Annotated in this window: 48 protein-coding genes and 1 riboswitch; of the genes, 18 read left to right on the forward strand and 30 right to left on the reverse strand. The window is 70.6% G+C overall.

What is annotated here, in order from left to right:
- Positions 1 to 229 precede the first annotated feature (229 nt).
- From ACIHCQ_RS36630 to ACIHCQ_RS36640, 3 genes are read left to right on the forward strand one after another with little or no spacing between them, the layout of a single operon-like run.
- Positions 230 to 1,876, forward strand: coding sequence for an alkaline phosphatase D family protein (locus tag ACIHCQ_RS36630; RefSeq protein WP_399672485.1), 1,647 nt, complete (start codon positions 230 to 232; stop codon positions 1,874 to 1,876).
- A gap of 5 nt (positions 1,877 to 1,881) precedes the next feature.
- The gene (locus tag ACIHCQ_RS36635) at positions 1,882 to 3,450 is read left to right on the forward strand and encodes a serine/threonine-protein kinase (RefSeq protein ID WP_399672487.1); all 1,569 of its coding nucleotides are present in this window, start codon (positions 1,882 to 1,884) and stop codon (positions 3,448 to 3,450) included.
- Between the two features lie 33 nt (positions 3,451 to 3,483).
- Positions 3,484 to 4,626, forward strand: a complete 1,143-nt coding sequence (locus ACIHCQ_RS36640) for a mechanosensitive ion channel family protein (RefSeq protein WP_399672489.1) — start codon at positions 3,484 to 3,486, stop codon at positions 4,624 to 4,626.
- Between the two features lie 55 nt (positions 4,627 to 4,681).
- Here the strand turns inward: ACIHCQ_RS36640 and ACIHCQ_RS36645 are convergent, their stop codons facing one another.
- The 4 genes from ACIHCQ_RS36645 to ACIHCQ_RS36660 form a co-directional block, all read right to left on the reverse strand.
- Entirely contained in the window at positions 4,682 to 6,268 is a 1,587-nt protein-coding gene (locus ACIHCQ_RS36645) for a Na+/H+ antiporter (RefSeq protein ID WP_399672491.1), read from the reverse strand.
- 127 nt (positions 6,269 to 6,395) lie between these two features.
- Positions 6,396 to 7,337 (reverse strand): RluA family pseudouridine synthase, encoded by a 942-nt coding sequence (locus ACIHCQ_RS36650; protein ID WP_399672493.1) that lies wholly within the window; start codon positions 7,335 to 7,337, stop codon positions 6,396 to 6,398.
- 17 nt (positions 7,338 to 7,354) lie between these two features.
- The gene (lspA, locus tag ACIHCQ_RS36655; protein ID WP_399672495.1) at positions 7,355 to 7,993 is read right to left on the reverse strand and encodes a signal peptidase II; all 639 of its coding nucleotides are present in this window, start codon (positions 7,991 to 7,993) and stop codon (positions 7,355 to 7,357) included.
- A 61-nt stretch (positions 7,994 to 8,054) separates the two neighbouring features.
- The gene (locus tag ACIHCQ_RS36660) at positions 8,055 to 9,080 is read right to left on the reverse strand and encodes a TraR/DksA C4-type zinc finger protein (protein WP_399672497.1); all 1,026 of its coding nucleotides are present in this window, start codon (positions 9,078 to 9,080) and stop codon (positions 8,055 to 8,057) included.
- Positions 9,081 to 9,651: 571 nt separating this feature from the next.
- On the opposite strand from ACIHCQ_RS36660, the gene ileS reads away from it, so the two are divergent.
- Positions 9,652 to 12,789: an isoleucine--tRNA ligase gene (gene ileS / locus ACIHCQ_RS36665; protein WP_399672499.1), complete on the forward strand. Its 3,138-nt coding sequence runs from the start codon at positions 9,652 to 9,654 to the stop codon at positions 12,787 to 12,789.
- Between the two features lie 283 nt (positions 12,790 to 13,072).
- Here ileS and ACIHCQ_RS36670 read toward each other — a convergent pair whose 3' ends face one another.
- From ACIHCQ_RS36670 to rsmH, 16 genes are all read right to left on the reverse strand, one after another.
- On the reverse strand, positions 13,073 to 14,305 hold the full coding sequence (locus ACIHCQ_RS36670) for a DivIVA domain-containing protein (protein ID WP_399672501.1): 1,233 nt from the start codon (positions 14,303 to 14,305) through the stop codon (positions 13,073 to 13,075).
- Positions 14,306 to 14,360: 55 nt separating this feature from the next.
- Complete coding sequence (locus tag ACIHCQ_RS36675; protein ID WP_399672503.1) at positions 14,361 to 14,651, reverse strand: YggT family protein; 291 nt, start codon at positions 14,649 to 14,651, stop codon at positions 14,361 to 14,363.
- An 81-nt stretch (positions 14,652 to 14,732) separates the two neighbouring features.
- On the reverse strand, positions 14,733 to 15,350 hold the full coding sequence (locus ACIHCQ_RS36680; RefSeq protein ID WP_399672505.1) for a cell division protein SepF: 618 nt from the start codon (positions 15,348 to 15,350) through the stop codon (positions 14,733 to 14,735).
- Positions 15,351 to 15,474: 124 nt separating this feature from the next.
- A complete protein-coding gene (locus ACIHCQ_RS36685) occupies positions 15,475 to 16,194 on the reverse strand; it encodes a YggS family pyridoxal phosphate-dependent enzyme (RefSeq protein ID WP_399672507.1) in 720 nt (239 codons plus the stop codon).
- Entirely contained in the window at positions 16,191 to 16,934 is a 744-nt protein-coding gene (gene pgeF / locus ACIHCQ_RS36690) for a peptidoglycan editing factor PgeF (RefSeq protein WP_399672509.1), read from the reverse strand. The genes ACIHCQ_RS36685 and pgeF overlap by 4 nt, the downstream gene beginning before the upstream one ends.
- Positions 16,931 to 18,145 (reverse strand): cell division protein FtsZ, encoded by a 1,215-nt coding sequence (ftsZ, locus tag ACIHCQ_RS36695; protein WP_399672511.1) that lies wholly within the window; start codon positions 18,143 to 18,145, stop codon positions 16,931 to 16,933. Before ftsZ ends, pgeF begins: the two co-directional genes overlap by 4 nt.
- Before the next feature lie 275 nt (positions 18,146 to 18,420).
- Positions 18,421 to 19,206, reverse strand: coding sequence for a cell division protein FtsQ/DivIB (locus ACIHCQ_RS36700; RefSeq protein WP_399672513.1), 786 nt, complete (start codon positions 19,204 to 19,206; stop codon positions 18,421 to 18,423).
- A 35-nt stretch (positions 19,207 to 19,241) separates the two neighbouring features.
- A complete protein-coding gene (murG, locus tag ACIHCQ_RS36705) occupies positions 19,242 to 20,336 on the reverse strand; it encodes an undecaprenyldiphospho-muramoylpentapeptide beta-N-acetylglucosaminyltransferase (RefSeq protein ID WP_399672515.1) in 1,095 nt (364 codons plus the stop codon).
- Positions 20,337 to 20,342: 6 nt separating this feature from the next.
- Entirely contained in the window at positions 20,343 to 21,734 is a 1,392-nt protein-coding gene (gene ftsW / locus ACIHCQ_RS36710; protein WP_399672670.1) for a putative lipid II flippase FtsW, read from the reverse strand.
- A gap of 817 nt (positions 21,735 to 22,551) precedes the next feature.
- Entirely contained in the window at positions 22,552 to 23,976 is a 1,425-nt protein-coding gene (gene murD / locus ACIHCQ_RS36715; RefSeq protein WP_399672517.1) for a UDP-N-acetylmuramoyl-L-alanine--D-glutamate ligase, read from the reverse strand.
- Entirely contained in the window at positions 23,973 to 25,043 is a 1,071-nt protein-coding gene (gene mraY, locus ACIHCQ_RS36720; RefSeq protein WP_399672519.1) for a phospho-N-acetylmuramoyl-pentapeptide-transferase, read from the reverse strand. Before mraY ends, murD begins: the two co-directional genes overlap by 4 nt.
- Entirely contained in the window at positions 25,040 to 26,470 is a 1,431-nt protein-coding gene (gene murF / locus ACIHCQ_RS36725; protein ID WP_399672521.1) for a UDP-N-acetylmuramoyl-tripeptide--D-alanyl-D-alanine ligase, read from the reverse strand. Before murF ends, mraY begins: the two co-directional genes overlap by 4 nt.
- 3 nt (positions 26,471 to 26,473) lie before the next feature.
- A complete protein-coding gene (locus ACIHCQ_RS36730; RefSeq protein ID WP_399672523.1) occupies positions 26,474 to 28,300 on the reverse strand; it encodes a UDP-N-acetylmuramoyl-L-alanyl-D-glutamate--2,6-diaminopimelate ligase in 1,827 nt (608 codons plus the stop codon).
- 158 nt (positions 28,301 to 28,458) lie between these two features.
- The gene (locus ACIHCQ_RS36735; protein WP_399672525.1) at positions 28,459 to 30,426 is read right to left on the reverse strand and encodes a peptidoglycan D,D-transpeptidase FtsI family protein; all 1,968 of its coding nucleotides are present in this window, start codon (positions 30,424 to 30,426) and stop codon (positions 28,459 to 28,461) included.
- Positions 30,427 to 30,430: 4 nt separating this feature from the next.
- Complete coding sequence (locus tag ACIHCQ_RS36740; RefSeq protein WP_399672527.1) at positions 30,431 to 31,003, reverse strand: septum formation initiator family protein; 573 nt, start codon at positions 31,001 to 31,003, stop codon at positions 30,431 to 30,433.
- 94 nt (positions 31,004 to 31,097) lie between these two features.
- Positions 31,098 to 32,054 carry a 16S rRNA (cytosine(1402)-N(4))-methyltransferase RsmH gene (gene rsmH, locus ACIHCQ_RS36745; protein WP_399672529.1) on the reverse strand — a complete coding sequence of 319 codons (957 nt, stop codon included), beginning with the start codon at positions 32,052 to 32,054 and terminating at the stop codon, positions 31,098 to 31,100.
- Between the two features lie 418 nt (positions 32,055 to 32,472).
- Here rsmH and ACIHCQ_RS36750 point away from each other — a divergent pair, with 418 nt between their 5' ends.
- The 4 genes from ACIHCQ_RS36750 to ACIHCQ_RS36765 all read left to right on the forward strand — a co-directional run bounded on the left by ACIHCQ_RS36750 (position 32,473) and on the right by ACIHCQ_RS36765 (position 38,090).
- Positions 32,473 to 33,015: a beta-class carbonic anhydrase gene (locus tag ACIHCQ_RS36750; RefSeq protein WP_399672531.1), complete on the forward strand. Its 543-nt coding sequence runs from the start codon at positions 32,473 to 32,475 to the stop codon at positions 33,013 to 33,015.
- 214 nt (positions 33,016 to 33,229) lie between these two features.
- On the forward strand, positions 33,230 to 34,273 hold the full coding sequence (locus tag ACIHCQ_RS36755; RefSeq protein WP_399672533.1) for an AAA family ATPase: 1,044 nt from the start codon (positions 33,230 to 33,232) through the stop codon (positions 34,271 to 34,273).
- Complete coding sequence (locus ACIHCQ_RS36760; protein ID WP_399672535.1) at positions 34,273 to 35,664, forward strand: DUF58 domain-containing protein; 1,392 nt, start codon at positions 34,273 to 34,275, stop codon at positions 35,662 to 35,664. Before ACIHCQ_RS36755 ends, ACIHCQ_RS36760 begins: the two co-directional genes overlap by 1 nt.
- Positions 35,661 to 38,090, forward strand: coding sequence for a DUF3488 and DUF4129 domain-containing transglutaminase family protein (locus ACIHCQ_RS36765; protein ID WP_399672537.1), 2,430 nt, complete (start codon positions 35,661 to 35,663; stop codon positions 38,088 to 38,090). The genes ACIHCQ_RS36760 and ACIHCQ_RS36765 overlap by 4 nt, the downstream gene beginning before the upstream one ends.
- Before the next feature lie 105 nt (positions 38,091 to 38,195).
- Here ACIHCQ_RS36765 and ACIHCQ_RS36770 read toward each other — a convergent pair whose 3' ends face one another.
- The 3 genes from ACIHCQ_RS36770 to ACIHCQ_RS36780 form a co-directional block, all read right to left on the reverse strand.
- Positions 38,196 to 38,594, reverse strand: a complete 399-nt coding sequence (locus tag ACIHCQ_RS36770; protein WP_399672539.1) for a DUF3040 domain-containing protein — start codon at positions 38,592 to 38,594, stop codon at positions 38,196 to 38,198.
- Between the two features lie 250 nt (positions 38,595 to 38,844).
- On the reverse strand, positions 38,845 to 39,603 hold the full coding sequence (locus tag ACIHCQ_RS36775; RefSeq protein WP_399672541.1) for a methyltransferase: 759 nt from the start codon (positions 39,601 to 39,603) through the stop codon (positions 38,845 to 38,847).
- A gap of 95 nt (positions 39,604 to 39,698) precedes the next feature.
- Positions 39,699 to 40,271, reverse strand: coding sequence for an SAV_6107 family HEPN domain-containing protein (locus tag ACIHCQ_RS36780; protein WP_399672543.1), 573 nt, complete (start codon positions 40,269 to 40,271; stop codon positions 39,699 to 39,701).
- Between the two features lie 173 nt (positions 40,272 to 40,444).
- Between ACIHCQ_RS36780 and ACIHCQ_RS36785 the strand changes: the two genes are divergently transcribed.
- From ACIHCQ_RS36785 to ACIHCQ_RS36800, 4 genes are all read left to right on the forward strand, one after another.
- The gene (locus tag ACIHCQ_RS36785) at positions 40,445 to 41,266 is read left to right on the forward strand and encodes an ATP-binding cassette domain-containing protein (RefSeq protein ID WP_399672545.1); all 822 of its coding nucleotides are present in this window, start codon (positions 40,445 to 40,447) and stop codon (positions 41,264 to 41,266) included.
- Positions 41,238 to 43,325, forward strand: a complete 2,088-nt coding sequence (locus tag ACIHCQ_RS36790; protein ID WP_399672547.1) for a YhgE/Pip family protein — start codon at positions 41,238 to 41,240, stop codon at positions 43,323 to 43,325. The genes ACIHCQ_RS36785 and ACIHCQ_RS36790 overlap by 29 nt, the downstream gene beginning before the upstream one ends.
- A 47-nt stretch (positions 43,326 to 43,372) precedes the next feature.
- Entirely contained in the window at positions 43,373 to 44,011 is a 639-nt protein-coding gene (locus ACIHCQ_RS36795; protein ID WP_399672672.1) for a TetR/AcrR family transcriptional regulator, read from the forward strand.
- Positions 44,012 to 44,473: 462 nt separating this feature from the next.
- Complete coding sequence (locus tag ACIHCQ_RS36800; RefSeq protein ID WP_399672549.1) at positions 44,474 to 45,967, forward strand: phytoene desaturase family protein; 1,494 nt, start codon at positions 44,474 to 44,476, stop codon at positions 45,965 to 45,967.
- Between the two features lie 34 nt (positions 45,968 to 46,001).
- Here ACIHCQ_RS36800 and ACIHCQ_RS36805 read toward each other — a convergent pair whose 3' ends face one another.
- The 5 genes from ACIHCQ_RS36805 to ACIHCQ_RS36825 form a co-directional block, all read right to left on the reverse strand.
- Complete coding sequence (locus tag ACIHCQ_RS36805; RefSeq protein ID WP_399672551.1) at positions 46,002 to 46,901, reverse strand: hypothetical protein; 900 nt, start codon at positions 46,899 to 46,901, stop codon at positions 46,002 to 46,004.
- A 51-nt stretch (positions 46,902 to 46,952) separates the two neighbouring features.
- The gene (gene metF, locus ACIHCQ_RS36810) at positions 46,953 to 47,870 is read right to left on the reverse strand and encodes a methylenetetrahydrofolate reductase [NAD(P)H] (RefSeq protein WP_399672553.1); all 918 of its coding nucleotides are present in this window, start codon (positions 47,868 to 47,870) and stop codon (positions 46,953 to 46,955) included.
- Positions 47,871 to 47,982: 112 nt separating this feature from the next.
- Entirely contained in the window at positions 47,983 to 48,672 is a 690-nt protein-coding gene (gene thiE, locus ACIHCQ_RS36815; RefSeq protein WP_399672555.1) for a thiamine phosphate synthase, read from the reverse strand.
- A gap of 159 nt (positions 48,673 to 48,831) precedes the next feature.
- Positions 48,832 to 49,197, reverse strand: a complete 366-nt coding sequence (locus ACIHCQ_RS36820) for an Rv2175c family DNA-binding protein (RefSeq protein WP_399672557.1) — start codon at positions 49,195 to 49,197, stop codon at positions 48,832 to 48,834.
- A 43-nt stretch (positions 49,198 to 49,240) separates the two neighbouring features.
- Positions 49,241 to 50,497, reverse strand: coding sequence for an NAD(P)/FAD-dependent oxidoreductase (locus ACIHCQ_RS36825; RefSeq protein ID WP_399672559.1), 1,257 nt, complete (start codon positions 50,495 to 50,497; stop codon positions 49,241 to 49,243).
- A gap of 62 nt (positions 50,498 to 50,559) precedes the next feature.
- Positions 50,560 to 50,672, forward strand: a riboswitch (TPP riboswitch).
- On the opposite strand from ACIHCQ_RS36825, the gene thiO reads away from it, so the two are divergent.
- The 5 genes from thiO to ACIHCQ_RS36850 all read left to right on the forward strand — a co-directional run bounded on the left by thiO (position 50,670) and on the right by ACIHCQ_RS36850 (position 55,964).
- On the forward strand, positions 50,670 to 51,902 hold the full coding sequence (thiO, locus tag ACIHCQ_RS36830) for a glycine oxidase ThiO (protein ID WP_399672561.1): 1,233 nt from the start codon (positions 50,670 to 50,672) through the stop codon (positions 51,900 to 51,902). (Overlaps the previous riboswitch by 3 nt.)
- Complete coding sequence (thiS, locus tag ACIHCQ_RS36835; protein WP_399672563.1) at positions 51,899 to 52,108, forward strand: sulfur carrier protein ThiS; 210 nt, start codon at positions 51,899 to 51,901, stop codon at positions 52,106 to 52,108. Before thiO ends, thiS begins: the two co-directional genes overlap by 4 nt.
- 5 nt (positions 52,109 to 52,113) lie before the next feature.
- Entirely contained in the window at positions 52,114 to 52,908 is a 795-nt protein-coding gene (locus ACIHCQ_RS36840) for a thiazole synthase (protein ID WP_399672565.1), read from the forward strand.
- 234 nt (positions 52,909 to 53,142) lie between these two features.
- A complete protein-coding gene (pknB, locus tag ACIHCQ_RS36845) occupies positions 53,143 to 55,101 on the forward strand; it encodes a Stk1 family PASTA domain-containing Ser/Thr kinase (protein WP_399672567.1) in 1,959 nt (652 codons plus the stop codon).
- A gap of 5 nt (positions 55,102 to 55,106) precedes the next feature.
- Entirely contained in the window at positions 55,107 to 55,964 is an 858-nt protein-coding gene (locus tag ACIHCQ_RS36850; RefSeq protein ID WP_399672674.1) for a deoxyribonuclease IV, read from the forward strand.
- 24 nt (positions 55,965 to 55,988) lie between these two features.
- Here ACIHCQ_RS36850 and ACIHCQ_RS36855 read toward each other — a convergent pair whose 3' ends face one another.
- Positions 55,989 to 56,621 (reverse strand): sulfite oxidase-like oxidoreductase, encoded by a 633-nt coding sequence (locus tag ACIHCQ_RS36855; RefSeq protein WP_399672569.1) that lies wholly within the window; start codon positions 56,619 to 56,621, stop codon positions 55,989 to 55,991.
- Positions 56,622 to 56,776: 155 nt separating this feature from the next.
- Here ACIHCQ_RS36855 and bfr point away from each other — a divergent pair, with 155 nt between their 5' ends.
- On the forward strand, positions 56,777 to 57,256 hold the full coding sequence (gene bfr / locus ACIHCQ_RS36860; RefSeq protein WP_399672571.1) for a bacterioferritin: 480 nt from the start codon (positions 56,777 to 56,779) through the stop codon (positions 57,254 to 57,256).
- A 30-nt stretch (positions 57,257 to 57,286) separates the two neighbouring features.
- Here the strand turns inward: bfr and ACIHCQ_RS36865 are convergent, their stop codons facing one another.
- A complete protein-coding gene (locus ACIHCQ_RS36865) occupies positions 57,287 to 57,511 on the reverse strand; it encodes a bacterioferritin-associated ferredoxin (protein WP_399672573.1) in 225 nt (74 codons plus the stop codon).
- Positions 57,512 to 57,671 lie beyond the last annotated feature (160 nt).

Genomic DNA, 57,671 nt, shown 5'->3' on the forward strand with positions numbered 1-57,671 from the left:
CCCGCCTTTTGTGTGTTTTCATTTACACTTGGTTTTTCCACCGGTACTTCTGGGGGGGGGGGGGCGCCCGGGGGGGGGGGGGGGGGGGGCCCCCCCACCCCCCCCCCCCCGCCCGCGCGTTGCGGGACTTGGCCCGCCGGGAACATCCCGGTGGACCTTTCCCCACCCACCGACGAACTTTGTCCGTTCCCTCGCACACCTGAGCTACCGATCAGTAGTCTGATCGGCCGTGACCAGTCGACTCTTCTCAACTCCCAGCCGCCGCACGGTCGTCAAGGCCGCCGCCGCCACCGCCGCCGTCGCCGCTCCCGTCCTCACGGGTGCCGCAGCCGCCTCCGCCGCGCAAGAGGCTCCCGCTTTCCTCCATGGCATAGCCTCCGGCGATCCCCTGCCCGACGGTGTGCTGCTGTGGACGCGGCTCACGCCCACCCCCGACGCCCTGCCGGGCTCCGGCAACGGCCCCGACACCGCAGTGAGCTGGGAGGTCGCCGAGGACAAGGACTTCGCGCAGGTCGTCGCCCGCGGGGTCACCACGTCGACGGCCGCCTCCGACCACACCGTCAAGGTGGACGTAAGGGGCTTGCGCCAGGCGAGCGTCTATTACTTCCGGTTCACCGCCGGTACCGCCCTCTCCTCCGTCGGGCGCACCCGCACCACCCCGGCCGCCGACGCCACCACCCCCGGTGTGCGCTTCGGCGTGGCCTCCTGCGCCAACTGGGAGGCCGGCTACTTCTCCGCGTACCGCCATCTCGCCGCCCGCGCCGACCTCGACGCGATCCTCCATCTCGGCGACTACATCTACGAGTACGGGACCGGCGGCTACCCCGAGCCCAAGTACGTCGTACGGCAGCACCGGCCCAGCCACGAGATCCTGAGCCTCGCCGACTACCGCACCCGGCACGCCACGTACAAGACCGACTCCGACCTCCAGGCGATGCACGCCGCGCACCCGGTGATCGCGATCTGGGACGACCACGAGTTCGCGAACGACACCTGGTCGGACGGGGCGGAGAACCACACGCCGGGCACCGAGGGCGCGTGGGCGGCGCGCGCAGCCGCCGCGCGGCAGGCGTACTTCGAGTGGATGCCCGTGCGCGCCTCCACCGAGGGCACCGTCTACCGCCGCCTGCGCTTCGGCACGCTCGCCGATCTGCACCTGCTGGACCTGCGGTCCTTCCGCTCGCAGCAGTCGACCGTCGGCAACGGCGGCGTGGACGACCCGGAACGTACGATCACCGGCCGCGCCCAGCTGGACTGGCTGAAAGCGGGCCTCGCCGGGTCCGACGCGGCGTGGAAGCTCGTCGGCACCTCCGTGATGATCTCGCCGGTCGCCTTCGGCTCCGTACCGGCACATCTGCTGGAGCCGATCGCCGGGCTGCTGGGGCTGCCCAAGGAAGGCCTCGCGATCAATGTCGACCAGTGGGACGGCTACACGGACGACCGCAAGGAACTGCTCACGCACCTGACGCAGCGTGGCATCAAGAACACCGTCTTCCTGACCGGTGACATCCATATGGCGTGGGCGAACGACGTCCCGGTCAAGGCGGCGACGTATCCGCTCACCCCGTCCGCCGCGACCGAGTTCGTCGTGACGTCGGTGACCTCCGACAACCTGGACGACATCCTCCACGTCGCGCCCGGTACGGTCTCGCTGATAGCCTCCGCGGCCCTCAGGGCGGCCAACCGCCATGTGAAATGGCTGGACATGGACGCGCACGGTTATGGCGTACTCGACGTCACCGCCGAGCGCTCACAGATGGACTACTACGCCCTGTCCGACAGGACAAAGCAGGACGCAACTGTCAAATGGTCCCGCTCCTACCGCACACTGTCCGGTACGCAGCGTGTCGAGCGGGTCGCTCAACCCGTACGCTGAACCGTATGAATGGGGGCACAAGCGGCACCGGCGGTACCGAAGGCAGGCTTGTCGGCGGACGCTTCGAGTTACGTGAGCGGCTCGGCAGCGGCGGCATGGGCTTGGTGTGGCGCGCCTGGGACACCGCCCTGCGCCGCGAAGTGGCCCTCAAGGAGGTCCGGCCGCCCGACCCGGCGGTCACAGCCGAGCATCCGGATGCCTCGCGCATACTGCGGGAACGCGTGGTGCGCGAGGCCAGGGCGCTGGCCAGGATCAGCCACCCCCATGTGGTGACGATCCATCACATCGTCGACGACGACCCTCATCCGTGGCTCGTCATGGAGCTGCTGCCGGGCAGCACCCTCCAGGACCGGCTGGCCGAGGGCCCGCTCGGCCCGCAGGAGGCGGCCAGAATCGGCCGTGAGGTGCTGTCCGGGCTGAGCGCCGCGCATGCGGCGGGCATTCGGCACCGTGACGTCAAGCCGTCCAATGTGCTGCTGCGCGCCGATGGGAGCGCGGTGCTCACGGACTTCGGCATCGCCGCCCTGCGGGGCTCGACGTCGCTGACCGTGACCGGCGAACTGGTCGGCTCGCCCGAGTACATCGCCCCCGAGCGGGTCCGCGGGCGCGACGACGACCCCGCCTCCGACCTCTGGTCGCTGGGGCTCGTGCTGTACGTGTGCGTGGAGGGCGTCAACCCGCTGCGCCGCGACACGACGATGGCCACGCTGGCGGCCGTGCTGGACGACCCGGTACCGCCGCCGGTCCGCTCCGGTCCGCTCGCGCCCGTACTGAACGCTGTGCTGGTACGGGACCCGGCGGCGCGGCCCGACGCGGTCCAGCTGGACGCGATGCTGGCGCAGGCCCAGTCGGGGACGGCGCCGGACTGGGCGCAGTCGACGGTCACGTCGCCGCCGGTGCCACCCATGTTGCCGCTGCCGCAGGCGTCGTATCAGCTTCCCTACGAGCCCGCGCCGCGGACTCGGAAGAGCCGGATGGCGGTGATCGCGGCAGCGATCGTGGGAGCCCTCGCCCTCGTCGCGGGCACTGCCCTGGTCTTCGCCCTGCGCGAGACGGACAGCCGCGAGGGCGACGGCTCCGACGGCGGCAATGGCAGCACGACCAGCATCAGCGTCCCGAGCCCCACGCCAACGCCAACGCCTACGCCAAGCCCCACACCGACACCGACGCTGAGCCCCTCTCCAACCCCGCCCCCAACTCCGACTCCGACCCCCACGCCCACGCCCACCCAGATTCCGGGCACGGGAATCTGGGTCGCCCAACTCGCCTCCGTCGCCAAGTCGAGCGGCATCGCGGCCCGCGACCGCCAGGAGGATGCCCTGCGCCACGAGGGCCTCGCCGAGATCCAGTACCTCGACAGCAGCGCGTACGCCTCACTGCGCCCCGGCTACTGGGTGTTCTACGTCCCCGGCTTCGCCGACGGCGCCCACGCGGTCACCTGGTGCCAGTCCAACGGCCTCAGCACGACGAACGAATGCTTCGGCCGCTATGTGAGCACCAACGCGTCCGACAGCGCGTACCTCTGCACCCCCGCGCCGAACGGCGGCACATCCGGCCGCTGCACCCGCCCTTAGACCTCAGCCCTCGCGCCCGTTAGCGTCGGGGGCATGGACAACGCACTGCGCCCGTTGGCCGTGATCGGTGGCTCGATCGCGCTCACGCTCCTGCTCGGCTGGGCCCTCGATCTGCTGCTGCGCCGCGTGGACAGCCGCCACCCCGAAACTCCGCTGTGGGGGCTGCTGCGCCGCTGCCGCCCGCCCTTCCAAGTGGTCTCCCTCGCCGCCATGCTGAGAGGGACCTACCGCGAAACGCAGTGGCAGCTGATCGAGAACCGCGAGGTCCTCATCGGTCAGGTGCTGTCGCTCGTGCTGATCAGCGCCGGTGCCTGGCTGGTGGTACGGACCATCTCCGTCGTGGTCGAGTCGACGTACGCCCGTTATGCGTCCTCGACCCGCGATCCCGCCCGCGTACGGCGCGTGCGTACACAAGTCACGCTGATCATGCGGATCGTCACCGCGGTCGTCGCGGTCGTCGCGGTCTCGGCCATGCTGCTGACCTTCCCCGCCCTGGAGAAGGTCGGCACCTCGATGCTGGCGTCCGCGGGCATCATCGGCGTCGTCGCCGGTGTCGCCGCGCAGTCCACGCTCGGCAATCTCTTCGCGGGCTTCCAGATCGCCTTCGGCGACATGGTGCGCATCGGCGACACGGTGGTGGTGGACGGCGAGTGGGGGACGGTCGAGGAGGTCACGCTGACCTTCCTGGCCGTACGAACCTGGGACGAGCGGCGGATCACGATGCCCGTGTCGTACTTCACCAGCAAGCCCTTCGAGAACTGGTCGCGCGGCGGAGCCCAGATGACCGGGACGGTCTACTTCCAGCTGGACCACTCGGCGCCGGTGGGGCTGATGCGCGAGAAGCTTCGGGACATCCTGGGCGAGTGCCCGGCGTGGGACGGGCGGGACTGGAGCCTGGCGGTCACCGACACCACCCCGAGCACCATGGAGGTGCGGGCCGTGGTCACCGCGAAGGACGCGGACGACATATGGACGGCGCGGTGTGCCGTACGGGAGCAGATGATCGGCTGGCTGTACGAGAAGCATCCGTACGCGCTGCCGCGGATCGCGACGTCACCCGCGACACTGCCGCCGGACGGCCAGTGGGCGGTACGGGGCGAGACGGCGACGGCGCACGCAGCTCCGCCCGACGCGCACAACGACGACGAGACCCCGCCCCGCACCGGCCGCGGCTGACGCTGCGCCACGTACACGCACACGTACACGCACACGTACACGCACGTACGCCGGCTCAGTGCAGGCTGCGTACGTCCAGGTGCCGCAGTACCCGGTCCACCACCTCCGGGTCCGTGCCCGGTTCACTGCGTGCCGCCAGCACCTCGTGCCGCGCCGCCGACAGCATCTCGCGCTGGATCCGCTGCATGGTCCGCAGCCGGTCCACCCGCTTGGTGAACCATTCGCGCCGGTCCTCGTCCAGGATGTCCGGGCTGATCCGCACCCCCATGTCGTACGCCCTGCGCAGCAGCCGCTCGCTGAGATCCTCCGGCAGCTCCTCCGTCTCCTCGATTTCCCTGAGCCGGTGCTTGGCCGCCTTCGCGGCGCGGCTCGCGAGCCGCCGCTCCAACTCGCGTTCGGCGTCGGTGTCCGCGCGGACGCCCAGCCGCCGTACCAGGAAGGGGAGGGTCAGCCCCTGGAGCAGCAGGGTCGCGGTGATGACAGCGAAGGCGAAGAAGATGATCTCGTCCCGGCCCGGGAAGGCCGCGCCGCTGTCCGTCTTCAGGGGAATGGCCAGCGCCAGCGCGACCGTGGCCACGCCCCGCATCCCCGACCACCACATGACGACGGTCTCCCGCCAGCTCATGGGGATTTCCTCGTCGTAGTCGCGCAGGGAGTGCAGCTTCTTGGCGAGCCACGTCGCGGGCAGCAGCCACAGCAGTCGTACGCCCACGACGACCCCGATGATCGCGGCGCTCCATCCCAGCAGTTGGCCCGCACGCTCCTCGAGCGTGCCGAAGACGTGATGCATTTCCAGGCCGATGAGTCCGAAGGCGACGCCGGTCACCAGCATGTCGACGACCTGCCAGAACGTGTTCCCGGCCAGCCGCCCCATCACGTCGTCGGCATCGGCGGTGTGCTCGGCGAGGAAGAGCGCGGTGATGAGGACGGCGAGGACTCCTGAGCCCTTCAGCTGATCCGCGAGCACATAGCTCGCGAACGGCACCATCAGGGAGAGGCCGATCTGCAGGGTCGCGTCGCCGAGCAGGCCCATCAGCCTGTTGGAGAGCCAGCCGAGTCCGAGGCCCACCACTACCGCCACCACGCCCGAGAGCAGCAGTTCCCCCGCGGCGACCGGCCAGGAGAACGTCCCGCTCACCGCCGCGGCGATCGCCACGTGGTACACCACGATCGCCGTGACGTCGTTGAACAGCCCCTCGCCCTCCAGGATGGAGACGAGTCTGCGCGGCAGCCCGAGCGACCCGGCGACGGCGGTCGCCGCGAGCGGATCGGGCGGCGCGACCAGCGCGCCGAAGGCGACCGCCGCGGCGATCGGCAGCCCCGGCAGGATCGTGTGGGCGACGGCCGCGACCGCCGCGGTCGTCACAAACACCAGCGCGACCGCGAGCAGCAGAATCGGCCGTACGTTGGCCGCGAACTGACGCCAGGAGGTGCGCTGCACGGCGGCGTACAGCAGCGGCGGCAGCACCAGCGGAAGAATGAACTCCGGCGGCACCTCAACGTTCGGCACGAACGGCAGAAAGGCCAGCACGCCGCCGGCGACGGTCATCAGCACGGGCGAGGGCACACCGAGCCGGTCCCCGAGCGGCACCATCACCACGGCCCCGAACAAAAGCGCGAACAGCAGCGCCAATTGGTCCACGGTGTGCCCTCCGGCGGCGGGGAGACAGCAGCGTTCAGGCTCTCAAGCCTGCCACGCACGCCACCCGAACCACCTCAACACCCCCGGCCGCACACAAAGCACCGCGTACAGCGTCCGCCTGGAACGCTCAGGCGCTCTCGGCCTCGATCGTGTCCAGCGCATGCTGCAGATCGGCCGGGTACGTGCTCTTGAACTCCACCCACTGCCCGTCCGAGGGGTGCTCGAAGGCCAGCCCCACCGCGTGCAGCCACTGCCTGGTCAGCCCCAGGCGCTTCCCTATCGTCGGGTCGGCGCCGTACGTCAGATCGCCCACACACGGGTGGCGGTGCGCGGCCATGTGCACCCGGATCTGGTGCGTACGCCCCGTCTCCAGCTTGATGTCCAGCAGCGAAGCCGCCCGGAACGCCTCGATCAGGTCGTAGTGCGTGACCGACGGCTTGCCCTCGGCCGTGACAGCCCACTTGTAGTCGTGGATGGGGTGGCGGCCGATCGGCGCGTCGATCGTCCCGCTCAGCGGGTCCGGGTGGCCCTGCACCAGCGCGTGGTAGCGCTTGTCCACGACGCGGTCCCGGAACTGCGCCTTCAGCAGGGTGTACGCCCGCTCCGACTTGGCGACGACCATCAGCCCGGACGTGCCGACGTCCAGCCGGTGCACGATGCCCTGCCGCTCCGCCGCGCCCGAGGTCGAGATCCGGTACCCGGCCGCAGCGAGACCGCCGATCACCGTCGTACCGGTCCAGCCGGGGCTGGGGTGCGCGGCCACGCCCACCGGCTTGTCGATAACGAGGATGTCGTCGTCGTCGTGCACGATCTCCATGCCCTCGACCGGCTCGGCCACGATCTGCACGGGAGCGGGCGCCGGTGGCATCTCCACCTCAAGCCAGGCGCCGCCGTGCACGCGTTCGGATTTTCCTACCACCGACCCGTCGACCTGCACCTTTCCCGAGGCAGCGAGCTCGGCCGCCTTGGTACGGGAAAACCCGAACATACGAGAGATGGCGGCGTCGACGCGCTCGCCCTCAAGGCCATCGGGTACGGGCAGGGTGCGGACTTCGGAAACGGTACTCACCCGTCGAGTATGCCTTGTCAGTCCTTGTGAACGGTCCCGTCGGGGTCCAGGCCCTTGAACGACAGGATCACAATCAGGATCCCGCCGCAGACGATCGCCGAGTCGGCGAGGTTGAAGACGGCGAAGTGCGCGGGCGCGATGAAGTCGACGACCGCGCCCTTGAAGACGCCGGGCGCGCGGAAGATCCTGTCGGTGAGGTTGCCGAGCGCGCCGCCCAGCAGCAGGCCGAGGGCGACCGCCCAGGGCAGGCTGTAGAGCTTCCGCGCCAGCCGGACGATCACCACGATCACCGCCGCCGCGATACAGGTGAAGATCACGGTGAAGGCCTCGCCGATGCCGAACGCGGCCCCCGCGTTCCGTACCGCCTCGAACCTCAGCAGGTCGCCGATGATCTCGATCGGCTCATGGTGCTCCAGCTTGGCCACCACGAGCATCTTGCTGCCGAGGTCGAGCAGATAGGCGACGATCGCGACCGCGAGCAGCACGGCGACGCGGCGCCTGCCCTTGGACGGCCCGGCGGGCGCCGCGGCCTCCTCGGCCCCGGCAGCCCCGTCAGCCCTCTCGGCCCTCTCGGCCCTCTCGGCCCCGAAAGCCTCGTTGGGGCCCTCTGAATCCGACGTACCGGACGTACCGATGGTGCGCTCCGCCTCTGCCACGTGTGTCCCTCAACCTAGGTACCTGACTGAGCACGAGGGTACGGCACACACGTACGGATCCTCAGCCCCGCCGCTCCTGCTTCTGCTTGTCCTCCACGCACAGTGTGGCCCGTGGAAATGCCTGCATACGGGCTTTTCCGATCGGCTGGCCGCAGATCTCGCAGAGACCGTACGTCCCCGCGTCGAGCCGCAGCAGGGCCCGCTCGGTCTGCTCCAGCATCTCCCGGGCGTTGGCGGCGAGCGCCATTTCGTGCTCGCGCGTGATGTTCTTGGTCCCGGTATCGGCGTCGTCATCGCCCGCGCCGTCACCGGAGTCCCGCATCAGCCCGGCGAGCGCCACCTCCGATGCGGTGAGCTCGCTGTTCAGCCGGGTCACCTCGCCCTCCAGCTCGGCCCGGGCCTCGGCGACCTCCTCCGGGGTCCATGGGTCCTCGCCCGGCCTTACGGCGAGCTCCTCCGGCGGCGTCGCGGCGGCTGTACGGGCCGTGGGCACCGCAGTCGCGCTCGCGCTCGTGCTCTTGCCGGCAGCCGACGCCCTACCCGTGGTCTTCTTCGCTCCCACCGTTCTGGCTCCTGTCTGCTTGGCGGCCTCGGCCGCCTCCTTGGCCGCTGGCGCGGCCTTCTTCGCGGCCCTCTCGGCCACGGCCTTCTTCGCAGGTGCCTTTCTCACCGGCGTCTTCTTCGCCGCCGGTGGGGCCGTCTCCTCCACGACCGTCGCCTTCTTCTTCGGTGTCGTCTTCTTCGGAGTCGTCTTCTTGGGGGGCGCTGTCTTCTTGGCAGCGGCCTTTGTCGCGCTCGTCTTCTTCGGATGCTCCGGACCGGAGGTAGCCTTCTTGGTGACCTTCTTCGCGGTCTTCCGGGTGGCCGTCTTGGTGGTCTTCTTGCTGCCGGCCTGTACGGCCGTCTTCTTCACCAGCGCCTTCTTCGCGGGCTCCTTACCCGCCGCCCCTTTCTTCCTCACCGGCTTCTCCGCCGCCACGGCCTCCTTCGCGACGGTCCTCTTCTTCCCGCTCCTGCCCCCGGCCACCGCCTCAGCAGCGGTGGATCTCGCGGACGCCGTCTTCTCGGCGGTCTTCTTCGCCACCATGGCCGCGGCCCCTTCACATATTGTGATCTTGCGCGCGAATCGTGCTGGGACGATAAATCGACCTCAGCTCCGCGGCAAACGGGGCACGCCGCCACTCAGGCGCGCCCCAGCCTCCGACGAGACGAACCTGCATCCGTTGTGCCCAGCTCCCCGCCGCGTAATCCGCCACCGGTCCGCCACTCGTCGGTCACTCGTCGCCCGTCGGCCGACGGGCCATTCGGGTCAGCCCCGTGGCTGCCCGCCGTCCTGTGGAATTCGGTCGGCCCGTCCCCGTACGGGCCCGTACACTGGCCGCAGCGAAAGGCTTGGATGGGGACGAGTAGCGTCGTACGCAGCCGTGAGCGACCCGGGGACGGTGTGAGCCCGGGGGCGAGCGCGAAGTGAAGGATCACCCCGGAGCTGCCGGAAGAACGCCACGAGGCCATGCGCCCCGAGGTCAGTAGAACCGGTATCGCGACCCAATGAGGGGGCTCGGGGCTGTCCGCCCGGAGCCAAGGAGGGTGGTACCGCGGGAGCACGCGCTCTCGTCCCTCCGACGGAACAGGATTGTCCCGTTGGAGGAGCTCGTCCGATGACACCACCGCAGTACCACCAGGTGCCCGCACAGGTCGACCTGCCCGCGCTCGAACGCGCCGTGCTCGACTTCTGGCACGAGAGCAAGATCTTCGCCAAGAGCCTGGAGCAGTCCGAGGGCCGCCCCGAATGGGTGTTCTACGAGGGCCCGCCGACCGCCAACGGCATGCCCGGCGCACACCACATCGAGGCCCGCGTCTTCAAGGACGTCTTCCCGCGCTTCCGCACCATGCGCGGCTACCACGTGGCCCGTAAGGCGGGCTGGGACTGCCACGGCCTGCCGGTCGAGCTCGCCGTCGAGAAGGAGCTCGGCTTCTCCGGCAAGCAGGACATCGAGGCGTACGGCATCGCCGAGTTCAACGACAAGTGCCGCGAGTCGGTGACCCGGCACACCGACGCGTTCGCCGAGCTGACGACCCGCATGGGGTACTGGACCGACCTCGACGCCGCGTACCGGACCATGGACCCGTCGTACATCGAGTCGGTCTGGTGGTCGCTGAAGGAGATCCACAGCAAGGGCCTGCTGGTCCAGGACCACCGCGTCGCCCCCTGGTGCCCCCGCTGCGGCACCGGCCTCTCCGACCATGAGCTGGCGCAGGGCTACGAGACGGTCGTGGACCCGTCCGTCTTCGTCCGCTTCCCGCTGACGAGTGGCCCGCTGGCGGGCGAAGCGGCCCTCCTTGTGTGGACCACCACCCCCTGGACGCTGGTCTCCAACACCGCCGTCGCCGCGCACCCCGACGTGACGTACGTCGTCGCGACGAACGGCGAGGAGAAGCTCGTCGTGGCGCAGCCGCTCCTCGAAAAGGCCCTGGGCGAAGGGTGGGAGACCACCGGCCAGTCCTTCACGGGCGCGGAGATGGAGCGCTGGACGTACGACCGTCCCTTCGCCCTGATCCCCTTCCCGAGCGAGGCGCATTACGTCGTCAACGCCGACTATGTGACGACCGAGGACGGTACGGGCCTGGTCCACCAGTCCCCCGCGTTCGGCGAGGACGACCTCAAGGTCTGCCGTGCGTACGGCCTGCCGGTGGTCAACCCGGTCCTGCCCGACGGCACCTTCGAGGAGGACGTGCCGCTGGTCGGCGGCGTCTTCTTCAAGAAGGCCGACGACGCCCTGACCAAGGACCTCCAGAGCCGCGGGCTGCTCTTCCGCCACACCCCGTACGAGCACAGCTACCCGCACTGCTGGCGCTGCCACACCGCGCTCCTCTACTACGCGCAGCCGTCCTGGTACATCCGCACCACCGCCGTCAAGGACCGGCTGCTTCAGGAGAACGAGAACACCAACTGGTTCCCGGACTCGGTCAAGCACGGCCGGTACGGCGACTGGCTGAACAACAACGTCGACTGGGCGCTGTCGCGGAACCGCTACTGGGGCACGCCGCTGCCGATCTGGCGCTGCGAGGAGGACCACCTCACGGTGGTCGGCTCGCGCGCCGAGCTGACCGAGCTGACCGGCACGGACCAGTCGGCCCTGGACCCGCACCGCCCGTACATCGACGCGATCACCTTCCCCTGCCCCGAGTGCGATCTGACCACGACCCGGGTCCCCGAGGTCATCGACGCCTGGTACGACTCGGGTGCGATGCCGTTCGCGCAGTGGGGCTATCCGTACAAGAACAAGGAGATCTTCGAGAAGCGCTACCCGGCGCAGTTCATCTCGGAGGCCATCGACCAGACGCGCGGGTGGTTCTACACGCTGATGGCGGTCGGCACGCTGGTCTTCGACAAGTCCAGTTACGAGAACGTCGTCTGCCTGGGCCACATCCTCGCCGAGGACGGCCGGAAGATGTCCAAGCACCTGGGCAACATCCTGCAGCCGATCCCGTTGATGGACCAGCACGGCGCGGACGCGGTCCGCTGGTTCATGGCGGCCGGCGGCTCCCCGTGGGCGGCCCGCCGGGTGGGCCACGGCACGATCCAGGAGGTCGTGCGCAAGACGCTCCTGACGTACTGGAACACCGTCGCCTTCCAGGCGCTGTACGCCCGTACGTCCAACTGGGCGCCGTCCGCGGCCGATCCGGCGCCCGCCGACCGGCCGGTCCTGGACCGCTGGGTGCTGAGCGAGCTGCACGCGCTGACCGATCAGGTCACCTCGGCGCTGGAGTCGTACGACACCCAGCGCGCCGGAAAGCTGCTTTCGGGCTTCGTCGACGATCTGTCGAACTGGTACGTACGCCGCTCGCGCCGCCGCTTCTGGCAGGGCGACAAGGCGGCGCTGCGCACGCTGCACGACGCCCTTGAGACGGTGACCCGGCTGATGGCGCCGCTCACCCCCTTCATCACGGAGCGGGTCTGGCAGGACCTGGTCGTCCCGGTGACACCGGAGGCGCCGGAGTCGGTGCACCTGTCGGCCTGGCCGGACGCGGACCTCTCCGCCATTGATCCCACCCTGTCCTCCCAGATGGCGCTGGTGCGCCGGCTGGTGGAGCTGGGACGGGCGACGCGTGCGGAGTCTGGGGTGAAGACCCGCCAGCCGCTGTCCCGCGCGCTGGTCGGGGCCGCGGGATTCGAGGCGCTGGGCGAGGAACTGCGCGCCCAGATCACCGAGGAGCTGAACGTCACCTCGCTCGCCTCGCTCTCCGAGGTGGGGGGCTCGCTGGTCGACACGACGGCCAAGGCGAACTTCCGCGCGCTGGGCAAGCGCTTCGGCAAGGGCGTTCAGGATGTCGCCAAGGCGGTCGCGGCCGCGGACGCCGCGGCGCTCTCGCTCGCCCTGCGCGAGGGCACGGCCACACTGGAGGTCAACGGCGAGACGATCACGCTGTCCCCCGACGAGGTGATCATCACCGAAACCCCGCGCGAGGGCTGGTCGGTGGCCTCGGACTCGGGCGCGACGGTCGCCCTGGACCTGGAGATCACCCCGGAGCTCCGCCTCGCGGGTCTGGCGCGGGACGCGATCCGGCTGATCCAGGAGGCCCGTAAGAACAGCGGGCTGGACGTCGCGGACCGGATCACGGTGTGCTGGTCCGCCTCGGACCCGTCCACCTCGGAGGCGCTGACCGAGCACGCGTCACTGATCGCGGACGAGGTGCTGGCCACTTCCTTCACGACGGCCGAGCCGGACGCGTCGTTCGGCCCCCCGTTCACGGACGAGGGCCTGTCCCTGACGTTCCGCCTCCGCAAGGAGTAACTGAGTACGGCCTTCGGCCGTGTCCTCAATCGCCGGCAACTCAAGCCCCGCCTGCAACTCAAGCCCCGCCGGCGATTGAGGCGCGGAGGCCTGGGGGCGGAGCCCCCAGTTTGGGAAGGGGCGGGGCGGGGACCAACCCGCCGCAGGCGCCCCGCACCCGCGCCACGACCCGCCGCCCACCCCCACCGCACGCACAAAAGGGCCGGGCCCAGGACATCATGTCCCGGGCCCGGCCCTTTGCAGCCTGCCGACGGCTACGCGCTGTTCGCGCGACTCAGCCCCGTCAGTTGTCGTCCTCGTCGATCAGGAAGCCGCGCATCGGCGACGGCGCCTGCTGCATCGGCTGCGGAGCCTGCGGCCGCACCGGCGCCATCGGCTGGGTCATCGCCGGTGACATCTGCTGCTGGCCACCGTACGACGGGCCGCTGCCCATGGACTGGTTGTTGCCCATGGACTGACCCATGGACTGGCCCATCGACTGCCCCATGGACTGACCCATCGACGGGTTGCCGCCCATGGTGTGACCCATGGCACCCGCGCCGGCCGGAGCCATCGACTGCGACGGCGGCAGCGACGCGGCCGCGGGAGCGCGCGGCGGAGCAAGCGAGTCGTCCGCCTGGGTCTCCAGCTGACGCAGCTGGCTCTCCAGGTACGACTTCAGCCGGGTCCGGTACTCGCGCTCGAAGCCACGCAGATCCTCGACCTTGCGCTCAAGCGTGGCGCGCGCGGACTCCAGCGAGCCCATCGCGACGCGGTGCTTCTCCTGAGCGTCCCGCTCCAGGGCGTCGGCCTTGGCGCGGGCGTCCCGCTCCAGACCTTCGGCGCGGCTACGGGCCTCGCCGACGATCTTGTTGGCCTCGGAACGGGCCTCCGCGATCGCCTGGTCGGCGGTCTGCTGCGCCAGCGAGAGCACCCGCGCGGCACTGTCGCCGCCGGGGGCCTGAGCGGGCTGCTGCATCTGCTGCTGATGGCCGCCCATGGGGCCGCCCATCTGCTGGCCCATGGGACCGCCCTGCATCGGGCCGCCCATCTGCTGGCCCATCGGGCCACCCATCTGCTGGCCCATGGGACCGCCCTGCATCGGGCCGCCCATCTGCTGCTGGCCCATGGGGCCGCCCTGCATCGGTCCGGGGCCGTGCTGGCCCTGCTGACCGCCGTGGCTGGGACCGGCCGGCAACTGCGGAGCACCACTGGGCAGTTGGGGCGGACCCATCTGCGGGGGCTGCTGCTGCTGCTGGACCGGCGGTCCCGATATGGCGGCGGGCACCGGCGCGCCCGGACCGCGGCCGTCCTGCTGCTCCGGGGGCTTGCGCATACCCTGCTGCTGTTGGTTCTGCGCCGCCGCACGGGTCGCCGCGGCCAGCTTGGCGCGCAGGTCCTCGTTCTCGCGGAGCAGGCGGGTCAGCTCGGACTCGACCTCGTCGAGGAAGGCATCAACCTCGTCCTCGTCATAGCCTTCTCGGAGGCGGACGGTCGTGAACTGCTTGTTCCGCACGTCCTCGGGAGTCAGCGGCATCTCTTCTTCACCTCTACGTAGTCGTCGGCAGTCGGCAAGACCGTATCGTCCACCCTCACCTCGCAGCGCTGCTTACGAGCGAGATCAAGATGTAGACGATGATCATCAGAACGAAGAAGGACAGGTCGAGTGCCACGCCCCCGAGACGCAGCGGCGGAATGAACCGCCGCAGAAGCTTGAGCGGTGGATCGGTGACAGTGTAGGTGGCCTCCAGAATGACCACCATCGCCTTGCCGGGTTGCCATGAGCGCGCGAACTGGAAGACGTAATCCATGACCAGCCGGAAAATCAGCACGATGAGGAAGCACATCAGCGCGATGTAGACCACTTGTAGTGCGACGCTCATCCTGCGGCTTCCCTCTCCCCTGGCTCTCGCTGCTCTTGTGAATCCGGCCTGGCGGCCGGGTCGTTCCCGTTGCGGTATTTCTCAGCTCTGGTTGAAGAACCCGCCCTCTGCGATGCGGGCCTTGTCCTCCGCCGTGACATCGACGTTAGCAGGCGACAACAGGAACACCTTCTGCGTCACTCGCTCAATGCTGCCATGCAGGCCGAAGACGAGACCCGCGGCAAAGTCGACAAGTCGCTTCGCGTCGGTGTCGTCCATCTCGGTCAAGTTCATGATCACCGGAGTGCCTTCACGGAAGTGTTCCCCGATGGTACGGGCCTCGTTGTAGGTCCGCGGGTGCAGTGTGGTGATGCGGTAGGGCTCCCGCTCGGACACGACCTTGGGCATGATCACCGGTGCGTTCTTCTCCATGTTCGGGCGTTCAGGTGTGATGGATGCCACGGGGGCGATTCGTGCCGGACGTCCGCTTTCGGCGGGAAGTGAAGCAGGATGTGCCACCGGCGCACGTTGCGCCGGCGGCTGCACTACCCGCACCGGTTCCTCCCGCTCCACCTGATGCGGGGGCTGGTGGAGCCGGCGCTCACGCTCGGGCTCCGGCTCGGGTTCGAAATCGTCGTCGGGATCAAATCCCCGGCCGTCGTACCCATCGTCCTCCACGAGGCCGAGGTAGACCGCCATCTTGCGCATCGCGCCGGCCATTCTCTGAGTCCTCCGCTCTGTGGTGGATCGGCATTCGTCACCAAGTGCCCGCGATCCACTCGGCCTGCCCGCTGTGGGCGGGAATGACCATATTTTCTACTGTGGTCCGACTTGCTTCGCGACGTTACCCGAGCCGGGGTCGGACTCCGAGTACCGCAGTGCCGACGCGTACATGTGTCGCTCCGGCCGCCACGGCCTCCTCGAGATCCCCACTCATCCCCGCCGAGACCATGTTCGCAGCCGGATGGGCGCCGCGCAGGCCGGATGACAATTCCATCAACCGCTCGAACGCCGCCCGTTGCCGTCCCGCGTACGGTCCGGCGAGCGGCGCGACGGTCATCAGACCGTCGAGCCGCAGTCCTGGTGCCGCGGCCACCGCCGCCGCCAATTCCCCGATTCCGTCCGGCGCGACGCCGCCGCGGCTTCCCCGCTCGCCCGCCTCCGCGTCCAGCGCGACCTGGATCATGCACCCGATCTCACGCTCCGCGCGCACCGCGGCGGCGGAGAGCGACGAGACGAGCTTGAGACGGTCGACAGACTGCACGACATCGGCATAACCCGCCACAGAGCGGACCTTATTGGTCTGCAACTGACCGACGAAGTGCCAGACGAGATCCAGATCCGAGCAGGCACGGGCCTTGGGGGCGGCGTCCTGATCACGGTTCTCGGCGACATGGCGTACGCCGAGTCCGTGCAGGATCCGCACATCGCTCGCGGGATATGTCTTGGTGACCACGATGAGGGTCACTTCGGTCCGCTCGCGGCCGGCTGCCCGACAGGCGGAGGAGATACGTTCCTCCACGGCCGCCAGATTCGCGGCGAGTTCGCTCTCGCGGTCCGTCATTCCTGTGTGTCCAACCAGACATAACCGGCGAGCCGCCCGGTGGTGCGGTCGCGGCGGTACGAAAAGTGGTCGGCCGACTCCAGTGTGCACACGGACGAGCGCTGCCGGTTCCGTACCCCGGCCGCTTCGAGCTGGGCGTGCACTCCGGCGGTCACATCGACGGCCGGTGTGCCCCAGCTGGTCTCGGACCAGGCGGCCGGTTCGACCGCGGCCACCTCTTCGCGCATCCGCTCGGGGACTTCGTAACAGCGTCCGCAGACCGCGGGTCCGGTACGGGAGATGATGCGGGCGGGTTCCGCGCCCAGCGATCTCATCGCCTCGATCGCGGCGGGCACGATGCCCGCGACCATCCCGGGGCGGCCCGCGTGCGCGGCGGCCACGACTCCCGCGACCGGATCGGCCAGCAGTACGGGAGTGCAGTCCGCGGTCAGTACGGCGAGGGCGAGCCCGCGCCGCGCGGTGACCAGCGCGTCCACCGACGGGATGGGCCCCTCGCCCCAGGGCCCTGTCACCTCGGCGACCTCGTTGCCGTGGACCTGGTTCATCCAGACGACCTGGTCCGGGTCAATTTCATACGACTTGGCGGCGATCGCCCGGTTCGCCAGTACGGCCGAGGGGTCGTCGCCGACCGCTCCGCCGAGGTTGAGCTCCTCGTACGGAACGGCGCTCACCCCGCCCCACCTGTCGGTGAAGGCGAAATGCGCGCCGCTCGCGTGTATCGCGTCGTGCCTGACCGTCACTTCAAGAAGTCCGGAACATCCAGCTCTTCGGCCTGGTCCTGATACGGACGCGCCGTCGGGACCTGCGCGGGCGCAGCCGGAGAGTTCAGGTCGTCTCTGATCGGCGTCGCGGGCTCGGCCGGGGCCGAGGGCTCTTCGCGCGACGGCACGGCACCGAGTCCGCCGGACGAACGCGAGGTGTCCGAGGAGCGGGCCGGAGCGGCGGGCTGCTCCTCGCGCTTGGCCCCGGTGGTGCCGAGGATGGTCTCCCGGCGGGTCGGCGGCTGACCGCCGTCGAACCCGGCGGCGATCACCGTGACCCGTACCTCATCGCCCAGCGCGTCGTCGATGACCGCGCCGAAGATGATGTTGGCCTCCGGGTGGGCGGCCTCGCTCACCAGCTGCGCGGCCTCGTTGATCTCGAAGAGACCGAGGTCCGAGCCACCGGAGATGGAGAGCAGCACACCGCGGGCGCCGTCGATGGACGCCTCGAGGAGCGGCGAGGAGATCGCCATCTCGGCTGCGGCCACCGCGCGGTCGTCGCCACGGGCCGAGCCGATGCCCATGAGCGCCGATCCGGCCTCGGACATCACGGACTTGACGTCCGCGAAGTCGAGGTTGATCAGACCGGGCGTGGTGATCAGATCGGTGATCCCCTGGACGCCGGAGAGCAGTACCTGGTCGGCGGACTTGAACGCGTCGAGCACGCTGACCTGCCGGTCCGAGATGGACAGCAGCCGGTCGTTGGGGATGACGATGAGGGTGTCGACTTCTTCGCGGAGTTCGGCGATGCCGTCCTCCGCCTGATTGGCGCGGCGCCGGCCCTCGAAGGTGAACGGGCGGGTGACCACGCCGATCGTCAGGGCGCCGAGCGAGCGTGCGATGTTGGCGACGACAGGCGCGCCACCCGTGCCGGTGCCGCCACCTTCGCCTGCGGTGACGAAGACCATGTCGGCCCCCTTGAGGACCTCCTCGATCTCCTCGCGATGGTCCTCTGCCGCCTTGCGACCGACTGCCGGATTCGCTCCGGCGCCGAGGCCTCGGGTGAGTTCACGGCCGACGTCGAGCTTGACGTCGGCGTCGCTCATCAACAGTGCTTGCGCATCGGTGTTGATGGCGATGAACTCGACGCCCTTGAGACCGACCTCGATCATTCGGTTGATGGCATTGACACCACCGCCGCCGACACCGATGACCTTGATGACTGCGAGGTAGTTCTGCGGTGCTGCCACGTCGAAGGCCTCTCGCCTCGAGTTACGTGTCGTCGCTTCGCGGTTGTCACGCCGCGACGACGGATGCCGATGGGACGGTCCGGAACGCCGACCCAAACCCTAACGCTGAAGTTCAGGGTTACCAGTGTGTCCGCTTCATGGACTCTCCGAACAGGACACTAAGTCGACAAGTGGCGCGCGTTCAACGAACACGCCGAACCTCCCGTTTTTCTTTTCACCCTATGTGATCACCCTTAGCGCTGACCAACCAGGGTGCTGGCCAGCGCAAATGTGCGTCAACTCGCTGACGCGGCAGGCGCGGTAGGAGCGCTGACATCAAAGTGCCGGGCCTGGGGCTCGGCTTTCATCAGTGCCATGAGTGCGCGTGCCTTTGCCTCGCCCTCCTCGGCGCTGCCCCAGACCACCGTACGGTCCCGGCTCAGCTCCAGGGAGATGAAGTCGTACGAGCGCACGGTGATGGCTCTGGTGTCCGCCACGACTTTTCCGGGGAGTTCACCCCTGACCCGGACCGCCTCCGTCAGGAGCCGTTCCGTGCCGAAACGCCGCAGACTCGCCGACTGATCCACTGTCAATTCGACCAGCGGGACAGCGTTGGGAGCCTTGTCGACCGTGGCGAAACGGACACCGTTTCCGTCCACTTCGATGAACTTTGCGCCCTTTTCGATGAGCAGGACCGGCTTTCGTTCGGTCACTTTGAGACCGATCCCGTGCGGCCACGACCGGGTGACGTCCACCGAGTCGATACGGGGCAGCTTATGCCGCAGCCGGGCCTCAATGGCATCCGTGTCGACGGAAATCAGCGGCGACCCGATCGGAACGTCCGCCGCCGCCTCCACCTCATGGACCGTCAGAACCTCGGTTCCGCTGGTCCGGACGCTGTCCACGCGCAGCCAGTCGGAGCCGTAGAGCACCCAGTATCCGGCCAGGGCCAGCCCGGTGGCGGCGAGCCCGGCCAGCAGGGTGCCACGGCTGGGGCGCCACTGCGGCAGGCGTAGCCGCCGCAGCCGCAGCGGGAGGGCCAGCCGCGGCCGGCGGGCCTCGGCGGTGGTCGGTCGGGCCACGTTCCCGGTCTCCTTCCGGCCGGCCGGCGGGGGCCTCACGCCCGGCGGCGTGCGGCAATCGCCTCGTACACCATGCCGACGAGGAGGTCGTCGGCGTCCCTGCGGCCGAACTCGGCTGCCGCTCGGGACATCTCGTACAGCCGGTGCGGATCGGCGAGCACGGGAAGGACGTTGCCCTGGACCCACTGGGGGGTCAGCTCGGCGTCGTCGACGAGCAGTCCGCCGCCCGCCTTGACCACCGGCTGGGCGTTGAGCCGCTGTTCGCCGTTGCCGATCGGCAGCGGTACGTAGGCGGCGGGGAGCCCGACGGCGGAGAGTTCGGCGACGGTCATCGCGCCCGCGCGGCAGAGCATCATGTCGGCCGCGGCGTACGCGAGGTCCATCCGGTCCACGTACGGTACCGGGATGTACGGGGGCATGCCGGGCATATTGTCCACATGCGGCAGCTCGTTCTTCGGGCCGACCGCGTGCAGGATCTGGATGCCGGAGCGCTGGAGCAGCGGGGCGATCTGCTGCACCACCTCGTTGAGACGGCGGGCGCCCTGCGAGCCGCCGGAGACCAGCAGCGTCGGCAGGTGCGGGTCGAGCCCGAAGGCTGCACGCGCCTCGGGGCGCACCCGGGCCCGGTCGAGGGTGGCGATGGTGTAGCGCAGCGGGATGCCGATATAGCGGGAGTTGCGCAGCTTGCTGTCGGGGGTGGCGACGGCCACCCCGGCCGCGTACCGCGAGCCGATCTTATTGGCCAGGCCGGGGCGGGCGTTGGCCTCGTGGACGATGATCGGCACGCCGAGGCGCTTGGCGGCGAGGTAGCCGGGCAGGGCGACGTAGCCGCCGAAGCCGACGACGCAGTCCGCCTTCGTACGTTCCAGGATCTGCTCGGCGGCCTTGATGGTGCCGCGCAGCCGCCCGGGGACGGTGATCAGCTCAGGGGTGGGCCTGCGGGGCAGCGGGACGGCGGGGATGAGCGCCAGCTCGTAACCCCGCTCGGGCACGAGCCTGGTCTCCAGCCCCTTCTCCGTGCCCAGAGCCGTGATTCCTACGGTCGGGTCCTGCCTGCGCAGGGCGTCCGCGAGGGCGAGCGCGGGCTCGATGTGGCCGGCGGTCCCCCCGCCTGCGAGTACGACATGCACCGAAATTCACCGCTCTCCGGACGGACGCTTCTTGACGCGCCGTCTCATCGTCTTCCATCTCACCCCGGGCCGCCGCATGGACAGGGCAGCCTTTGCGGCGGGCTCCTCTCGCGCGAAGGCGATCAGCAGCCCCACCGCGAACATGGTCGGCAGCAGGGCCGACCCTCCGTAGGAGAACAGCGGGAGGGGGACACCCGCGATCGGCAGCAGTCCGAGCACCGCGCCAATGTTGATCACGGCCTGCGCCGTGATCCAGGTGGTCACACCTCCCGCCGCGTACCTCACGAAGGGGTCCTCCGTGCGTCCGGCCACGCGGATACCCGCATAGCCTAGGGCCGCGAAGAGGGCGAGCACCGACAGTGTCCCCGCGAGGCCCAGTTCCTCACCGGCGATGGCGAAGATGAAATCGGTGTGTGGTTCGGGAAGTTGCCCCCATTTTTCCACACTGGCACCGAGCCCGGAACCGAACCATCCGCCAGAGGCAAGAGCATAGATGCCGTGCACGGCCTGCCAGCACTCGCCTTGGGGGCCGAGGTCGATCGCGCCGATGCAGGAGAGCCGTGACATCCGGTTCTCATTGGTCTTGATGAGCATGACGCCGACAAAGACGGCGATGGCGAGGACGCCGGCGAAGAGGCGGGTGGGTGCTCCGGCCAGCCAGAGCAGGCCGAAGAGGATGGCGGTGAGGATGATCGCCGTGCCCATGTCGCCGCCGAGCATGATCAGGCCGAGGAGGAGAAAGGCGACGGGGACAAGGGGCACCAGCATGTGTTTCCACTGGGTCAGGAGCCGTTTGTCCTGTTTCCGGGCGAGGAGGTCGGCGCCCCAGAGGATCAGGGCCAGCTTGCCGAACTCACTGGGCTGGAGCTGGAACGGACCGCCGAGGTAGATCCAGTTCTGGTTGCCGTTGACCGCGTGCCCTATGCCGGGGACCTGGACGAGCACCATCAGGAAGACGGCGCCGACGAGGAGCGGGTAGGACAGGGCGCGGTGGAGCTTGGCGGGCATCCGGGAGGCGAGCAGCAGCAGTCCGGTGCCGAGGGTTGCCGCGAGGAACTGCTTGCGGAAGAAGTAGGAGGCGGGGAGGGAGAGCTCAAGCGCCTTGATTATCGAGGCGGAGAACACCATCACCAGGCCGAGGACGGTGATGAGGAGGCTGCTGCCGAGGATGAGGTAGTACGCGGTCAGGGGCCGGTCCCAGGCCCGGCGCGCCTGCTCGTACAGCCGCCGCAAGCCGCTGCCGCGGGGTGGCCGGGGGGCGCCGGGGGTGCGCCCGCCGAAGCGCGCGGCGGGCGGCCGCCGGAGGGCGCCTCCGACGGCCCGCCCACGCAGCGCGAGCCCGACGGGGCCGGCGGGGCCGGCCGAGCCGGCGAGGGCAAGGGCGGGTACGGGCAGCAGGGCGCGCCCGAGGGCCTCGCCCGCGCTGTGCAGCGCGGGCAGGACGCCCGTCGGCGGGCGGGGGCTGTGGCGGGGTCGTACGCGCCGCGCCAGGGCGGCGAGCGCCGCGGGACGGGCGCCGGCGGACACCGCGCGCCGCAGGGACGTCTCCGGCGCCGCCGCGGGAGCAGCGCCGGACGCCGCGTCCGCGACACCCGGCGCAACCGGCAGCCGTTCGCCGTGCGCAGGCGCGTCGGCGGACCGGACACGCGCACCGCGTCGCGTCAGCGCGGACAGTCCCTTCCACGACCGGACACCACCGCCGACAGCAGCCTCCGCGGACGGTGCGTCCGCCACACGGCGCGCGGCAGCAACCGGCGGCGACGCGGGGACAGCGGCGGACGCAGCGTCCGCGGACAGCATCGGGCGTCGCGCGAAAACCTCGGGCGCAACCAGCAGCCGCTCGCCGTGTCCAGGCGCGTCGGCGGACGGTGCGTCCGCCACACGTTCCGCGGAAGCCTTCGGCGCAACCGGTACCCAGTCGCCGTCGGCATCCCGCACACCGCGTCGCATCAGCCCGGACAGCCCCCTCCGGGGCCGGACACCACCGCCGGCAGCAGCCCCGGCGGACAGTGCGTCCGCCACACGGCGCGCGGCAGTCGGCGGCTCGGCCGCGACGCCGAGGGGCGGGCCGGGATCCCTCATGCGCCCGGGCGGCGTGGGCGTCGGCCGGGGTGGGACGTGCCCCGTTGCGGGGTCATCGGGCCGCATCGTCGCTGTCCCCTCCACTCGTGCCTGGCGCGGCTGCCTCGGACGCGCAGCGCGGTGGGCGGGCCGGTCAGGCGCGGTCGGTGGCGAGGGTGCGGACCGCGTCCGCGAAGGCCTCGCCGCGTTTGTTGTAGTTGGTGAACATGTCCATCGACGCGCAGGCCGGGGCCAGCAGCACCGTGTCTCCCGGCCGGGCCAGCCGGGCCGCCTCCCGGACCGCCGCCGACATCGCCCCAGTGTCTGTCCGGTCGAGGTTGACGACCGGGACCTGCGGGGCGTGTCGCGTCAGCGCTTCGTGGATCAGGGCGCGGTCCGCGCCGAACAGGACGACACCGCGCAGGCGCTCCGCCGACTGCTCGACGAGCTCGTCGAACGTCGCGCCCTTCGCCAGGCCGCCCGCGATCCACACGAGGGGATCGTAGGCCGCCAGGGACGCCTGCGCGGCGTGCGTGTTCGTGGCCTTGGAGTCGTCGATGTACGCGACACCCGCCACGTCCGCGACCTTCTCGATACGGTGCGGATCGGGGCGGAAGTTGCGCAGCCCGTCGCGTACGGCAGCCGCCGGAACCCCGTACGCACGGGCCAGCGCCGCCGCCGCCAGGGCGTTGGCGATGTTGTGCGGGGCCGGCGGGTTGACGTCCGTGACCTCGGCGAGCTCCTGGGCCTGCTCCTGGCGGTTCGCCACGAAGGCGCGGTCGATCAGTATCCCGTCGACCACGCCGAGTTGAGAGGGCCTGGGCGCGTCGAGGGTGAAGCCGATCGCCCGGCAGCCCTCCTCGACGTCCGCCGCCCGCACCAGCTCCTCGGTCGCCTTGTCCGCGACGTTGTAGACGCAGGCGACCGTGTTGCCCTCGTAGACGCGGCCCTTGTCGGCGACGTATGCCTCCATCGAGCCGTGCCAGTCGAGGTGGTCCGGCGCCACATTGAGCACGACGGCGGAGTGGGCGCGCAGCGAGGGCGCCCAGTGCAGCTGGTAGCTGGAGAGTTCGACGGCGAGCACGTCGTACACCGTGTCCCCGAGGACCGCGTCGAGCAGCGAGACGCCGATGTTGCCGACGGCCGCCGTCCGCAGACCCGCCGCTTCGAGGATCGAGGCGAGCATCCGTACGGTCGTGGTCTTGCCGTTGGTGCCGGTGACCGCGAGCCAGGGCGCCGCCCCGGGCCCCCGCAGCCGCCACGCCAGTTCGACGTCGCCCCACACGGGCACACCGGCCGCCGCCGCGGCCTGGAAGAGCGGCTTGTCGGGCTTCCAGCCGGGCGCGGTGACGATGAGTTCAGTGGACTGAGGCAGCGTCGCGCCGTCGCCGAGGCGCACGGTGATCCCCTGCGCCTCCAGCTCTGCCGCCTGCGTACGGGAGCGCTCGTCGTCACCGTCGTTGACGACCGTGACGACCGCGCCGAGGCCGTGCAGCGCCCGCGCCGCGGGGATCCCGGAGACGCCGAGACCGGCGACGGTGACCCGCTTGCCCTGCCAGCCCTGGCCCTGGGTGTTCACTTCCCGGCCGCCCAGCCCGCGTAGAAGAGTCCGAGGCCCACGATCACGCACATGCCCTGGATGATCCAGAAGCGGACCACCACAAGGACTTCGGACCACCCCTTGAGTTCGAAGTGGTGCTGGAGCGGCGCCATCCGGAAGACGCGCTTGCGGGTCATCTTGAAGAAGCCGACCTGGATGACCACGGACATGGTGATCAGGACGAACAGTCCGCCGAGCAGCGCCAGCAGGATTTCCGTACGGGAGCAGATGGCCAGACCCGCGAGCGCGCCGCCGAGGGCGAGCGAGCCGGTGTCCCCCATGAAAATCTTGGCGGGCGAGGTGTTCCACCACAGGAAGCCGAAGCAGGATCCCATCAGGGCGGAGGCGACGACCGCGAGATCGAGTGGATCGCGTACTTCGAAACACGCGTTGGGGTTGGTCAGTGTCTCCGCGTTGGCGCAGGACTCCTGGAACTGCCAGAGCCCGATGAAGGTGTACGCACCGAAGACCATCACCGAAGCACCGGTGGCCAGACCGTCCAGACCGTCCGTGAGGTTCACGCCGTTGGACATGGCGAGAATCATGAACAGCGCCCAGATCACAAAGATGACCGGGCCGATCGACCAGCCGAAGTCCGTGATGAACGACAGCTTGGTGGACGCGGGAGTCTGGTTGCGGCTGTCCGCGAACTGGAGCGACAGCACGGCGAAGGTGATGCCGACAATCAGCTGACCCGCCAGCTTCGCCTTGGCCCGCAGACCGAGCGAGCGCTGCTTGACGATCTTGATGTAGTCGTCGAGGAACCCGACGATGCCCATGCCCGCCATCAGGAAGAGCACCAGCACACCCGAGAACGACGGGTCCTCGCCGGTGATCACCTTGGCCAGGGCGTACGCGATGAGCGTGGCCAGGATGAAGGAGATGCCGCCCATGGTGGGCGTGCCCTGCTTGCTGCCGTGGCTGCGCGGACCGTCGTCCCGGATGAACTGTCCGTAGCCCTTGCGGGCCAGGAGTTTGATCAGCAGCGGGGTGCCGATCAGGGTCAGAAAGAGGCCGATGGCCCCCGCGAAGAGGATCTGCCTCATCGGCGGACACCCCTGCCTTCCGCGGGGATACCGCTGCCTTCGAGCAGCGCCACAGCGACCCGCTCCAGACCGATCGATCTGGAAGCCTTCACCAGCACGACGTCTCCCGGCCGCAGTTCACTGCGCAACAGGTCGACCGCCGCCTGCGCGTCGGACACGTGCACCGACTCCTCACCCCACGAACCCTCGTTATAAGCGCCCAGTTGCAACCAGGACGCTTCCCTGCCCCCGACTGCCACGAGCTTGCTGACGTTGAGCCGGACGGCGAGCCGTCCGACCGCGTCGTGCTCGGCGAGCGACTCGTCACCGAGCTCGGCCATCGGGCCGAGCACCGCCCACGTACGACCCCCTTGTGCCTGTGAGGCTCTGCCCATGGCCGCGAGCGCGCGCAGCGCGGCTCGCATGGACTCGGGGTTCGCGTTATAGGCGTCGTTGACGACCGTCACGCCGTCAGAACGCTCGGTGACCTCCATGCGCCAGCGGGAGAGGGTGCCAGCCTCGGAGAGCGCAAGCGCGATCTCGTCGACGGGCATGCCCAACTCATGGGCGACGGCGGTCGCGGCGAGCGCGTTCGACACGTGATGCTCACCGTACAGGCGCATGGTCACGTCGCTGCACCCGGTGGGTGTGCAGAGCCTGAAAGCGGGCTGTCCGGAGCCTGTGAGGCGCACGTTCTCGGCGCGTACGTCCGCGTCGGCGGCCTCACCGAAGAGGATCACGCGTGCCTTGGTGCGCGCTGCCATGGCGCGGACCAGCGGGTCGTCGGCGTTCAGTACGGCGACGCCGTCCTCGGGAAGGACTTCCACGAGCTCGCCCTTGGCCTGCGCGATCTGTTCCCGGCCGCCGAACTCGCCGATGTGGGCGCTGCCGACGTTGAGTACGACGCCGATCCGCGGCGGGGTGAGCTCGGCGAGGTAGCGGATGTGGCCCTGGCCCCGGGCGCCCATCTCCAGCACGAGGTGGCGGGTTTCCTCGGTGGCGCGCAGGGCGGTGAGGGGCAGCCCGATCTCGTTGTTGAGCGAGCCGGGCGGCCAGACCGTGGGGGCTCTGCGCTGAAGCAGCTGGGCGATCAGGTCTTTGGTGCTGGTCTTGCCGGCCGAGCCGGTGAGGGCGACGACCTCGGTACCGAGGCGCTCGACCACGGCGCGGGCGAGTCTGCCCAGCGCTCCCTGGACGTCGTCGACCACGATCGCGGGCACGCCGAGGGGCCGGGTGGCGAGTACGGCCGCGGCACCCGCCTCCACGGCGCGGCGGGCGTAGTCGTGGCCGTCGACCTGCTCGCCGGCGAAGGCGGCGAAGAGGCTGCCGTCCTTCACCTCGCGGGAGTCGATGACGACGGGTCCTGTGATACGTACGGCTGGGTCCGGTATGTCGTACGACTGCCCGCCGACGATTTCGGCGATCTCGGCGAGGGAGAGGGCGATCACAACTTATCCCTGACTGTTCTCATGAGGGCGGGCGCGGTCCACCGGGGGTTCGGGGGCGGCGGATCGCTCGTGGGCGGCTCGCCCGGGGGCGGCGGTGGCTGCGGTGGCGCTTCCTGCGGGGGCGGGGGCGGTGTCGTTGGTGGCTGTGGCGGCGAGGCGCGCGACGATGGCGGCGCGCAGGATCTGTCGGTCGTCGAAGGGGCGTACCACCCCGGCGATGTCCTGTCCCTGCTCATGTCCCTTGCCCGCGACGAGCACGGTGTCGCCGGGCTCCGCGCGGGCGACCGCCGCGGCGATGGCTGCGGCGCGGTCGGCGTCGATCAGGACGTCGCCCCGCTCGTGGACCGGCACCTCGGCGGCGCCCGCGAGCATCGCGGCGAGGATGGCGAGCGGGTCTTCGGAGCGGGGGTTGTCGGAGGTCAGTACGGCGGTGTCGGCGAGGCGCGCGGCGGCGGCGCCCATGGAGGCGCGCTTGGTCCTGTCGCGGTCGCCGCCGCAGCCCAGCACGATGTGCACCTTGCCCTCGGTCACCTTGCGCAAGGAGCGCAGGACGGACTCGACGGCGTCCGTCTTGTGGGCGTAGTCCACGACGGCGAGGTACGGCTGTCCCGCGTCGACGCGCTCCAGGCGGCCCGGTACGCCGGGGACGGCGGCGATGCCGTCTGCCGCGGTCTGCGGGTCGAGACCGGCGACGGCGAGGGTGACGAGGGCGGCGAGGGTGTTGGCGACGTTGAACGGGCCCGGCAGCGGGGCCTTGGCGCGGATGCGCTCGCCTGCCGGGCCGAGCGCGGTGAACGTCGAGTCGTGGGTGCCGACGTGGGCATCCTCGGCGCGCCAGTCGGCGTCCGGGTGACCCTCGGCGGAGAAGGTGGTGACCGGGACGGACGCCTCCTTGACCAGCCTGCGGCCGTACTCGTCGTCGAAGTTGACGACCCCCGCCCTGCTGCGGAGCGGGGTGAAAAGCTGCGCCTTGGCCTGGAAGTAGTCCTCCATGCCGGTGTGGAATTCCATGTGCTCGGGGCTGAGGTTGTTGAAGACGGCGACGTCGAAGACGCAGCCGTCCACTCGGCCGAGCACGAGGGCGTGGCTGGAGACCTCCATGGCGACCGCCTCGGTGGAACGTTCGCGCATGACCGCGAAGAGCGCCTGGAGGTCGGTGGCTTCGGGGGTGGTGCGCTCGGACTTGATGCGCTCGTCGCCGATGCGCGTCTCCACGGTGCCGATCAGCCCGGTCGACAGGCCGGCCGCCTGGAGGCCGCCTTCGATCAGGTAGGCCGTGGTGGTCTTGCCCGAGGTGCCGGTGATGCCGAGCTGGAGCAGGGCCGCGCCGGGGTGTCCGTAGATCTCGGTGGCGAGTCCGCCCATGCGCCCGCGCGGGTTCTCGGTGACCAGGACCGGCAGGCCGGTCGCGGCAGCGCGGTCGGCGCCCGCCGGGTCGGTGAGGATGGCCGCCGCGCCCAGGTCCGCCGCCTGGGCTGCGAAGTCGGCGCCGTGGAAGCGGGCGCCGGGCAGGGCCGCGTACACATCGCCGGGGCGCACCGCCCGCGAGTCGTGGGTGATGCCGGTGACCGTGGTGGCCGCGGCCTCCTCCGGCAGGGGGCGCCGCGCGTCCAGCCGGGCGGCCAGCTCCCCGAGCGGAGTCGGGTGGGGCCGGTCCGGGCGGGGCGCTCCCGGGTGGTGCTTGGGGGCGTCCTGCTGGGCGGTTCGGTGCTGATCAGCGTGTGACACGGCGGTGAGCGTACCGGGCGCACCCGGCCCGGAGCCAAAAGGGGGGGCCGCGGGCGTAGCGCCGTCCGGCCGGTTCCCGGGATGGGAGGTGGTGGTTGTCACGGGAGGTTCCTCCGGGTCGGGCTGATCGGTCACTCGGGGTGCTCGCCGGTCGCTCGGGCCGCTCACGGGTCCGTCGCTCGGGATGTGTACGGGTCCGTCGCTCGGGCTGTTCATGGGGCGGTCGCCAGGGCTGCTTACGGGTACGGGCCGGTCGCCGGTCACTGGCCGGGCTGGAAGGTGACGGGCAGCCCGGCTGGATCGCTGCCGGTCGGCGCGACCTGGAGTGTCTTGAGGGCGAACTGCATGACCTTCTGGTAGATCGGGCCGCAGATCTGGCCGCCGAAGTAGCTGCCCTTGGTGGGGTTCTGGATGGCGCAGTAGACGGTGATCTGCGGTTTGTCGGCGGGCGCGAAGCCCGCGAAGGAGGCGGTGTAGCCCTTGTAGCGGCCCAGCTCCGGATCGACGCGGTTGGCCGTGCCGGTCTTGCCCGCGACGCGGTAGCCGGGGATACGGGCCTTGGTGCCGGTGCCCTCCTCGTTGCCGACGACCGACTCCAGCATGGTGGCCAGGGTCCTGGCGGTCCGCTCGCTGACGACCCGGGTCTGCTGGGGGGCGGCGGCCGGGGTGAAGCGCCCGTCGGGTCCCTTGGTGCCGCGGACGAGGGTGGGTTCGATGCGTACGCCGCCGTTGGCGATCGTGGAGTAGACGGAGGCGGCCTGCATGGCGTTGAGCGAGAGGCCCTGGCCGAAGGGGATCGTGTACTGCTGGGAGGTGGACCAGTTCTGCGGCTTGGCCAGGATGCCGGCTGTCTCGCCCGGATATCCGAGCCCGGACGGGCTGCCCAGGCCGAACTTCCGCAGGTAGGAGTAGAGGACCTGGTTGGCCTGGGCCTGCGTCTTGCCGAGCTGGCCGGTCGCCAGGATCGTGCCGATGTTGCTGGACTTGGCCAGTACGCCGTTGAGCGTCAGGTACCAGGTGGGATGGTCGATGTCGTCCTTGAAGAGGCGGTCGCCGCGGTGCAGCCGGTTGGGGACGACGACATGGGTTGCGGGCGTGGCGGCCTTCTCCTCCAGCACGGCCGCCATGGACATCACCTTGGCGGTGGAGCCCGGTTCGAACGCGTCCTGGAGCGCGGCGTTGCCCATGGAGGCCGCGTTCGCCTGGCTGAGGTCGTTGGGGTCGAAGCCGGGCGCGTTGGCCATGGCCAGTACCTCGCCGGTCCGGGTGTTCTGGACTATCACATAGCCGCGGTCCGCCTTGGACTTCTTGACCTGGTCGGTGATGGCCTGCTGGGCCGCCCACTGGATGTCGCGGTCGATGGTCAGCTCGATGTCGGAGCCGGGGACGGCGGGGACCTCGCGGGAGCCCGCGGTGGGGACCTGGCGACCGCCGGACTGGGCGTAGGTGATCTGCCCGTCCTGCCCGGCCAGGGCCTCGTCGAGCATGGACTCGACGCCGCCGCCGCCGCGGCCGTCGGCGTTGACGTAACCGAGTATCCCGGCGGCGAGCTCACCGTTGGGGTAGACGCGTTTGCTGCTCGCCTCCTGGAAGACGCCGCTCAGCACGTTGGCGCCGGGGCCGCCCTTGCGCTTGTCGGCCGCGGCCTTCTGGGCGAATACGCCCTTGAGGTCCTTGATCTGGTTCCAGACCTGCGGGGTCTGGCGCCGGGCCAGCACGGTGTAGCGGGACTTGGGGGTCCTGAGCTTCTTGGCCAGAGTGGCGGCGTCCGCGCCGAGGATCGGCGCGAGGAGCGCGGCTGCCTGCTCCGGCGCGTCGGCGGCCTTGCTCTCCTTGAACGTGAACATCTGCGGGTCGGCGATGATGTCGTGCGCGTCGACGCTGGAGGCCAGGGCGATTCCGGCCCGGTCGGTGATCTCGCCGCGCTCGGCGGCGAGCTTATGGCTGAGGTAGCGATTCTTCTCGGCCTTGGCGGCGTACGCGTTGGCGTCGACGGCCTGCACCTGGAGCAGCCGGACCACGAAGGCCAGCATGACGAGGGTCAGGCCGAGGCTGACGAGGCGGAGCCGGGGGCGGGGGCTGCCGAGCCGGATGGGGCGCGGGACGGTGCGGGCCGCCGGTGGCGGGCGGCGGGACGCGGGACGCGGGGCAGGCCCGGCGGAAGGTCGGGGGGCGGACCGCCGGGCGGGTCCTGGCACGCGGCGGCGCGGGGGGTCCTGGGGGGGCACTGCGTCACCTGCCGGGGGTCGTCGGGGTCGGCCGGGGTACGGACGGGCTGCCGGCAGCCGGGGGCGGCGAGGCGGAGACGGCCGGGGAGGGAGCGGGGGCGGGCGGCAGCGGGGGCGCGGGCGGCTGCGGCTGGGCCTGCGCCACGGGAGCCGTCTGCTGCTCCATGGGCGAGGGGCCGGGGTTCGGGCTCGGGTCCGGGTTCGGCTGTCCGGACGCCTTCCGGGGCACGCCGCGGACCGTTCCGTCCGGATCGAGGAAGGCGGGGCTGCCGCCGGGCACCATGCCGAGTTCGCGGGCCCGCCGCTCCAGCGCGTCGGGGGCGGAGTAGCTGTCCACGTCGCGCTGCAGCGCCTGCTGCTCGTCGGTCAGCTCGGTGGTCTCCTTCTTCAGTTCGCTCAGCTTGAACGAGCCCTGGTTGAGAGCGGAGTTCAGTATCAGCAGCGTGATCAGCCCGCCCCCGAGGAGCAGCACGACCAGCAGGACAAAGGGCGTGCGGGCCGCGGTGCTCGGGCCCGAGGGCAGCAGCCTGGCGAGCCGCGCGGCCCGTCCCTTCAGCCGCTTGGCCCCTGCGCTCACCTGTGCTCCCCCCGCCGCCGTACGCGGTCCGGTGCGCCCGCGGTCGTACGCGGCCCCGCGGTCGTACGCGGTCCCGCCGTCTCGCGCGCGCCGCTCACCGTTCGTCCTCCCGGATGCGCTCCGCCGCCCTGAACCGCGCGGACGCCGCACGGCTGTTCTCGGCGACCTCCGCCTCCGTCGGCAGCTCGGCGCCGCGCGTCAGCAGCTTCAGGCGCGGCTGGTACCGCTCGGGCACCACGGGCAGACCTGGCGGCGCCGTAATGGCCGCGCCCGCCACGAGAACCTGCTTGACCAGCCGGTCCTCCAGCGAGTGGTACGACAGCACAGCGATCCGGCCGCCGACCGCGAGCGCCCCGACCGCGGCCGGGATCGCCCGCTCCAGGACGGTCAGCTCGCCGTTGACCTCGATGCGCAGCGCCTGGAAGGTGCGCTTGGCGGGGTTGCCGCCGGTGCGTTTGACGGCCTGGGGCAGCGCGTCCCGGATCAGCTCGACCAGCCGGGCGCTGCACGAGAAGGGTTCCTTCGCCCGTTCCCGCACGATCGCGGAAACGATCCGCTTGGCCTGCTTCTCCTCGCCGTACACGCGCAGGATCCGCACCAGCTCGCCCGGCGGGTAGGTGTTGAGCACCTCGGCGGCGCTGATGCCCGTCGTCTGGTCCATGCGCATGTCGAGCGGGGCGTCCTGGGCGTACGCGAACCCGCGGTCCGCCTCGTCCAGCTGCATGGAGGAGACGCCGAGGTCGAACAGGATGCCCTGGACGCGCGGAATCCTCAGCCGGTCGAGGACCTCGGGCAGCTCGTCGTAGACGGCGTGCACCAGCGTGGCCCGGTCACCGAAGGGGGCGAGCCGCTCACCCGACAGGCGCAGCGCCTCCTTGTCCCGGTCGAGCGCGACGAGCCGCGCTTCGGGGAACCGGGTGAGCAGGGCCTCGCTGTGTCCGCCGAGGCCGAGGGTGCAGTCCACGACAACCGCGCCCGGCTGCGTGAGCGCCGGGGCCAACAGGTCCAGGCACCGCTGGAGCATCACCGGGACGTGTCGGGTCTGGTTCATGCGCCCTCTCAGGTCCGGCGCGGGTGTACGTACTGCCGGGTCCCCGCCCGCTCAGAAGGGGAGGTGGTCCGCCGGCGCCTTGAAAGGTGGCGTCGGCCCACCGGCGAGCGGGAGGAGGCCGAGCCGTACGTACGCCGCTTACACGGGGAAACGTCAGAAATTGCAGGATGTACAGGATGTCCGTGTACCTGGTGAACATGTCTGTGAACTTCGCGTCACTTTAGTCCACACCTCCTTCGGGTCAATCAACCGGCTGGCGCGTCGCGCGGGGCGTCGCCGGACGGACCGGGCCCACGACACTTCACCCGTACGGGTGGGGCCACCCATTGCTGTGGGTTAGGTCACACGCAGCCCATTGATGTTCTTTGTCCGCTCTCACAGCGGGCTTCGACAGCTTGTGCCCATTACCGTCATCTCCATGTCGACTTCCGCGCACCACCCTGCCGACGCGGCGCGCACCGGCGGTACGGTCACCGATCGTCTCGTCGAGGCGAATCTGCGCTACGCCGCCCACTTCCAGGACCCCGGGATGGACGCGCGTCCCGTGCTCCACGTGGCCGTGGTCGCCTGCATGGACGCCCGTATCGACCTGCACGACGCGCTCGGCCTGGCACTGGGTGACGCCCACACGATCCGCAACGCCGGCGGCGTGGTCACGGACGACGTGATCCGGTCGCTGACGATCAGCCAGCGCGCGCTGGGCACCCGAACAGTCATACTCATCCACCACACCAACTGCGGTCTGGAGAGCCTCACCGAGGACTTCCGGCATGAGCTGGAGGATGAGGTGGGGCAGCGGCCGCCGTGGGCGGTGGAGGCGTTCCGGGATGTTGATCAGGACGTACGGCAGTCGATGCAGCGGGTGCGAACCTCGCCCTTCCTGCCGCACACCGACGACGTACGAGGGTTCGTATTCGACGTGACGACCGGTCTGCTGAGGGAGATCGATCCCACAGTGTGACCAGTCCCGCACTGGACAAAAACCCGCGAACCCGGCATATCTCCCCGAGTTATCCACAGGTATCCACGGGCGAGTGACACGAAGCGGTAACGGCAACAAGAATGAGTGACAGGCATCCTTCCGGAACCGTCCGGAGACGATGCCCATGTTTTGGGGTGGGCCGGACCGTCCGAAGAGCATCCGGCCCTGTTTGGAACGGGCCGAGGAGGGCCGGGTGACGACCTATGACGATCGAGCGAGCCTCACAGATCTGACCACCACAGCGGGGCGTATCCGCACATCGGTGGAAGGTGTGATCGAAGGCAAGCCTGAGGTCGTACGGCTTTCGCTGACCGTGCTGCTCGCCGAGGGACATCTGCTCATCGAAGATGTTCCGGGCGTGGGCAAGACCATGCTGGCCAAGGCGCTGGCGCGATCCATCGACTGTTCCGTGCGGCGTATTCAGTTCACACCGGATCTGCTGCCGTCCGACATCACCGGTGTGTCCATATTCGATCAGCAGACACGCGAGTTCGAGTTCAAACCGGGAGCGATCTTCGCCCAGATCGTGATCGGCGACGAGATCAACCGCGCTTCGCCCAAGACGCAGTCGGCGCTGCTGGAGTCGATGGAGGAGCGCCAGGTCACCACCGACGGGCATTCGTACGAACTGCCCAGCCCCTTCATGGTGGTGGCCACCCAGAACCCGGTGGAGATGGAGGGCACCTACCCGCTGCCGGAGGCGCAGCGCGACCGCTTCATGGCGCGGGTGTCGATCGGCTATCCCAGCGCGGAGGCCGAGCTGCAGATGCTCGATGTGCACGGCGGCGTCTCACCGCTGGATGATCTCCAGCCCGTGGCGCACGCCCACGACATCGTCAAGCTCATCGACGCGGTGCGCAAGGTCCATGTCGCCGACTCCGTGCGGCGGTACGCGGTGGAGCTGGTGGCGGCCACGCGCAGCCACCCCGACCTCAGACTGGGCGCCTCCCCGCGCGCCACGCTGCATCTGCTGCGGGCAGCGAAGGCCACGGCCGCGCTCAGCGGCCGTGACTACGCGCTGCCGGACGACGTCCAGACGCTGGCGGTGCAGGTACTGGCGCACCGGCTGCTGCCGACCGCGCAGGCGCAGCTGAACCGCCGCACGGCCGAGCAGGTGGTACTGGAGATCATGCAGCGCATCCCGGTGCCGACGGCCGGGGGCACCGAGGCCGCCTATGTACCGGGCAGGCCGGCGCAGCCGCCGCTCTACGGCCAGCCCGGCGCCCGGAGGCTGTGATGTCGGCCGGGGCGCCCGCCGCCGCCGAGAGCAAGGAAACGGGCGGGCTGCGGGCGGCCCTGGGCGGGCTGACCACGCGCGGCCGCTCCTTCCTGGCGGCCGGAGTGGCGGCGGCGGTGTGCGCGTACGTCCTGGGACAGGGCGACCTGCTGCGGGTCGGGCTGCTGCTCGCCGTACTGCCGCTGCTGTGTGTGGCCGTGCTGTACCGCACCCGCTACCGGGTCGCGGCCAGCCGCCGGCTGTCGCCGTCGCGGGCGCCCGCCGGGTCCGAGGCCCGGGTGCACCTGCGGATGGACAATGTCTCGCGGCTGCCCACCGGGCTGCTGATGCTCCAGGACCATGTGCCGTACGTGCTGGGGCCGCGGCCCCGGTTCGTGCTGGACCGGGTGGAGGCGGGCGGGCGGCGCGAGGTGTCGTACCGGGTCCGTTCGGATCTGCGCGGGCGCTATCCGCTGGGGCCCTTGCAGCTGCGGCTGAGTGATCCCTTCGGGATGTGCGAGCTGACCCGCTCCTTCAGCGCGTACGACACCCTCACCGTCATCCCACGGACGGAGGCGCTGCCTCCGGTCCGTCTGGCGGGCGAGGCCCCGGGGTACGGCGACGGGCGGCAGCGCTCGCTGGCCCTGGCCGGCGACGACGACATCATTCCGCGCGCCTACCGCTACGGCGACGATCTGCGCCGGGTGCACTGGCGCTCCACCGCGCGCTACGGCGAGCTGATGGTGCGCCGCGAGGAGCAGCCGCAGCGGGCCAGGTGCACGGTCCTGCTCGACACCCGGCAGCTGGCCTACCAGGGCTCCGGTCCCGATTCCGCATTTGAGTGGGCGGTGTCGGGCGCGGCGTCGGCGCTGGTGCACATGCTGGGACGGGGTTTCGCCGTCCGGCTGCTGACGGACACCGGGGATTCGGTGCCCGGTGAGGGCGCCGACGGCTTCGCCGGGCCCACGCAGGAGTCCGCCGACTCCGCGGGTCTGATGATGGACACGCTCGCGGTCGTGGACCACTCCGAGGGGGCCGGGCTCTCGCGCGCGTACGACGTACTGCGCAGCGGGAAGGAAGGCCTGCTGGTCGCCTTCCTCGGCGATATGGACGAGGAGCAGGCCGCGGTGGCGGCCAGGATGCGGCAGCGCAGCGGCGGCGCCGTCGCCTTCGTCCTGGACAGCGGGACATGGGTGACGAGCGGCGCGGTCGCCGGGTCGGTGGACGAGCGGCTGAGGCAGCTGCGCGAGTCCGGCTGGACGGCGCTGGCCGTGACCCCCGGGGCGGCGCTGTCGGAGCTGTGGCAGCAGGCGGGCAGACACCGCGCCGAATCATCCGGGCTGTCAGGGCCCTCGGAATCTTCAGGGGCGTCGGGCAGCGGTACGAACGGTTTCTCTGGGGGTTGGTCATGAGCGGTCGCGGAAGGCTCGCGCTCTGCGCCTTCGCCGCCACGCTGATGGCGGCGGGCGCGATGCTGCCACTGGTTGATTCGGCTTCCTGGATGGTGCAGGCGGCGGTCCTGCTGGCGATCCAGAGCGGGGTGGGCGCGCTCGCCCGGCGGGTGCCGCTGGCCAGGCCGCTGACCGTGGTGGTGCAGGCCCTCGCGGTCCTGCTGCTGCTCACCGTGGTCTTCGCCAGGGAGCAGGCGATCCTCGGGTTGATACCGGGGCCCGAGGCGTTCCAGCGGTTCGGCGAACTGCTGAACGCGGGCGGCGAGGACGTCGGGCGGTTCGCGATCCCGGCGCCGCCGACGGACGGCATCAGGCTGATGGTGATCGGCGGCGTGCTGATCATCGGTCTCGCGGTGGACGCCCTCGCGGTGACGTTCCGCAGCGCGGCCCCTGCCGGGCTGCCGCTGCTCGCGCTGTACTCGGTGGCCGCGGGGCTCTCCGGCGGCGGCTCGAGCTGGCTGTATTTCCTGCTCGCGGCCACCGGCTATTTGGTGCTTCTGCTGGCCGAGGGCCGGGACCGGCTCTCCCAGTGGGGCCGGGTCTTCGGCGGAGCCGCGCCCGGCCGGCAGGGCAGTGCGGGCGGACTCGAGGCGACGGGCGGCACTCCGCTCGCGCCGGTCCGCGCCGGCCGCCGTATCGGCGCGCTCGCGCTGGGCGTCGCGCTCGCGGTCCCGGCGGCGCTGCCCGCGCTGGACGGCGGGCTGCTGGCCAACGCGGGCAACGGAGACGGCGCGGGCGCGGGAGGCGGCACCATCTCCGCGGTGAACCCGCTGGTCTCGCTCCAGGACAGCCTCAACCAGGACGCGGACCGCGAGGTCATCCGGTACCGCACCAACGCGACGGACACTCAGAGCCTGTACCTGCGGATCGTCGCCCTGGACCAGTTCGACGGCAGTGCGTGGAAGTCCTCGGAGCGCAAGGTAAAGGACGTACCGGACGACCTGCCGCAGCCGGATGGCCTGAGTCCGTCCGTCGGCACCACCGGGATCCGGACGAACATCTCGGCCGCGGAGTCCTACCAGCAGAACTGGCTGCCGCTCCCCTACCCGGCGACGAAGGTGGACATCGACGGGCGCTGGCGGTACGAACCCGACGGGCGGACCCTGGTCGGCGACGACGGACAGACCACCCGCGGCGCGGAGTACTCGGTCAACAGCCTCCTGGTGAACCCGACTCCGGAGCAGCTTGCCGAGGCGACCTCGCCGCCGGAAGCGCTGCTGCGCGAGTACACAAAAGTGCCCCGCGAGCTGCCGGGCGTGGTCCGCGAAACGGCGCTGGAGGTGACGCAGGGCGCCACGAACAACTACGAGCGGGCGGTCAAGCTCCAGGACTGGTTCGCCGTCGAGGGCGATTTCAGCTACGACACCCAAGTCCAGTCGGGTACTGGCGTGCTGGCGATCCGCCGCTTCCTGGCCAACAAGGAGGGCTTCTGCGTCCACTTCGCGTTCTCGATGGCCGCGATGGCCAGGACGCTGGGCATACCGGCGCGGGTCGCGGTGGGCTTCACTCCGGGCTCCCCGCTGGCGGACGGCACCATGTCGGTCGGTCTGCGCGATGCGCACGCCTGGCCGGAACTGTACTTCGAGGGTGTGGGGTGGACGCGGTTCGAGCCGACCCCGACCCGGGGTTCCGTGCCCGAGTACACCCGGGCGGAGACGGTGCCCGGCGGCCCCAGCGACCCGGCGCAGCCCGAGGCGATTGGTTCGGCGACGCCCTCCGCGACGCCTACCGCCGAGGAGACCTGCCCGGCGCAGGCGAGGCAGCTGGGCGAGTGCGGCGCGCTCACGCCGCAGGACGTCCAGCCGCCCGCCGACCCGGGGGTGTCACTGGGGACCGTGCTGGGTGTGAGTCTGGCCGTGCTGGCGGTGGTGGTGGTGCCGCTGCTGCCGATGCTCTGGCGCATCCGGGTGCGTGCGCGCAGGCTCGGCTCCGCCGGGCGTACGGCCGAGGACGCCGTGGCCAGAACACTGGCGGCATGGCAGGAGATCACCGACACGGCCTGGGACCACGGCATCCTGCCGGACGACTCGCAGACGCCGCGCAAGACGGCCGCGCGCATCGTCCGGCTGGGCAGGCTGGAGGGAGAGGCCGCGGACGCGGTGCACCGGGTGTCCGGTGCGGTGGAGCAGGTGCTGTACGCCCGTGAGCCGCAGCCCGGTACGGGCCTGGCCGATGACGCCCGGCTGATCCAGGCCGGACTGCGGGAGCCGGTGGGCCGGGCGACGCGCCTGCGGGCGGTGCTCGCGCCCCGGTCGTCTGTCCGGGTGGTGTGGGCGTTCTCGGCGCGCTGGACGGCGCTCACGGACCGGTGGGACGCACGTCGCAGGCAGCTGAACGGGTGGGCGGGCTTCCGCTTCCTGCGCCGCCCGTCCCGGCAGCGAGGCTGACCTCGCGAAGTACGAGAACGAAGTACGAGAACGGGTAAGGGGCGACGCTCTTGAGCGTCGCCCCTTACCCGTACCGCATGTTGTTCGCTTACCTGTACAACAAGTTCACTGACCTTGTTCGTCACGGCGGCGCTGCCACCGCTGCTCAATGCGGTCCATTACCGACCTGCGCTGACGCGGCTGTCGGCGAGCTGCTGATGCCGTGTCTCCCAGGGTCTGCTGCTCTCCCGGTTTCGGCGCTTTGCGCCAACCGGTGACCGCGAGGACCGCACAGCCAAGCATGACGAGGAACCCCACCACGCTGATCCAGATCTGCTGGGCGACCATTCCGGCCATGAGGAGCGCGATACCCACCAGAAAGCCTGCGACCGCCTGGTAGACCCGTCGCCGGGTGTACGTACGCAGCCCGCTTCCCTCAAGCGCTGTAGCGAACTTGGGATCTTCGGCGTACAGCGCTCGCTCCATCTGCTCGAGCATTCGCTGCTCGTGCTCCGAGAGCGGCACGGAGTCCTCCTAGTCGTCGGTCGCGGGGGGCGACCGGTATGCGGCCCTTTCAGGATAGGCAGGGAATCGCCCCCGTGAAACCCGCCCTCTTCGCCAATTCGCCAGTCCGGGCCGCCATGTCGGCTCAGCTGTCGAGGCGTAGATTCCCCAACATCCGAGCCGTCATGCCGGATGGTGTCCTTCGATCATACGGGGCGCGCGGCGCGATCGGGGGCTCTGTGGCGTACTCCATCTGCCGCTGCGTTGCTGATCAGCCCTGCTTCTCACCCAGTATGTGCAGCTGACTCGCGACCGAGTGGAATGCGGGCTGTTCGGCGGCGGCGGCCTCCAGCTTGAGCAGCGCGTCCAGAGCCCCCGGCTCGGTGTCCACCAGGACGCCCGGAACCAGGTCGGCGAAGACCCGTACGCCGTGCACGGCGCCGATCTCGACGCCGGCGGCCGCGACCAGTTCGGTGAGCTGGTCGGCGGTGAAGCGGCGGGGCACCGGATCGCCTTCGCCCCAGCGGCCCGCGGGGTCGGACAGCGCCCTGCGGGCCTCGTTGAAGTGCCCGGCCAGCGCCCTGGCCAGGACGGCGCCGCCGACCCCGGCGGCGAGCAGGCTGAGCGCGCCGGCGGGACGGAGCGCGTCCACCGCGTTGCGTACGCCCTCGGCCGGGTCGTCGACGTACTCCAGCACGCCGTGGCAGAGCACCGCGTCATAGCCGCCGCGCTCCACGACATCGAACAGGCCGTGGATATCGCCCTGGACCCCGCGGACCCGGTCGGCCACCCCTGCCTCGGCCGCCCGGCGCTCCAGCGCGAAGAGCGCGTTCGGGCTGGGATCGACCACGGTGACGCGGTGGCCGAGCCTGGCCACGGGCACGGCGAAGTTGCCGGTGCCGCCGCCGGTGTCGAGGACGTCCAGGGCGTCCCTCCCGGCCGCTTTGACCCGGCGGTCGAGGGCGTCCTTGAGGACCTCCCAGACCACGGCGGTACGGAGAGAGGCGCGGGGTCGCATCGGATCCGACACGGCAGGTGACTCCTCGGGAGGTCGCACAGGTCAAGACGCCTCCACCCTATGGCCTCCGCCAGGCAGACCCGTGCTCCATCTCACCCCGCTCCGTCTCACCCCGCGGCGTCACCCGCTTCCGGCTGCTCCGCCCTGGGCAGCGGCAGCACCGGCTGGAGCACCAGCATCTGCTCGACCAGGCGCAGGAACATGGCCGCGTCGCGCAGCAGGTCGTCGGCCTCACGGTTGGAGGCCGCGCCCGGTATGCCCGCCTCGGCACGCGCCCTGCGCCGGGCGCCCGAGGCGAAGAGAAGGCTCCACTCGGACAGTTCGGGCGCGACCTCGGGAAGGACTTCCCAGGCGCTGCGGATGCGCTGCCTGCGCCGTTCGCTGGTCTCCGGACGGCCGCGGACTGCCAGCACCGCGGCGGCGGTGCGCAGGGCGGCCAGATGCGCCGTGGCGTACCGCTCGTTCGGCATTTCCAGGGTGGCGGCCTCGTCCAGTCCCGTACGTGCCTGGTCGAGCAGGTCGAGGGCGGCGGGCGGCGCCGAGGCCCGCCGCAGGACGGGGTGCACGTCGCTCGCCGGTCCTGCCGCCGAGGGGAGTGGGGAGAGTGAGGGGGGCGAGGGGAGTGAGGCAGGGCCGGTGGCGCGGCGCCGGTGTGCGGCTGCTGCGTAGGAGCTGGCCATGACGAACCTCCTGTCGTCGTGTGACGGCGCTGTGGCCGTATGTATCCATCGTGAGGGCCACCACTGACAATCGGCTCTGACCTGCGGCTTTGCATCGATCAAGGGTTCGGGATAGTTTTTGTACTGACCGGTCAGTACAAAAACTGGCCGGTGTGAAACCTGGGGAGGGGTACGTGGAGGACAGTCCGTACGGGGCGGCCGTGACCGCCGAGGGCTTCGGGCACAGGGGCCCGCGCGGCTGGGCCTTCCGCTCGGTCGACATCGCCGCGGAGCCCGGCGCGCTCGTCGCCGTCGAAGGTCCCTCCGGCTCCGGCCGCACCAGCCTGCTGCTCACGCTCACCGGCCGGATGCGCCCCACCGAGGGCCGCTGCGAGGTCGGCGGGCTTCAGCTGCCGCGCCGGATGGCCGCCGTACGCCGGATCAGCGCGCTGGGCCCGGTGCCGGATGTCAGCGAACTCGACCCCGCCCTGACCGTCGCCGAGCACCTGCGGGAACGCGTCCTGCTGCGACGCCGCTTCGACGGCTCGCCGGGCGCCCTGCTGCGGCTGCGGCCCCGGCCGCATGCCATGACTCATGCCATGCCGCGCTCACTGTCGTGGTCGCGTGCCGAGCGGTCGGCCGCGGCCCGGAGCCGTACCGACGAGGCGCTGGAGGCCGCGGGAGTCGACCTGGCCACGCTGCCGAAGGGCCGGCACACCCGCGTACGCGATCTGGAGCGGCTGGAGACGCTGCGCCTGTCCGTGGCCCTCGCCCTGATCGGCCGCCCCCGCCTGCTCGCCGTGGACGACACCGATCTCAAGCTCTCCGACACCGACCGGACGGAGGCCTGGAAGCTGCTGCGCTCCGTCGCGGACGGCGGTACGACGGTGCTCGCCGTGTGCAGCCAGGCCCCCGAAGGCACGACCGTCGTCCGCACGACCTCCGCCCGCACGACCGCCGGCGGCACGACCGAGGAAGGGACGGCCGATGCGCTCGCCGAAGCTGGCCGCGTTTGAGCTGAAGCGGTTCGCCAGGGGAAGGCTGCCGCGCGCCGCGCTCGTCGCGGTCCTGCTGCTGCCGCTGCTGTACGGCGCGCTGTACCTGTGGTCCTTCTGGGATCCGTACGGACGGCTGGACCGGGTGCCCGTAGCGCTCGTCAACGACGACAAGGGAGCCACCGCCGACGGCCGGAAGCTCGCGGCCGGTGACGAGATCACCAAGGGGCTGCGCGAGAGCAAGCTGTTCGCCTGGCACGAGGTGAGCGCGGCCGAGGCCCGCAAGGGTGTCGAGGACGGCAGGTACTACCTGTCGCTGACCATGCCGGAGGACTTCAGCGCGCGCATCGCGTCCAGTTCCGGCGACTCGCCCGAGACCGGCGCCCTTCAGGTCCGTACGAACGACGCCAACAACTACCTGGTCGGGCAGATCTCACGCACGGTATTCGCCGAGGTGCGCACCGCCGCATCGACCAACGCATCCCGCTCCTTCCTCGACCGGATCTTCATCTCCTTCTCCGGCATCCACGACGCGACCGAGAAGGCCGCGAAGGGCGCCGACGAGCTCAAGGGCGGCATCGGCACGGCGAAGAAGGGCGCCAAGGACCTCGCGGACGGGCTCAAGGACGCCAAGGACGGCAGCGGCAGGCTGGCCGGCGGGCTGACGCAGCTCAACAAGGGCGCGAGCGACCTGGAGACCGGATCGCAGCAGGTCGCCGACGGTACGCGGCTGCTCGCCGAGAAGGTCAATGGAACAGCCGCCGTCGTCCGTCCGTACCTCAGGGACAACGGCAGGGCCATCGGTGACACGGCCCGGCTGGTCGCCGACTCCTCCCAGGCCCTGCGCCGCCAACTCGGCCTCCTTGTGAAGACGGCCCCCGGCTCCGCGGCGCTCGCCCGCACCTCGGCCGACCAGCTCAGCGCCCTCTACGGGACTCGCTGCGAGGACACGCCCCTGCCCGACCCGGACCTCTGCCCCGCCCTCAAGCAGGCCAGGACCACGGCGTCCGACGTCGCCCTCGTCGCCGGCGACCTCAACACGCTGGTGGCGGAGAACAGCGGCACCCTGAAGAAGCTCGACGGCCATCTCGCCACGCTGCACCAGCAGGCGACGCAGCTCGCCAAACGGTCACCGCACCTGGCCGAGGACCTGGAGTCGGCCGTACGCGACATCAACAGGCTCAACTCCGGCGCCAAGAAGGTCGCCCAGGGCGCGGACAGCCTGCACACCGGCCTGAGCGGCGCCAAGACGGCCTCCGCCGCTCTCGACAGCGGCGTCGGCAAGCTCAAGAAGGGCGCCGGAAACCTGGACGGCGGGCTCTTCAGACTCGCCGACGGATCGACCGAGCTGGCCGGCGGGCTGAACGACGGCGTGCGCGAGATCCCCGACTACGGCAAGAAGGACCGCGACGCGCGCACCGAAGTGATGGCCGATCCGGTACGGCTGGCCGGTCAGTCCCTGCACACCTCGCCGAACTACGGCACCGGCTTCGCCCCTTACTTCATTCCGCTCTCCCTCTGGGTGGGCTCAATGGTGGCGTACATGATCATCCAGCCGCTCAACCGGCGGGCCCTCGCCGCCGGCGCATCGGCCCGGCGGATCGCCCTGGCGGGCTGGCTGCCGGTCGCCGCGATCGGCGTGCTCCAGGTCGCGGCGCTGATGTCTGTCCTGCACTGGGGCCTCGGGCTGCGGATGGCGTACGCGGCCGGCGCGGTGGGCTTCCTGGCCCTGGTGACCTGCTGCTTCGCCGCGATCATCCAATGGCTGAACGCGCGCTTCGGGGCCCCGGGCCGGATCCTCGTGCTGGCACTGCTGATGCTCCAGCTGACCTCGGCGGGCGGGACCTATCCCGTACAGACCAGCCCCGCCTTCTTCGGCGCGATCCATCCCTTCCTGCCAATGAGTTACGTCGTCGAGGCGCTGCGCAGGCTGATCACGGGCGGCGGACTCGGCCCGGTGTGGCAGGCGTGCGCGGTGCTGGCCGCCTTCACCGCGGGCGCGCTCGCGCTGACGGCCGTCTCCGCGCGGCGCAAGCAGGTGTGGACGCTCGACCGGCTGCACCCCGAGCTGAGTCTGTGAGAGCCGGGGAGGGCTGGTGGCCTGTGAGAATCGATGCCATGGACGGCATGGACAACACCAGCACCAGCACCAGGATCGGTACGAGTACCAGCACGAGACGGCGGGCGACCCGGGCGAAGCTCTACGAGGCCGCTGTGACGCTCATCGCCGAGCAGGGATTCTCGGCGACCACGGTAGACGAGATCGCGGAGCGCGCCGGGGTCGCCAAGGGCACGGTCTACTACAACTTCAAAAGCAAGACCGAGCTCTTCGAGGAGCTGCTGCGCTACGGCGTCGGGCTGCTCAGCGCCTCCCTCCAGGCCGCCGCCGACGAGACGGACGAGCGCGGCGGCACCAAGGTCGACGCGCTGGACGCCATGATCAAGGCCGGTCTGGGATTCATCGACCGCTATCCCGCCTTCACGCAGCTGTACGTGGCGGAGCTGTGGCGCACCAACCGGGCGTGGCAGCCGACGCTCCTGGTCGTACGGCAGCAGGCGGTGGCGGTGATCGAGACGGTACTCGCGGAAGCCGTCGCGAACGGGGAGCTGAGCGACGAGATCGACGTGCCGCTCACGGCTGCCGCGCTGGTCGGGATGGTGCTGGTGGCGGCGCTGGACTGGCAGGCGTTCCAGCCGGAGCGGTCGATCGACGATGTGCACTCGGCGCTGTCGAGGTTGCTGCACGGCCGGGTGAGCGGTCGCTGAGGCGTCCGGTTGGCGCGGCGGCACGACGGTGCGGGGTGCCGAGGGGTGCCGGGTGCCAGGTGCCAGGTGCCGGGTGCCAGGTGCCGGGTGCCAGGACAGAAAAGCGCCTGTCCGGTGAGGCTCGATCCCCCCGAGCCTCACCGGACAGGCGCTCTTCTTACTTCTTACCTCTCGCTCCGGGGAACCCATTCCCCCCGTTGTTCCCCCACGGTCACTGGGTTCCCCGTCCTGCTCCCCGTACCGTCCGGGGAGCCACGCCGTTCCGCCGCCCCGTGTCGTCGGTGCCGGCGTCGCGCCCCTTCCGTGGTCCCCACTCTTCCCTCCGCGCAGGTCCGGGCCCATCCGCGCGCGTACTCAACTCGTCCACTAGGTACGCATACTCAGCCATCCGCGCTCATGCCCATGCGCGAGCGCCGCCCGGTGACGATCGCGTTGTCAGTGGTGGCCGATACAGTCACGGACATGGCACGGATTGCGGTGATCGGCGCCGGGATGGGCGCCCTGGCGGCTGCCGCCCGGCTGGCTGTGGCAGGCCACCGGGTGACGGTGTATGAGCGCGCGGCGACCTACGGCGGCGCCGTGGGCCGGTTCGAGCGCGCGGGGTTCGTCTTCGATACCGGCCCCGGTCTGCTGCATCTGCCCGCCGTATGGCGGGACTTGTTCATCAAGACCGGCAAGGAGCCGCTGGAGCAGTGCGTCGGGCTCGTCCAGGTGGACCCGGCGAGCCGCCATCTCTTCGCCGACGGCACCGAGGTACTGCTGCCGAACGCCTCGCGGGCCGGAATCGTCTCCGCGCTGGACGCGGCGCTCGGCGCGGGGGCGGGCGAGCGGTGGGGCGCGTTCCTGGGGCGGGCCAGGGATGCCTGGGACCGGTCCCGGCGGCCCCTGCTCGAAGAGCCCCTGTGGGCCGACTGGCAGGTGCTGGGACGCGATCCGTATCCGGCACTCCGGCAGCGGAAGGCGCTGCGGATGCGCCAGGCGTCCACGGTCGCGGAGGTCGGCGCGTGGGAGTTGGCGGAGCCGCGGCTGGCCGCGCTGCTGGACGGGTACGCCCTGGCGTACGGCCTGGATCCCCGGCACGCTCCCGCGGGTGCCGCCGTGCTGCCGTACATGGAGCAGACCTTCGGCAGTTGGTACGCCGAGGGCGGGCTGCGGGAGCTGGCGCGCGCGGTGTACGAGCGGTGCCTGGCGCGGAAGGTGGAGTTCGCCTTCGGTACGGAGGTGTGCCGGATCGCCGAGAAGGACGGGCGGGCGGCCGGGGTCGAGCTCGCCGACGGCACGGTCGCCGGGGCCGACCATGTGGTGGCGGGCGCCGGGGTGGCGGCGGATCTCGTCGGGCACGAGCTGTGGCGGGACACAGACGTACGGCCTCACGGGAGCGCCGGAGGCACGCCGCTGCCGGGCAGGTTCACCGTGCTGCTGGCGCTGAGCGGTGCGCGGCCGGGATCGGCAGTGCACCGGAGTGTGGTCCACTCCCCCGCGGCGGGCGCGGAGGCCGCGGCGGTCTTCGCCGGCCGGCCGGCCGAGCGGCCCACGGTCACGGTGTTGCGGCCGGACGATCCGCGTACCCGCCCGGACGAGGTGCATGAGGCGGTCACCCTCTCCGCGACCGTTCCGGCCCACGGGGGTGCGGGTGTCGACTGGACCGACGCGGCGCTGCGCGAGCGGTACGCCCAGGTGCTGATCGACGCCGCGCGCACGGCCGTTCCGGAAATACGCGAGCGCCTGCTGTGGCACGAGATACGGACGCCCGCGGAGGCGGGCGTGGTGTCCGCTCCGGCACTGGCCGGGGGCGGCGGGCGGTATCTGCACCCGGCCAACAGCACCCGGCTGCCCGGCCTTTATCTGGTGGGCGGCCGGTCGCACCCGGGCGGCGGTCTGGCGCACGCCGGGATGTCGGGTGCGCTGGTGGCCGGACTGATCGTGGAGGGCCCGGAATTCCGCGGTTCCCAGTGACCGGATCCCGACCGCCCCCGACGGCGCGAGGCGGTCAGTAGCGGTACGGCTGCTGCTCGTTGTACCCGGGGCCGTAGCCGTGCGGGGAGGGGTCCTCCTGCGGCAGCGGCGGCGTCTGCTGATCCTCCTCGCGCGGCTGCGGCACCCAGACGCCCCCGGGCGGCGTCTCGCTGTACTGCTGCTGGGCGTAGGGGTCGGCGTACTGCTGTTGCTGCTGGCCGCCGAAGCTGTCGTACGTCTCGTAGGTGTCGTACTGCTGGCCGCCCACGTACGGGTCGGAGTAGGCGGCGTACTGCTGCTGGCCCGTGCCGTAGTCGTACTGCCCGCCGTAGCTGTCCTGGCCCGACGGCTGCTGACCGTAGCCGGAGCCGGAGCCGGGGTAGGCGTCGTAACCGCTGTCGTACGTGGCGTAGTTCTGGCTCTGGTCCTGCTGTTGGTCCTGGTGCCGGTCCTGGTCCTGGGCGGCCTGCTGCTGAGCCTCGTACGCCGCGTCGCTGTACACGCCGTACTGCCCCGTGTCGTCCGGCAGCGGCTGCGGCTCGTAGACCGCGCGCGACTCCAGTTCCGGCTCCGGGACGGCGACGGCTTCGTAGGCGAGGTCGGAGACCTCCAGCGTGGGCTCTCGGGAGGCTCCCTGGTCCCGCCGGCCTGTGGACTTGCGCCGTCGGCTCGCCCCCGGGCTGCCGCCGAGCGCCCAGCCGGTGGAGAAGCCGCGCCGGAAGGAGAGCGTGACGTAGGTCTGGCCGACCGCGAAGGCGATGGCGCCGAACGCGATCACCGGGACCGAGGGCACCAGTACGCCGACAACCACCCCGAGGAAGCCCGCGAAGGCGAGCAGTCGCCAGCGCAGCCGGGCCTTGTACTGCAGCAGCACCTCACCGAGCAGCCATAGCGCGACAACGCCGAACGCGAGATAGAGGACCGTCCAGCCCATGCCCGCCCCCCTCCTGCGGCCGCCGCCCCTGTTCGGAGCGGGTACGACCGATCACGACTGCTCGTGCAGTCCGAGATTCTCGTAGATCTCAAGCGTCGCGGTGGAGTTGTTGAGTGTAATGAAGTGCAGTCCGGGGACACCCTCGGAGAGCAGCCCCGCGCAGAACTCCGTCGCGAACTCGATGCCAATGGAGCGTACAGCGGCGGGATCGTCCTTGACGGTGAGGATCCTCTCTTTCAGCGCGGACGGCAGCGAGGCATTGCTGAGCTGCGCGAATCGTTCGAGCTGCTTCACGTTGGTGACCGGCATGATTTCCGGGATGATCGGGGTCTCGCAGCCCGCGGCCTCGACCCGGTCGCGCAGCCGCAGATAGTCCTCGGGCTGGAAGAACATCTGCGTGATCGCGTAGTCGGCGCCCGCCCGGCACTTGTCCACGAAGTGGCGGATGTCGGTGTCCCAGTCCGCCGAGCGCGGGTGCATCTCGGGGAAGGCGGCGACGCCGACGCAGAAGTCCCCGGACTCCTTGATCAGCCGCACCAGCTCGGCGGCGTACCGCACACCCTTGGGGTGCTTGATCCACTCGCCCATCGGGTCGCCGGGCGGGTCGCCCCGGACGGCGAGGATGTTGCGGATCCCGGCATCGGCGTACTGCCCGATCATGTTGCGCAGTTCGGCGATGGAGTGGTTCACCGCAGTGAGGTGCGCGACGGGGGTGAGGGTGGTGTCGGCGGCGATCCGCTCGGTCGCCTTGACGGTGCCCGCGCGCGTCGAACCGCCCGCGCCGTAGGTCACGGACACAAAGCTGGGACCGACCGCTTCGACTCTGCGCAGCGCGTTCCAGAGGTTGCGCTCGCCCTTCTCGGTCTTGGGCGCCCAGAACTCGAAGGAGTACGACGATTTGCCGGTCGCAAGCAGTTCGCGCACCGTTCGTGCGCGATCTGTCCTGGTAGAAGCTGTTCCGGAGGCCATACGGGCAGGTTAACCACGGCTCGGCGGTCACCCAACCGAACAGTAGAGAAATGCCTGATTTATCCGATTGCCGTCCACCCCTCGGACACTTTTCGGACAGCTATGTGGACGCTTATGCGGACACCTGTGCGGCGCGTATCCGCTTGGCCAGTGCCGCCGTCGCCTCGGCCGGGTCGTCGGCCTCGGTGATCGCCCGTACGACGACGATCCTGCGCGCGCCCGCCTCCAGCACCTCGTCGAGATTGCCGGCGTCGATGCCGCCGATCGCGAACCACGGCCGCTCGGTGCCCAGCGCGGCGGCGTACCGCACGAGGCCGAGCCCCGGTGCGTACCGCCCGGGCTTGGTCGGGGTGGGCCAGCAGGGGCCCGTACAGAAGTAGTCCACGCCGGGTTCCACGGCGGCGGCGTCGACCTCGGACTCGGCGTGGGTGGAGCGGCCGATCAGCACGTGGTCGCCGAGGATCGCGCGGGCGGCGGGGACCGGCAGATCGCCCTGTCCCAGATGCAGCACGGCGGAGCCTATGGCGTGTGCCACATCGGCGCGGTCGTTCACGGCGAGCAGCTTGCCGTGGCGGCGGCAGGCGTCGGCGAAGATCTGGAGGTGCTCCAGCTCCTCGGCCGCCTCCATGCCCTTGTCGCGCAGCTGCACGATGTCGACCCCGGAGGTGAGCACGGCGTCGAGGAACTCGGCGAGGTCACCCTCCTCCTTCCGGGCGTCCGTGCACAGATAGAGCCGGGCGTCGGACAGCGGCGTACGAGGCGTACGAGGCGTACGAACCGTGGGCATGGCTACCGCGGGCATGGCTGGTCCCCCCGTTGGGTCGGCTGAGTCGGCGGTGGACGGGCGGCGGCTGCACACCTCCGCCCGCACCACCGCGTGTGGGTGCCATTGCCGTCCTGCCACCCTGACGGCCCCGACGTCGCGGCGTCAGGGTGGCAGGACGGCCAGGACAGCAAGGCGTCAGACAGCGAGGGCCTGAGCCCGACGCTTCACCTCCGTGCCGCGGTTCTCGCTGAGCGCCTGCGCGGGCGTGCCCGGCAGGGACGGGTCGGAGGTGAAGAGCCACTCAAGCATCTCTTCGTCGGTGAAGCCGTCGTCCCTCAGGAGGGTCAGGGTCCCGGCGAGACCCTTGACCACCTTGTCGCCGTCGATGAAGGCGGCAGGCACCTGAAGCGCCCGGTTCGCACCGCGGCGTACGGCGATCAGCTGGCCTTCCTTGACCAACTGCCGTACGCGTGTCACCTCGACACCGAGCATTTCCGCGATGTCGGGAAGGTGGAGCCAGGCGGGTACGAGAGCATCGATTTTTGCGTCAATCTCGGTCACAGGACAAGCGTGCCATCCCGGACTGACAGTGGATAGCCGGACCCTAGTCGGCTGCCTCCTTCAGAGGCACCGACGGGTCGGCCGCACGCACCGGATCGAGCCGCGCTCCGGACACGATGAGTTTGCGCCCCTGCGTCAGATCACGGGCCCTGCCGACGGCGAGCAGCGCCACCAGCGCGCCCTGGCGCAGCCACAGCACCGACCAGGAGGCACCCGCCGGATCACCCCGCCACATCAGCGTGTCGGCGGCCGGGTGATGCCCGGCGTACTGGACGAAGCGGCCGAACTGCTCGGACCAGAAGTACGGAACCGGGTCGTAGACCGCCGGCACCTCGGGCAGCCCGCCGCCCGGCAGGCTGCCGATGATGTTGGCGGCGACCGTACGCGGCCCCTGGAGGGCGTTGTCCCAGTGGTGCACGAGCAGCCGCTCGCCGTAGCGGCCGGACGGGAAGGAGGCGCAGTCCCCGACGGCGTACACATCGGGCAGTGAGGTGCGCAGATACTCGTCGGCGGTGATTGCGCCGTCCGGGCCGAGCGCGATACCGGAGCCGGAGCCGGCCAGCCAGGCGGTGGCGGGCCGGGCGCCGATGCCGACGACGACGGCGCCCGCCGGGAGCTGCCTGCCGTCCGCGAGGATTACCGTCCCCGGTTCGACGGCCGCCACGCGCGCGTGGGTGAGCAGTTCCACACCGTACTCCGCGTACCAGTCGGCCATCGGGGCGGCGACCTCGGCGGGCAGGGCCCCGGTCAAGGGCCGCCCGGCGGCCTCGACAACGGTGACCGTGCGGCCCGCCTCGCGGGCGGCCGTGGCGAACTCCGCGCCGATCCAGCCTGCGCCGACGACCACGATGTCGTGGTGCGCGGCGAGGACGGGGCGCAGCCGCGCGGCGTCATCGAGCGTCCGCAGCAGATGGACGCCGGGGACGCCCTCGGCGTCCGGGAGCCTGACCGGCTCCGCGCCGGTGGCGAGGACCAGGATGTCGTACGGCACCGGGCCCGCCTCGGTGTCCAGTTCGTGCGCGTCGGCGCGTACGCCGGTCACCTCGCAGCCCAGCCGCAGTTCGACGCCGAGCGCCTCGAAGTCGACGTCGAAGGCCGAGCCCTCCGCCGTGCCGAGCAGGATCGCCTTGGAGAGCGGGGGCCTGTCGTAGGGCTGGTGCGGTTCGGCGCCGATGAGGGTGACGGGGCCGGTGAAACCCTGTTCCCGCAGGGCCACGGCGGTCTGCACACCCGCCATGCCCGCGCCGACGACGACCACGCGCTGCCGATGGGCTGCCTGTGCTGTCCGCTGCTCGCTCACCCGGCAACCTTAGTTGCCGGTCCCTTACTCCGCGTTGAGGCCTGGGGTTAGGGTGGCGACCGTAAGGCACTCGCGGGAGTCCGGACGCACCGGGCTGAGAGGGAGGCTGGACGGCCTCCGACCGTACGAACCTGATCCGGGTCATGCCGGCGAAGGGAGGGGCTGGACGCCCATGTCTCGTACTTCAGACGTCCTCATTGTCGGGGGCGGCATCATCGGCCTGGTCACGGCCTGGCGCACGGCGCAGCGCGGGCTGAGCGTCGCCGTCGCCGATCCGGCGCCGGGCGGCGGGGCCGCGCAGGTCGCGGCGGGCATGCTCGCCGCCGTCACCGAGCTCCACTACGGCGAGCAGACGCTGCTCCGCCTCAATCTGGAGTCCGCGCGGCGCTACCCCGCGTTCGTCGCCGAGCTGGAGGAGGCGAGCGGACAGTCCGTCGGCTACCGCGCGTGCGGCACGCTCGCCGTGGCACTCGACGCGGACGACCGCGCGCACCTGCGTGAACTGCACACCCTGCAACGCCAGTCGGGCCTGGAGTCGGAGTGGCTCACGGGGCGTGAATGCCGCCGCCTGGAGCCGATGCTCGCGCCCGGCGTGCGCGGGGGCCTGCGGGTGGACGGCGACCACCAGGTCGATCCGCGGCTGCTGGCCGCGGCGCTGGTGACGGCCTGTGAGCGGGCCGGGGTGGTGTTCCACCGCGGCTGGGTGGAGCGGCTTTCGGTGGTACGGGGGCGGGCGGCCGGGGTCGTACTGGCGGCGGGCGCCCAGGGCGCGGGCCAGGGGGCGGGCCCGGGGGACGAACTCGCGGCGGAACAGGTGGTGCTGGCGGGCGGCTCCCTGAGCGGCAGGCTCGGCGGCGTACCGGCGGACGTACTTCCTCCGGTACGGCCGGTGAAGGGCCAGGTCCTGCGGCTGACCGTGCCGGCTCCGTACGCGCCCTTCCTCTCCAGGACCGTGCGTGCGGTGGTGCGCGGCAGCCACGTCTATCTGGTGCCGCGCGAGAGCGGCGAGCTGGTCGTGGGCGCGACCAGCGAGGAGCTCGGCTGGGACACCACTGTGACGGCGGGCGGGGTGTACGAGCTGCTGCGCGACGCGCACGAGCTGGTGCCCGGCATCACCGAGCTGCCGCTCACCGAGACGCGCGCCGGGCTGCGGCCCTGCTCGCCCGACAACGCGCCGCTGCTGGGGCCGACCGCGCTGCCGGGGCTGCATCTGGCGACGGGGCACCACCGCAATGGGGTGCTGCTCACGCCGGTGACCGGGGATGTGCTGGCGACTGTGCTGGCCGGTGGCGACGTGCCGGAGGAGGCGCGTCCCTTCACTCCTCGCCGCTTCTCTGCCGGGTCCGTCGTGCCTGCCGGGTCCGTGCCTGCCTCGCCTGCCGCGACTCAGGAGCAGTTCGTATGAACGTCCTGAACGTCTCCGTCAACGGCGAGACGCGAGAGCTCGCCACCGGCACCACCCTGGACGCCCTGGTCGCGGCCCTGACCGCCGCCTCGTCCGGTGTCGCCGCCGCCGTCAACGAGGCGGTCGTCCCGCGCGGCGAGTGGGCCCGTACGCGCCTCGGCGACGGCGATCGCGTCGAAATCCTCACCGCTGTGCAGGGAGGCTGATCACCATGGCCGACGACCGTCTCACCATCGGCTCCACGACGTTCAACTCCCGCCTGATCATGGGTACAGGCGGGGCGCCCAGCCTCGACGTACTCGAACGCTCCCTCGTCGCGAGCGGCACCGAACTCACCACCGTCGCGATGCGCCGCGTCGACCCGACCGTGCGGGGCTCCGTCCTGTCCGTCCTGGAGAAGCTCGGTATCCGTGTGCTGCCCAATACGGCGGGGTGCTTCACGGCGGGCGAGGCCGTGCTGACCGCCCGGCTGGCGCGGGAGGCGCTCTCCACGCAGTGGATCAAGCTGGAGGTCATCGCGGACGAGCGCACGCTGCTGCCCGATCCGATCGAGCTGCTGGACGCGGCGGAGACGCTGGTGGACGACGGCTTCACGGTCCTGCCGTACACGAATGACGACCCGGTGCTCGCCCGGAAACTGGAGGACGTGGGCTGCGCGGCGATCATGCCGCTGGGCTCGCCGATCGGCTCCGGCCTGGGCATCCGTAATCCGCACAACTTTCAGCTGATCGTCGAGCACGCGCGCGTGCCGGTGATTCTGGACGCGGGCGCGGGCACGGCGTCCGACGCGGCGCTGGCGATGGAGCTGGGCTGTGCGGCGGTGATGCTGGCGTCGGCGGTGACGCGCGCGCAGGAGCCGGTGCTGATGGCGGAGGCGATGCGGCACGGGGTCGAGGCGGGGCGGCTGGCGTACCGGGCGGGGCGGATTCCGCGGCGGCACTTCGCGGAGGCGTCGTCGCCGGTGGGGGGGCGGGCGGTGCTGGATGCGGAGCGGCCGGCGTTCTGAGGCGGTCGGCCGCGCCTGGGCCTGTCGGGCGGGGCCGCTGCGCGGGGCCTGTTCCCCACCCCGCCTCACCTCGAACTGGGGCTCCGCCCCAGACCCCGTACGCCCTTCGGGCGTGTCCTCAATCGCCGGACGGGCTCTATTCACGTCACAGGTCCGCCTCAGTACCGCTGCGGTCCAGACCCGACCCCACCCGGCCATCTACCCCTCTCCGCCCCTGCTCGTACAATCACCGGCGTGGATACGACCCTCAAGGACCCCCTCGTCGGGCACGTGCTCGACGGCCGCTACCGCGTCGACGCGCGCATCGCCGTCGGCGGTATGGCCACGGTCTACCGGGCCGTCGACACCCGACTCGACCGGGTGCTCGCCCTCAAGGTGATGCACCCCGCCCTCGCCGCCGACGCCTCCTTCGTGGAGCGGTTCATCCGCGAGGCCAAATCCGTGGCGCACCTCGCGCACCCCAACGTCGTAGGGGTCTTCGACCAGGGCGCCGAGGGCGCGTACGTCTACCTGGCGATGGAGTACGTCGCTGGCTGCACCCTGCGCGACGTACTGCGCGAGCGCGGCGCGCTCCAGCCGCGGGCCGTGTTCGACATCCTGGAACCCGTGCTCGCCGCGCTCGGCGCCGCGCACCGGGCCGGGTTCGTGCACCGGGACATGAAGCCGGAGAACGTGCTGATCGGGGACGACGGCCGGGTCAAGGTCGCCGACTTCGGTCTCGTACGGACCGTCGGCTCGGTCACCAACACCACCGGGACCGTGCTCGGCACCGTCTCCTACCTCGCGCCCGAGCAGATCGAATACGGCACGGCCGACACCCGCGCCGATGTGTACGCGTGCGGGGTCGTCCTCTACGAGATGCTGACGGGCGCCAAGCCGCATGCCGGCGACAACCCCGCCCAGGTGCTCTTCCAGCACCTGAACGAGGACGTACCGGCCCCTTCCGCTCTGGTCCCCGGGCTCGCCGTCGAGCTCGACGAGCTGGTGGCGAGCGCCACCGCCCGTAACCCCGAGGTCCGCCCGTTCGACGCGGTGGCGCTGCTCGCGCAGGTCCGCGAGGCCCGGGCGGCGCTCGGTGACGAGCAGCTGGATCTGGTACCGCCGCAGGCACGTACGGACGCCGAGGACAGGACGGACGGAAAGCACGGGGCGGACGGGACTGACGGGACCGACAGGGCACCCGCCGACGAGGACCGTACGGATGTGATCCCGCGGATCCTCCCCCGCGAGGAGCCTGAGGTCCACCACACCGCCCGGCTCGCGATGCCGCCCGCCCCGGAACCGCAACAGCAGCCCTGGTTCGCCCGCCGACGCTCCATCGTCGCGCTGCTGGCCGCGGCGTTCCTGGTCATCGGCGTCGGTGCGGGCGTCTGGTATATCAACTCCGGTCAGTTCACCCGCGTACCCGCCCTGATCGGCACGACCGAATCGCAAGCCAGGCAGAAACTGAAGAGCGCCGGTCTTGATGTGAAGCAGGTCCGCCACGACTTCAGCGAGACGGTCGAGCGCGGCACGGTCATCGACACCGACCCCACGACCAACGCGCGGATCCGCGGCAATGGCTCGGTGACCATCGTCGTCTCGCTCGGCCCGGAGATCGTCAAGGTCCCCCAGGTCAAGGGCAAGCCGCAGGCCGAGGCCGAGCAGGAGCTGAAGAAGCTCGGGCTTGCGCCAGGGGTCGTCACCAAGGAATTCAGCGAAGAGGTCACGCAGGGGGCCGTGATCCGTACGAACCCGGCGGCCGGCACCGCCCGCAGCCCCGATTCCGCGGTCGCCCTCGTCGTCAGCCAGGGCGCGCCGATCGATGTCCCGGATGTCACCGGGGAGACCGTCGCGGAGGCCACCAGCAAGCTCGAAGGGGCCGGTTTCACGGTCAAGGTCGCCGCCGAGCAGATCAACTCGCCACAGGACGTGGGCTCCGTCGCCAGGCAGTCCGCGACCGAGGGCTCCCAGCTCGCCCGCGGCGAGACCATCACGCTGACCGTCTCCAAGGGCCCGCGCATGATCGAGGTGCCCGATGTCGTCGGTGACAACGTGGACGCCGCCAAGAAAGCCCTGGAGTCGGCGGGCTTCAAGGTGAAGGTGGAACGGAATTTCCCCTTCCTCGGAGATACGGTGGAGAGCCAGTCCGCCAAGGGCGGCTCCACGGCCGCCGAGGGCAGCACCATCACCATCAAGACCAAGGGGCTCTAGTCCTGATCCGCAACCCCGTCGGCAGCCACGTCCCCGTGGCCGGCGGCCTCGCCAGGACCGGCCTCGCCTACGCGCGTGAGCTGGCGGCGGAGACCGTCCAGGTCTTCGTCGCCAATCCGCGCGGCTGGGCGACGCCGATCGGCAACCCCGTGCAGGACGAACTGTTCCGCGCCGGTTGCGAGGCCGAAGGGATCACGGCGTACGTCCATGCCCCGTATCTGAACAACTTCGGCTCGCACACCGAGGAGACGGCCGAGAAGTCCGTGGCGTCCCTGCGCCACTCTCTGCGCAGGGGCCGGGAGATCGGCGCGCTGGGGGTGGTGGTGCACACCGGGTCGGCCACCGGCGGGCGCACCCGCGAGGTGGCTCTGGCGCAGGTGCGGGAGCGGATGCTGCCGCTGCTGGACGAGCTGACGCACGACGACGACCCGTTCCTGCTGCTGGAGTCGACGGCAGGCCAGGGCTACTCGCTCTGTTCGAGGATCTGGGACTTCGGGCCGTACTTCGAGGCCCTGGACGCACACCCGAAGCTGGGCGTGTGTCTGGACACCTGCCACGTCTTCGCGGCGGGGCATGATCTGGCGGGCCCGTACGGGGTGGCGCAGACCCTGGATCTGCTGGTGGACACGGTCGGCGAGGGACGGCTGAAGCTGATCCACGCCAACGACTCCAAAGACGTGGTCGGCGCACACAAGGACCGCCACGCGAACATTGGCTCGGGCCATATCGGCGAGGAGCCGTTCCGGGAGCTGATGCGCCACCCGGCGACCGAGGGCGTACCGCTGATCATCGAGACGCCGGGCGGCAAAGACGGGCACGCGGTGGATGTGGAGCGCCTGAAGAAGCTCCGCGAGAGCTGCTAGCTCTAAGCTGCTATCTGCTATCTGCTAGAGCTCCGGGCCGTCGCCGGGCTCCTCCTGGTAGGAGTAGCGCTGCTCCCGCCACGGGTCACCGAGATTGTGGTAGCCGCGCTCCTCCCAGAAACCACGGCGGTCGTCGATCATGTACTCCACGCCCCGGACCCATTTCGGTCCCTTCCAGGCGTACAGATGCGGTACGACCAGCCGCAGCGGAAAGCCGTGCTCGGCGGTGAGCAGCTCGGCGTCCTTGTGGGTGGCGAAGATCGTCCGCTCCGCGACGAAGTCGGAGAGCCGCAGATTGGCGCTGTATCCGTACTCCGCCCAGACCATGACATGGGTGACGTTCGGGGCGGGCGGCGCGAGCTCCACGATCGTGCGGGCGGGCACACCGCCCCATTCGGCCCCCAGCATGCTGAACTTTGTCACGCAGTGCAGATCGGCGACGACGGTGGAGAAAGGCAGCGCCGAGAACTCCTCGTGGCTCCAGCAGTGCTTGCCACCGTCGGCCGTGGCTCCGAAAACCCTGAATTCCCAGCGTTCTGGCTTGAATTTGGGTACAGGCCCATAGTGGGTGACCGGCCAGCCGCGTTGCAATCGCTGACCCGGCGGAAGCCCGGACTCCTCTGCTGCGCGGTATTCCCGGCTCTCCGGCTGACCCATGTCATCCATGGTGACAGACCAGGAGGGGTGGTCATGACCAGGTCTGGCCCGATTCGGGCAACTCCTACTAAGCATGCACTTACTGGACGGCCCCCGGACACGGTGCGAGGATGCGCGCACCTGCCCAAGTCACACGCGCGGAAGGAGCCTCTGCGATGCAGGGCGACCCCGAGGTCCTTGAGTTCCTCAATGAGCAGCTGACCGCCGAATTGACCGCAATCAATCAGTATTTCTTGCACGCGAAGATGCAGGAGAACTTCGGCTGGACGAAGCTCGCCAAGTACACCCGGTCGGAGTCCTTCGACGAGATGCGACACGCGGAGGTACTGACCGACCGGATTCTCTTCCTCAACGGCCTGCCGAACTACCAGCGCCTTTTCCATGTACGGGTGGGGCAGACGGTCACCGAGATGTTCCAGGCCGACCGGCAGGTCGAGGTGGAGGCGATCGATCGCCTCAAGCGCGGCATCGAGGTCATGCGCGCCAAGGGCGACATCACTTCCGCGAACATCTTCGAATCGATCCTGGCCGACGAGGAGCACCACATCGACTACCTCGAAACCCAGCTGGCGCTGGTGGAGAAGCTGGGCGAGGAGCTCTACATCTCCCAGCTGATCGAACAGCCGGAGAGCTGACCGGGAGAGCGGAGAGCTGAGAGGGATGTTTCAGGCTGCTTCGCCGAGCTGAGCGTGAGCGGCGGGGACCGCCTCGTCCGCCTCCCGGCGGGGGCACCCGCCCCGGCCCAGTAGTCCCTGGATACGGCGTACACACGAACCGCAGTCGGTGCCGGCCTTGGAGACCGACGCTATCTGGCGGGGAGTGCAGGCGCCGGCGTCAGCGTGTTCCCTGACCTGCTTCTCGGTGATGCCGAAGCATGAGCAGACGTACACGCGGCTCACCTTCCTGCTGCAACTGTCGGGCCCGTCCCGTATTCGGTGAGGCTAACCTAACCTTACCCTCCACCGCCGGAGCGCAAAAGCCCTGGATACGACGGTAGGGCGCGGATCACATCGATCCGCGCCCTACCGTCGCCCTGCCGTCGCTCTGTGT

This window comes from Streptomyces sp. NPDC052236 (assembly GCF_044548015.1).
Lineage (GTDB): Bacteria > Actinomycetota > Actinomycetes > Streptomycetales > Streptomycetaceae > Streptomyces.

Excerpts from the sequence above, each read along its gene's own strand:
- thiS (WP_399672563.1), top strand. The coding sequence starts at position 51,899 with ATGAACGTCCTGAACGTCTCCGTCAACGGCGAGACGCGAGAGCTCGCC.
- ACIHCQ_RS36675 (WP_399672503.1), bottom strand. The coding sequence starts at position 14,651 with ATGAGCGTCGCACTACAAGTGGTCTACATCGCGCTGATGTGCTTCCTC.
- ACIHCQ_RS36635 (WP_399672487.1), top strand. The coding sequence starts at position 1,882 with ATGAATGGGGGCACAAGCGGCACCGGCGGTACCGAAGGCAGGCTTGTC.
- ACIHCQ_RS36780 (WP_399672543.1), bottom strand. The coding sequence starts at position 40,271 with ATGGCCAGCTCCTACGCAGCAGCCGCACACCGGCGCCGCGCCACCGGC.
- thiE (WP_399672555.1), bottom strand. The coding sequence starts at position 48,672 with ATGCCCGCGGTAGCCATGCCCACGGTTCGTACGCCTCGTACGCCTCGT.
- metF (WP_399672553.1), bottom strand. The coding sequence starts at position 47,870 with ATGGCCTCCGGAACAGCTTCTACCAGGACAGATCGCGCACGAACGGTG.
- bfr (WP_399672571.1), top strand. The coding sequence starts at position 56,777 with ATGCAGGGCGACCCCGAGGTCCTTGAGTTCCTCAATGAGCAGCTGACC.
- ACIHCQ_RS36795 (WP_399672672.1), top strand. The coding sequence starts at position 43,373 with ATGGACAACACCAGCACCAGCACCAGGATCGGTACGAGTACCAGCACG.
- mraY (WP_399672519.1), bottom strand. The coding sequence starts at position 25,043 with ATGAGGCAGATCCTCTTCGCGGGGGCCATCGGCCTCTTTCTGACCCTG.
- ACIHCQ_RS36800 (WP_399672549.1), top strand. The coding sequence starts at position 44,474 with ATGGCACGGATTGCGGTGATCGGCGCCGGGATGGGCGCCCTGGCGGCT.
- ACIHCQ_RS36680 (WP_399672505.1), bottom strand. The coding sequence starts at position 15,350 with ATGGCCGGCGCGATGCGCAAGATGGCGGTCTACCTCGGCCTCGTGGAG.
- ACIHCQ_RS36855 (WP_399672569.1), bottom strand. The coding sequence starts at position 56,621 with ATGGGTCAGCCGGAGAGCCGGGAATACCGCGCAGCAGAGGAGTCCGGG.
- ACIHCQ_RS36760 (WP_399672535.1), top strand. The coding sequence starts at position 34,273 with ATGTCGGCCGGGGCGCCCGCCGCCGCCGAGAGCAAGGAAACGGGCGGG.
- ACIHCQ_RS36685 (WP_399672507.1), bottom strand. The coding sequence starts at position 16,194 with ATGACGGACCGCGAGAGCGAACTCGCCGCGAATCTGGCGGCCGTGGAG.
- ACIHCQ_RS36750 (WP_399672531.1), top strand. The coding sequence starts at position 32,473 with ATGTCGACTTCCGCGCACCACCCTGCCGACGCGGCGCGCACCGGCGGT.
- ACIHCQ_RS36670 (WP_399672501.1), bottom strand. The coding sequence starts at position 14,305 with ATGCCGCTGACTCCCGAGGACGTGCGGAACAAGCAGTTCACGACCGTC.
- ACIHCQ_RS36660 (WP_399672497.1), bottom strand. The coding sequence starts at position 9,080 with ATGGTGGCGAAGAAGACCGCCGAGAAGACGGCGTCCGCGAGATCCACC.
- ACIHCQ_RS36805 (WP_399672551.1), bottom strand. The coding sequence starts at position 46,901 with ATGGGCTGGACGGTCCTCTATCTCGCGTTCGGCGTTGTCGCGCTATGG.
- ACIHCQ_RS36765 (WP_399672537.1), top strand. The coding sequence starts at position 35,661 with ATGAGCGGTCGCGGAAGGCTCGCGCTCTGCGCCTTCGCCGCCACGCTG.
- ileS (WP_399672499.1), top strand. The coding sequence starts at position 9,652 with ATGACACCACCGCAGTACCACCAGGTGCCCGCACAGGTCGACCTGCCC.
- ACIHCQ_RS36840 (WP_399672565.1), top strand. The coding sequence starts at position 52,114 with ATGGCCGACGACCGTCTCACCATCGGCTCCACGACGTTCAACTCCCGC.
- rsmH (WP_399672529.1), bottom strand. The coding sequence starts at position 32,054 with ATGAACCAGACCCGACACGTCCCGGTGATGCTCCAGCGGTGCCTGGAC.
- thiO (WP_399672561.1), top strand. The coding sequence starts at position 50,670 with ATGTCTCGTACTTCAGACGTCCTCATTGTCGGGGGCGGCATCATCGGC.
- ACIHCQ_RS36790 (WP_399672547.1), top strand. The coding sequence starts at position 41,238 with ATGCGCTCGCCGAAGCTGGCCGCGTTTGAGCTGAAGCGGTTCGCCAGG.
- ACIHCQ_RS36640 (WP_399672489.1), top strand. The coding sequence starts at position 3,484 with ATGGACAACGCACTGCGCCCGTTGGCCGTGATCGGTGGCTCGATCGCG.